Source organism: Salinibacterium sp. AL4.1 (genome assembly GCF_059767305.1).
This window is the reverse complement of the sequence record NZ_JBSOQK010000001.1, coordinates 169221-225944: the sequence shown is the minus strand read 5'-3', so window position 1 is coordinate 225944 and position 56724 is coordinate 169221. Positions and strand designations below refer to the sequence as shown.

The window sequence follows — 56724 nt, the reverse complement described above, 5'->3', positions numbered from 1 at the left end:
GCGACGACCCGATTCTGCAGTCACGAGATCGCTCGCGCTCAGCACACCACGTCGCGCCAGAACGGGCCTGATGTGGGCAACGGGGTGGCTGGCGGGCGAAATTCCGGTCGACCAGAGGTCAGCCATGAGGTCATCGACCGGGGTAGCCATCGAGAAGAGAGGCGGTTGCACCGCCACCATGCTGTGTGGCAAAAATTCTTCACGGTCTTGGGCTGCCGAGCCGGCATTCCACATCGCTTCGCGTCTCGTGAGTTCCAGACTCTCGAATGCTCCCGCTGCCGCCAATGCTTCCAATTGTTTCGTTGTGAGACCCACCCGACGCACCACATCGTTCATCGAGGTAAATTTGCCGGCCTCGCGCGCCGCCACAATTTTTTCTGCCACCGGCGTGCCGATGCCCTTGACCTCGTCAAAACCGAGCCGTACGGCAAAAGATCCATCACGACGGTGGTCGTCGGTGTCGAAGTGCGCAGAACGATCAAACAGACCCACCGGGGGCTGCTCCGCAGCGAGACACTGATCGCTGCCCGTTGCCCCCACTCGACCTTCGTGTGGTTCGAGGGACGCAAAAACCCCCGAGAGTTGGATGTCGGGACCATGCACGACCACACCATGGCGTCGAGCATCCGCCACCAACGACTGCGGCGAATAAAAGCCCATGGGTTGCGCCCGCAATAGCGCCGCCAAAAAAGCTGCCGGATAGTGCAGTCGCACCCAGGCGCTGGCATAAACCAGCAGCCCAAAGCTCAGAGCGTGACTTTCGGCAAAACCGAAACCGGCAAACGCTTGGATGCTTTCGTAGATGCGGTCGGCATCCGCCCCGGTAATGCCATTGCTAGCCATTCCGGCATAGAGCTTGGTGCGGAGCTTGTCGATTCGCTCGATACCGCGCTTGGAGCCCATCGCGCGACGCAGCAGGTCGGCGTCGTCGGCCGAACACCCACCCACCGCCACAGCGATCTGCATGAGTTGCTCTTGAAAGATGGGCACGCCGAGGGTGCGCTCGAGCGGCTCCACAAGGTTGGGGTGCAGATAGGTAATCGGTTCGGCGCCCATCTTGCGGCGAACATAGGGGTGCACGGCGCCACCCTGGATCGGGCCCGGGCGCACGAGAGCGATCTCGACGACGAGGTGATAGAACTCGCGCGGCTGAAGGCGCGGCAGCAGCCCCATTTGCGCACGGCTCTCGACTTGAAAGACACCAATGGCATCCGCTCGACAGAGTTGATCGTAGACGCCCTGCTCTTCGGCCGGGATCGTGGCGAGATCCCAGCGTTCGCCGAGAGCCTCATCGACCAAATCGAAGCTGTACTGCATGGCCGAGAGTATGCCGAGGCCGAGCAGATCGAACTTGACCAGCCCCATCCAGGCGCAATCATCTTTATCCCACTGCACCACCGTGCGCTTCTCTTTGCGCGCGTGCTCAATCGGTACCACTTCGCCGACCGGACGCTGGGTCAACACCATGCCGCCCGAATGGATGCCCAAGTGCCGGGGAAACTTCATGACCTGCTGGGCAAGCTCCAACACCGAATCGGGGATGTCGTGGTCGATCCCCGAGACATCAGAACCCCAGCGCTCCATTTGCTTCGACCACGCATCCTGCTGCCCCGGGCTATGGCCGAGTGCTTTCGCCATATCCCGCACGGCGAAACGAGGACGGTACTGAATCACATTGGCTACTTGAGCGGCGTTCTCGCGCCCGTAGCGTTCAAAAACATACTGAATGACTTCTTCGCGGCGTTCGGAATCGAAGTCGACGTCGATGTCTGGCTCCTCTTCGCGCATCGCCGAAATGAAACGCTCGAAGGGCAGTTTGTAGCGAATGGGATCAACCGCGGTGATCTTGAGGAGGTAACAGACCACAGAACTCGCGGCTGAGCCGCGCCCCTGACACAGGATTCCTCGCCCCCGAGCAAAGGCCACAATGTCGTGCACGATCAAGAAGTAGCCGGCAAAACTCTTCTCCTCGATCACATCGAGCTCACGCTGGATGCGGGCCCGATTCTCGTCGGACAGTTCAATGGAGCGGTCTTTCACTCCCGCCCATGTCAGTTCACGCAACCAACTCGCCGGAGTATGGCCCTCAGGAACATCTTGATCGGGCAGGGCAGGTTTTGCCTGCCGCAACTCGAAAGCGGCCTCTTCTGCAATCTGCACCGTCTCGGCTACCACTCCGGGATAGTGAGCGAATCGCGCAGCCATCTCAGCCCCTGACCGCAAGTGCGCGGTTCCTGCTGCGGGGAGCCAACCATCCATCTCGTCGAGACTGCGCCGGGCTCGCACCGCCGAAATCGCAGAGTGCAAGCGGTGTTGGCGGGGAGTGGCGTAGTGAGCGTTCGAGGTAGCGACGACCCGCAGCCCACGCTCTGCAGCTAAGCCATAGAGGGCGTCGTTGTACGCCGAATCGAGTGGATAGCCGTGGTCGAAGAGCTCGACCACTATCGAGTCGTGCCCGAAAAGCGTGCAGAGGGTGTCGAGCTCTGCTCCGGCCGCGAGCAGTGATTGCGCGGTGGGAGCGTTCGTGCCATCGGGGCCCGCCAGCGCTCGACGCACTGCTCCTTTGCGGCATCCGGTAAGAATGAACCAGTGGCCTGATGCCAACTCGGCCAACTCATTGAGGTCGTACCGCGGCCGCCCCTTTTCTCCACCGGCAAGCTGGGCACGAGTAATCGCCAAAGCGAGACGGTGATAGCCCTCTTCTTTGCGCGCCAACACAAGAAGGTGGTCGCCCTCGGGATCGGCGATGCCGTTCTGCGGACCGCTAAGCCCCAGCGACAGCTCGGCCCCGAACATCGTTCGCAGCCCCAGTTCGGCTGCCGCTTCTGCCATGCGCACGATGCCGTATAGCCCATCGTGATCGGTAAGAGCAAGCGCGCTCAGGCCCAAGCGGGCCGCCTCCTCGGCAAGTTTTTCGGGCATGCTCGCACCATCAAGAAAACTGAAACTGGAATGCGCGTGCAGTTCGGCATAGGGCACGGCGTCGCCGGCGTTCGCGGATGCCACGGTAGCGTCAGCCGGTGGTTCCACCGGCGCAATGTAGGGCGCTCGTTTGCTCGACACGAGAGACTGGGCGCGCCCATCACCCGCTTCACCGATCGGCGTGACCGTGCCGAAGCCCGACAGCGTGCGCTCCAGCTTCTTCCAGGAGATAGGCGGATTACTCCAGGCCATTAGTCATACCTCGCTTCAGCCCACCAGCCGCCGTTATCGAGCACGAGAAGCCAGGCACAGCCGGTGTCATCAACGGCCTGAAACCTCCACGAGGGACCTGACGACCCCGCCTCCCACCAGCGTTCGGAGAGAGGCCATGGCCCCGCCCACGCTGTGAGGCTGCGCGATCGCGAATCGCTCGTCGAGAACCGGGCGGGTGGCGCCAGAACCTGGCCCCGCTCATCCACAGCCACGGTAGTTCCATCGGCCGTAAAAACATGAACGGCGTGACGCCTGGAGAACACCGTTCCCGGCAGGGGATCGGGCAATGCTCCCGGCCACGGGCGTTGGGGAGATCGCTCGGCAACGCTGCGGTCGCCCCACGCCGTGAGTCGCTGGCGGGAACTGAGGGTGCGCCCGCCCTCAATCGACGGCACAAGAACACCTCCGTGGCCGAGCATGCTCTGCACTCGGGAAAGGCCATGGTGGATGCGGGGCTCTAGCCCGGACCCCCACAGTCCGATCTCGTGGTGACCAATCTCATCCACGGTTTCGGGAACAATGCGTACTCGACTTATGCCTGAACTGAGCCCTGCCTCGATGAGGTTAGAACCCTGCACCTGCCACCGCACTCGATCAACAACATCGCTGGCGCTGAAGGAACGGGGATGCAGCCACACCCGTTCGGCCACCTCGCCCGACTCGGAATCCAGTTCAACCCGGATCGCCGTCGCTACCAACTGGGCCCGCATCAGAGCATCGATAAAGTCGTCGGCACGGCTACGAACCGCAAATGCCACCTGATCGACGCGGTCGAGCGCTGGCTCAAAATCAATAACGACATCAAGGTCGAGCGGGGGAGTGCGGGCTACAAACGCCTGCGGGTCGCGGCCGCTGGCAAGAGCGTGCAAGCGCGCTCCCGGCTCACCGAAACGAACGCGGACATCGGTGCGATCGAGATGCGCAAATTCCCCGAGCGTAGAAATCCCCAGCTTCGACAACAGCGAAACGATGTGAGGCTCCTCCAACACCACCAGCGGGAGTGGAGCCAGAAACGCAGCAGAGTCACCGGCGGTGACCACCCGCACGTGGCTAGCCCGCGAACCCGGATCACGAGCAATAGTGCTGCGGGCAGCGTGGACCGCCGTAAAGAGCGCATCCGCTACCCCCACCCGAGCATCGGAGGCCGCGATCTCATTCACGCGAGCAATCACCGTCAACGCGGCAGCTTTTTCACCACCGTAGTACTGGGCTGCTCCGCGTACCTTCACGGCGCACATCCCCGGCCGCAACAACTGCACTCCGGGAATCAGCTCCTCTATCGCCGTCAACACCGGCTCGAAGGCACGGCTATCGAGAGCTGGATCGTAGGGCCGGTCAATGATGCTGGGAAAACGCGACTGGGCCTCCCGCAGCCGCAAACCCCTCGTGACGCCCTCGGCGCGAGCGGATGCCGCCGCCGCGAACACGAGACCCTTCTCGACAAGAACGAGGGGAGCATCCGCCGGCAGTTTCTCGTGCTGTCGGGCGGCAACGATTGGCCAATCTGGAGCCCACACCACGAGAACTCGCGGCAGCGACTCGGGAACCGTCGATGTCGCACTCACGCTGCCGCCACCAGCGTCGCGGCCGCCAACGCCGCCAACATCATCACGCCGACACCCGGTGTGGAACTGGCCGCAGCTGCGGGGGAGCAGAATCAGACGCGGCAGGAGAATCCGTAGCGCTGTGCGAGCGAACGGTCTGCGCAGCATCCGGCAACCAGACCCGGGCGCTGCGGGGGCGCCCCGCGTTCTTGCTCGTCACCGTGATCGTGACCTCGCGCGCGGCCAAGTGCCCGTGACCCTCACCAATGCCATGCCATCGGCTTTCGCCGAGAGACAGCATCGCTTCGCTCTGCGGCCAGGAGCCCACCATAAGCAGCGTCGACTTGCGTTGTCGCAGGCGCGAAGCGAGTCTGGCAACCGCAGAGTCTGACGCACGACGAGGCGGCCTCGCCACCACGACATCCACCACATCAGCGATCGCTGCCGTTACCGCCAACCACTGATCACCCGGATGCGGCACCAACACAAGCCGTTCGAGGTCGACCCCAAAACGCTGGGCTGCTTCAATGCCAAACTCGGGCACCCCGACGACAGCGCACCACGATCCTGCTGCGGAAGGCGCAGCCAAAAGCGTCATGAGGAGCATCGCCGAGCTATCGACCGAATAAACGCTGCCCTGCTGCAAGCCGCCACCGGGCAGCAATGAAGCAATAACGGGGTGAGTGGGAATGAGTTTCGAACTGAGCGTGCGGGACTGCATCTGACCGATACGTGCTTGCAGCTCAGCGACGCGTTCTGCCGCCGACAGACTGCCGCCCACTGCACTCGGAACGCCACCGCTACTGCGGTCGCCGCTGGCACTGCGCTCAGCCGAAAAGACTTTAGCGGTCGCTGAAGCGGCGGAGGCAGATACAGGGGACACCTGTTCATATTCGAACATATGTTCGATTGTGTCAATTGCGTACGACATCCACCGGCGTGTCTTTCGGATGTCGGCGGCATCGCCTACCGTTACCTCGTGAGTTATATCGAAGCAGTAGATCTCAAGAAGACGTACACGCCCAAAGGCGCTTCTCCCGTTCACGCCCTCGACGGCCTCAATCTCGAGGTTCCGCAGGGCACAGTGACGGCACTTCTCGGCCCTAACGGTGCGGGCAAAACCACCACCGTCAAGGTTCTCACCACCCTGACACGCCCCGATTCCGGCACAGCAACGATCAACGGCGTCGATGTGATCACATCGCCCGAACGCATTCGCCCCATGATCGGGGTTTCCGGGCAATATGCGGCCGTTGACGAAAACCTCACTGGCTTCGAAAACCTCGATATGGTTGGCCGGCTTTACCACCTCGGCGCCAAGCAGTCGCGTACGCGAGCCCGTGAACTTATCGACCTCTTCGACCTCACCGAAGCCCAAAACCGCCCCGTCAAAGGTTTCTCCGGCGGCATGCGTCGTCGCATCGACCTCGCGGGTGCTCTGGTGATGCGCCCACCGGTGCTCTTTCTCGACGAGCCGACCACCGGGCTAGACCCCCGCAGCCGCATTGGCATGTGGGAGATCATCACCACACTCGTGGGGGAGGGCACCACAGTGCTCCTCACCACCCAATATCTCGAAGAAGCCGACCAGCTCGCCGACAGCATCTCTGTCATCGACGACGGCAAAGTCATCGCTAAGGGCACTTCCGACGAACTCAAAGCGTCTATCGGCGGCCAGCGCGTCGAACTCAGCCTGGTGTCTCAGGATGACGCGACCGCTGCCCGCGAAATCCTCACTCGTTTCGGCAGCACCGAACCTGCCGTGAGTCTCGACGGTCGCGGGTTTACCGTCAACGCGGAAGATGCTCCTGCAGCACTGCAGCTCATCCTTACCGAGTTCGCTAGCCGCGGCATCCCGCTCTATGACGCCGGCATGCGTCGCCCCACTCTCGACGACGTGTTCTTGAAACTCACCGGTCATATGGCAAGCGCCGATGACGCGGCCGCAACGGGCACCGAAAACACGGATGCACCATCGTCACGGAAGGCCCAGAAATGACCGCCACGATTCCCAAGACAACGCCCAACTCCGTTGCCGCTTCACCGGTGATGAACTGGCTCAATGACGGCTGGATCACCACCCGCCGCAACCTCATCAAGATCAAGCGTGTTCCCGACATTCTGGTCTTTACGACACTGCAGCCCATCATGTTTGTGCTGCTTTTCACCTATGTCTATGCCGGCGTCATCGACATTCCTGGCAGCACGTACGCCGAATTCATCATGGCTGGAATCTTCGCCCAGACCGTCGTTTTCGGCTCCACCTATTCCGGGTCGGCCATGGCTCAAGACCTCAAAGACGGCATCATCGACCGTTTTCGCACACTGCCCATGAGCCCCTCCGCGGTTCTCGTGGGCCGAACCAACGGCGACCTTCTCATTAACTCAATCTCGATGATCGTCATGATGACGACCGGCTTGATTGTCGGATGGCGCATCAACTCCAGCCCGTTCGAGGCGCTTGCCGCAATCGCCCTCCTCCTGCTCTTTGCCTACGCGCTCTCCTGGGTAATGGCCTTTATCGGCATGAGCGTGCGCAGCCCCGAAGTCATCAACAACGTTTCGTTTCTCGTGCTCTTTCCGCTCACGTTCATCTCTAACGCCTTCGTTCCTGCCGAAACTCTGCCAACGCCATTGCGAGTTTTCGCCGAGTTCAACCCTGTTTCAGCTCTCGTGCAGGCGGCCCGAGAGCTCTTCGGCAACACTCCGGCCGGCTCGGCTCAGTCTGAGGTGTGGACCCAACAGCATCCGGTGCTCACCGTGCTCATCGGCATCGTTGTCATGCTCGCCATTTTCGTACCGCTCGCAGTGCGCAAGTTCGCCAACATCAGCAGCCGCTAGTCCAGTCGAGGGAGCAAGCCGCGTCTGCAGCCACGCTGCGATGCTGCCCCAAACCGGCGCCCCGCGGTGATGTGAGAGCGCGACCATTTCTATTTTTACTATAGGAACAACGGTTTTTCGGTGATAATCTTCGCGTAATTGGAGCTGCCCGTCCCGCCGGGAAACACGCCGAGACTCACCCACTCGACGCTCGTCGGCGCCACCCGAAACGGAGTTCGCGAGATGTTTGCCACCCTAGAACACGCTGTCATGAGAATTTTCATGTTCACGTGGGTGCGCATTTCGCCCAACTCGTGGCGCGGCTACCCGCGCCCGAAAGATAACCCGACGGTGTTTGCCGACGGCCCCAACCCCCACAAAGTTATTCTTGCTGGCTCCGGGATCGTCATCGGCTACGGCGTTGCGTCTCACGAACTTGCGTTGGGGGGCTCCTTCGCGCGCGCTTTGACGACTCAGACGCAGCGAGGCGCCGAAGTCACCACCATTACAGCCCCCGGCTTCTCCGTGACTCGAGCACAGAAGCAGCTAACTTTCCGACTGCTCGACGATGCCGACATCGTCGTGCTGTCGTTCGGCACCTTCGAAGTTCTCACACTGATGCCACCACGGCGCTGGGGCGCTCAGCTTGAAGCTCTGGTTGCGAGCGTGCTCGCACGATCAGCGCCCCACACTCAGGTCTTTCTTGTCGATTGCAACACTCCCAAAATGTCGACCTTCGCTGCGGCCTATCAGCGCCGTATCGGCCAGACCGCAGCCGGCTTCAACGAGCAACTTGCCGCCACAGCACGCACGCACGATCGCGTTCACCGTGTCGAATTTCGGCCGGTAGCGGAGGATGCCGAAAACCTCGAAGGACGATCGCGCTACCAAGAGTGGGCGGCCAGCCTCATTCCTGACGTTGTGGCACATCTTCCCCTAGATGGAACCGGGGGATAGCCGAAGCAGATCAACCCTTACGGCGCTTGTTTCGGTTGAATGCCGGCCGGTCCGGGCGTCGCGGTGCGGCTTTGCCCCCAGAAGACCGGGCATTGGCGCGCTGCGAGGTGGACTTCTTCGGTGCGGATGCTCGGGGAGCCCGCTTGGGTGATTCAGCTTCCTCTGCCTCCGAACCACCGGCGGTGCCACGCGAGCTTTTGGCGGTGCGGCCGCGCACGATCCCGATGAATTCCTCGACGAGCGGATCTACGGATCCTTCGCGCCACACCACCGCGACTTGCCACTCTGGGCCGTCACTAATGATTCGCGAAACGACGTCTTTGCGCAGAAGAGCGCGGGCGACGGCCTGGGGGAGCACGGTGATGCCGATATTCGCGGCCACCAAGTCGACCGCTGCCCGCCATTCCTCGGTAATGCGGTGAACGGAATCGAGTTCAGCAAGGGTTACTTCATCGCCCTGAGCTAGCTCGTGTTCCTTGGGAATTACGGCAACGGCACGTTCGGTGTAGAGCGGGATGGCTGCAAGAGGGCGATCGCTGTCGACGGCGCGATCAATGGGCAGGCGCACGAGGGCAACGTCAGCGGTGCCCGCCGTGAGCATCGCAAGTGCCTCGTCTTGTTCGCTCGGCACGAGCTCAATCGGGGACTCCGGAAGCCGTTCCCGCCAGACGCGCGACCATTTGCCGGGCGTCGCCCCCAGCACAAAGGCGACAGTGAATGATGTTGGCATGTGTTCAGGTTAGTCTTGGGGTGTGCCAGTCCAGACCATGAAGCCCGCAACCGTCGCCAAGAAGTTGGGGATTTACCTCCCCGCAGCCCCGGAAGAGTTCCGCGATTCCGAAATCAGCCGCGAAGCATTTGCAGAACTTCTCGCTACTCCACCCGAGTGGCTCACGAAGTTGCGCGCTGATGGCCCGCACCCTCGCTTGGTCGTGGCCCAGAAACTCGGCGTTTCGGCGTCGGGGCTCGCTCGCGCTGGCGCACCCGATGTCATGACGACCGCCGAGATCAAGGCGTTACTTGTCGAGATGCCAGAGTGGCTTGTCGTTGAGCGCGCGACTCACGCTGCGGTCAACGAAGAGAACGCCCGCGTTAAGTCAGAGCGCGCTGCGAAGGCCGCTCGCAAGTAATTTCAGTTTTCCTCATACTTGCTGGTATTGAAAAGTATTCAGCTCTATACTGAGCAGCCTAGAGTGCCCGTGTCTGGGTGGTCGGGTGGGGAATTGATTGCTTCGTAGCTATGCTGCGCTATTGGCGTGGCCAATAATTACTCTGTGGCTTGCGGTTCATCCGCAACGGTGGCGCGCCCTGATTGCGCCAAGCGATGACCCACGCGCCGAAGCCATCGGGCCTGATCCCGACAAGGTGCTGCTGGTGGGGCCCGGGAAGTCATCCGGGCTCGGGGTGCATACCCACGAACTCGGCCTCGGAGGCCATCTTGCGCGGGAGCTATCCGCGCTGACCCATCGTGGGTGCAGTGTCGACATCGTCTCGGATCCGACCATGTCTGCCGCCGATGTCGGCGTAGTAGTCAACTGGGCCAGTCTGGATCGCTTCGACGCGCTCGTGTTAACGCTGGGCGGTGGCGAGGTTTTGCGGTTCCGCTCGCTCTTTGGCTGGCGACACAATGTGACCGCGTTGCTCGACACCATCCGGGATTCTGGTGGCGGCGCACTCCACACTTTTCTCTTGGGTATTGCGCCCATCGATGAATTCGTTTCGCTGCCCGCGCCGCTGCTCGCGATCGTGAACCGCAATATCCGAAACCTCAACGAGATCAGCGAGCAGCTGTGTTCTTCGCGCTCCAGCGTCACTTATGTTCCGGCCACGGCAAGGGCGGGCACAACCGCGATCTCTCTCGACAGTCCGACTTACGCTCACTGGGCCAAAGAGCTCGCTCCGACGGTGGCGGCGCAGCTTTCCAGCGTCGCATTACCACCGGCCTCGACCGCTTCGACCACCCCTGCACTCGCTCGCTTCGACGGTTCCTCACTCACCAAGGCGTCGGTCTCGAATTCGTTGACCGCCATCATGAACTCTGCCCGAGTGCTCTTTGACACGACAGGAGCGGCAGTCACGTTCCACGATCAAGAAGCGCACTGGTTCACCTCGACATCCGGTGTAGGGAACATGCGGCGTGATGAAGCCGGCGCGTTCTGCAGCCGCGCGTTCATTACTCGCAGCCTCGTCGTGCTCGAAGACACCCTAAAAGACGAGCGGTTCGCTGAGCACCCGTGGGTAGTGCGTGGGCCGCGCATCCGTTTCTATGCTGGCTATCCCATCGCCGCACCGAACGGCGACATCGTGGGGGCAGTGTGCGTGTTCGACACTGGGCCACGGCGCTTCGATCTGAGCCACGAAACACTCCTTCGTGAACTCGCTCGGCGTGCAGAGTCGGCAATACGACGTCGATAATTGCCGTACCTTGGATACGGAGGTCATTTCTGAACTCCGAGAGAGGACCCTATGTCTGGCACTGAGTGCATCCACGGTTTTGAAAATGGCCTGTGCGATTCCTGCTTTCCTAAGGCAGCCCCCGTTAAGCCTGTAACCCGTGCCAGCAGTCCCTCTCGGCCGAAGCGAGTTCCCGGAACTCCTCGCGCCTCGAGCGCTAAGGTTCCTTCGCTCTCGGATCAGCGTGTTTATCACGTCACTCACATCAGCAATCTTGAGAGCATTCTCCGCGAAGGCCAGCTTGTAGCTGCAGCGTCGATTGAAGATTCGATTCTCGACATCAGTTCTCCGCTAACCCGCGAGCTTCGGAGTGCTGCAGCGTTGAGCACGGGCGAGCCCGTCGACCGCTATGTTCCGTTTAGCTTGGTTCCGGAATCCACTTCGTGGCGGGAACTTCGCGCTGGAGCAACCGAGCCTCGCTGGTCGGATGCCGCCCGCACTGCTACCCCCACAGATTTCGTTTTTCTCGTGAGCACCGTACGTGCGCTCGGCGACGACGCAGTGCTCGCAGACGGCGATGCCGCCGCTAGTCTCACTCGCTTTGCGACGGACGAGACTGCGATCACCCGCATGCTCGGCAACTTGCGCGCCGATGAGCTCGCCGATGACGCCGAAGTGCTTATCCATGGCTCGTTCGCCTTTGACGACGTTCAGCTGGTGGGCGTTGCCAGCGACAAGGCCCGTGAGCGAGTTAAGGCGTTGCTCGATGGCGCTTCGTTCAAGACCAAGGTCGCTGTCTACCCGCCATGGTTCATTCAGTAAGGTTCGCGATAGCGTTGGTGCATGACCAACGATTTTGCTCACCACCCGGTTGACCCCACGTCGGCTGCTTCCCTCGCGGCGAGCGGTTTTCAGTACGATCTCGTAGATACCGCCGATCGTGCTGCGTTCGGGGCATGGTTTCAGGCTGACTCCCGCGGTTTTCATGGCCCCGCGATGTCGAAAGAGCAGATCGACTCGGGCTTTGCCGGCATCACGTACCGCCGCACTGTCGGCGTCTGGGATGACCGTCTCGTTGCCCCCGAGGTTCCGGTCGCCACGGTGAGTTCCTGGACCGAGCAGGTCACTGTTCCGGGAAACCGCAGTATTGATGCGTGGGCCATTAGTTCGGTAACGGTGTCGCCCACTCACCGGCGTCGCGGTATCGCCCGAGCGTTGCTGGAAGGCGAACTGCGTTCCGCTGTGGATATGGGACTGCCGATGGCCACCCTCACGGTCTCTGAATCCACAATTTACGGCCGCTTCGGTTTCGGTCAAGCGGTGTTCGCTGCCGACCTCACAATCGACACCACACGGGCCACGATTCCCGTACGCGAACGTCGCGGTGTGCTCCAGCATGTTGCACCTTCGGTATTCGTCGCCGAAGCTCCCACGGTGTTCGAACGCATCCGACTTTCCACTCCCGGCCAGATCACTGTCTGGCCGTTGCGTTGGGAGCAGATTGCAGGAACTGCGCCCGGTGACGAGGAGTACACCAAAAACACTCGAGTGGTTCGCTTCGATGACGAAGACGGCACTCCGCGTGGGTTCGTCGTATACCGGGTCGCCGGTGGAGGCCTCGATTTCACCAACCACAAACTCACGGTTGACTACTTGCTCGCCGAAACTCCGGAAGCGTATGAGGCACTCTGGCGTTACGTCCTCGAGGTCGACCTCGTCCGTGAGGTTAAAGCAGACCTGCGTTCGGTCGACGAACCTCTCCTGTGGCTGCTTTCCGATATGCGTGCAGCACGGGTGTCGCCCGTTGATCACCTTTGGCTGCGCATCCTCGATGTTCCGGCTTCGCTCAACGCCCGATCGTATTCCAGCGCCGGCATGATCGCTTTCGAGGTCAGTGACGAACTCGGCTTCGCGAACGGTCGCTACGTGCTGGAGACCGATGATCAGGGGATGCCAACGGCCAGCCGCGTAGAGAATCTTCCCGAAGGCGTGCCAGCAGTGTCACTCTCGGTGAATGAACTCAGCTCGCTGTACCTCGGGGGAGTGTCCGCGTCATCCCTGATTGCTGCCGGTCGCATTGTTGAACTCAATACGGGCGCGGGGGCCGTTATCGAGCGTATTTTCCACTCGGCGACCACTCCCTGGTTGAGCGTCTGGTTCTAGGGCGTCGCCGCCGGTGCAGGCGCGGCGGCGACACGCACTACGGCAGGAAAGGCTCGACGAGGGGTGCGAGAATAGGCGCATGACTGCTGCCCTGAACCACGTCCATGATCTTGCTTCTTTTGTCGCCGCTTCGCCGTCGTCGTTTCATGCGGTAGCCGAAGCCGCTCGCCGCTTGCGCGAGGCTGGTTTCACCCAGCTTCATGAAGCCGATGACTGGAACGGCTCGCGCACCCGCAAGGCGGCTAAGTACTTCGTCATTCGTGATGGTGCAATCGCAGCTTGGGTTCAGCCGACTAAGGCTGTCGGCACGACGCCATTCCGCATCCTTGGGGCTCACACCGACTCGCCGAGTTTTAAGCTGAAGCCGAAGCCCACGACCGGCTCGGAAGGCGTATTGCAGGCTGGCGTCGAGATCTACGGTGGCCCGCTACTCAACTCGTGGCTTGACCGAGAGCTCGAATTTGCGGGACGAGTCACCTTCCGCGACGGCAGCACTGAAATCGTGCGTACCGGCCCGCTCTTGCGGTTCCCGCAGTTGGCCATTCACTTGGATCGCGGTGTGAACGACAAGCTCACGCTCAAGCGTCAAGCGCACATGAACCCGATGTTTGGTCTCGGCGAACGCGACGACGCTGACGTGCTCGGCCACCTCGCGTCCATCCTCTCGTCTAAAGCCACTAACCGCTCGGCGGATGACATCGACGGCTATGACATCGTTGTCGCCGATACCGCTGCTCCCGCCGTCTTCGGTCTCGATGACGCCCTCTTTGCCTCCGGACGCCTCGACAATCTGTCGTCAGTGCACGCAGGTCTCGTCGCACTTCTGGGGCTCGACACGAAGCTCGACCAGATTCCACTGTTCGTTGCCTTCGATCACGAAGAGATTGGCTCGGCCTCACGATCGGGTGCCGGTGGGCCGTTCCTGGCCGACCTCATCGCGCGCATTAGCGCCGGTCTTGGCGGTTCTGAAACTGATCGAATGCGCGCTGTCGCCGAGTCATGGTGCCTCTCGTCTGATGCCGGTCACGCTGCACACCCCAACTACCCGGAGCGCCACGATCCCGCTAACCGTCCGCGCCTGGGCGGGGGACCACTTCTCAAGATCAACGCCAACCAGCGCTACGCCACTGATGGCCCCGGCGCCGCAGAGTGGGCTCGCGCTTGCCGCCAAGCGGGCGTCGAGTACCAAGAATTCGTTTCTAACAACGACATGCCTTGTGGATCCACGATCGGCCCGATCACCGCTACGCGGCTTGGCATTCGCACCATTGATGTTGGTTTGCCGCTGCTCTCCATGCACTCAGCGCGTGAAATGTGTGGCGTCGCCGACCCAATCGCGCTCAGCAACGCAATCGCGGCGTTCTTCGCGCCGGAGTAGATCCCTACGCTGTCACGCAGTGTGATTGCGTCGGTGCTGTCGCGCGGATTCCCCCGCGACAGCACCGCACTCTAGAACAGGGGAGCGATCTCGTCCGCTGCGCCGGGCAGGCTTGCATCCGTGGCCGAGGCACCGGGGTAGCCAGGTCCGACGGGGCATACCGTTCCGCGTTGGAACGCTTCGGCTGCGCCTCGAGCCCGCACATCGGCGGCTTCGTTAAGCGGATGCCCCACGTGCCCGCGCACCCATTCGAAGCGGTAGCGACGACCCGTAATGGCTTCATCGATCTGCTTGATGAGATCAACGTTCATGACGGGCTTGCCGTCGCCTTTGCGCCAGCCCTTCTTCTTCCAGCCGGGCATCCACTTGGTCACAGAGTTGATCACGTATTGGCTGTCGCACAGGATAAGAAGGTCATCATCAACGTGCGCCGTTGCGCGAAACAGTTGCAGCACGGCCATGAGCTCGCCTTGGTTGTTGGTGGCATGATCCCAGCCACCGGCAGCCCACGTGTTGTCGTCGACGTACCACGCCCATCCAGCCGGGCCGGGGTTGCCGAGCGCGGAGCCATCAGCAGCAGCAGTAATCGTCATGACACCCTTTCGTGGAGCTCGCGATGTCGAAAAAATCGCGTCCCCTCGACTCTAGTAGCTGGTTATCGTCACAGATTCTGCGGCGTTCCACGCTCTGAGCGCAGTTCGGTTTTAGGGTAGACCTGTGCCCGAAAACCCGCCCCTTGCCCCCGCGCTTGAAATCACTGGACTGACGAAGCGCTTTGGCGAGAAGCTTGCGGTTGATTCCGTAAACCTCACCGTGCCTCGCGGCTCGTTCTTTGGCCTCGTCGGCCCTAATGGAGCTGGCAAAACGACCACGCTCTCTATGGCCACTGGTTTACTGCGGCCAGACGCCGGCTCGGTCTCCGTTCACGGGCTCGATGTCTGGAGCAATCTGGTTGACGCCAAACGACGGATCGGCGTATTGAGCGATGGCGTGCGACTCTTTGATCGCCTTACTGGACTCCAACTTGTCACTTACGCTGGCCTCTTGAGTGGGATGGAACGCACTGTCGTGGCCGAACGCGCTGCCGATCTCCTCGACCTCTTCGACCTCGACTCCGTCAGCGGAACGCTCGTCGTGGACTATTCAGCCGGCATGACTAAGAAGATTGCTTTGGCCTGTGCACTGATTCACGCGCCCCAATTGCTCGTACTCGACGAACCGTTCGAATCAGTCGATCCGGTTTCTGGCGCCAATATCCGTGACATTTTGCATGGCTTCGTGGAGTCCGGTGGCACGGTCATCGTGTCGAGCCACGCCATGGACCTCGTGCAACGGATGTGCGACCATGTCGCCGTCATCGCCGATGGGCGAGTGCTGGCATCCGGAACAACGGATGAAGTGCGCGGGTCGTCCACGCTCGAAGATCGATTCGTCGAGCTCGTCGGTGGCCGCCGTCACGGAAAGGGCCCGGAATGGTTGCGCATCTCATAAGGCTGCGCTTTCGGCTGCTCGCCAATTCCCTGTCCCGCAGCCCGTGGCAAGCGGTCGCTGTAGGGCTGGGCACCATGTATGGCCTCGCCATGCTGTTCCTCGCCGTCGTCGGCCTCCTCTTTCTGAGCGCTGCCTCCGAGGAATTGGGCCGCACCGTAACGGTCTTAGGTGGCGCGGTGCTCGTTCTGGGTTGGACCTTCTTGCCCCTCCTGAGTTCAGGTATCGACGAGACCGTCGAACCCGCGAAGTTAGCGACCTTCCCGATCCCCATCCCGACGCTACTGCTCGCCCTCGCCATCAGCGGCGTGCTTGGCGTACCCGGCATCATCACGACGTTGGCCGCTCTAGCGACGAGCCTCGTCTGGTGGCACACGCCGGCGATCGCCGTCGTTGCCGTGGTCTGCGCAGTTATCGGTGCCCTCACGTGCGTTGTGGGCTCTCGGATGCTCGCTGCGCTTACGGTGCGCATCTCGTCGGGGCGCCGCGCTCGAGAAGCAAAAACGGTTCTCGTACTCATCCCGTTGCTGCTGCTCGGCCCAGCGATCTTGGCGGTGTCGACCCTCTTTCGCGAATTCCGTTCCCTGCTGCCGATCATTTCGGATGTCGTTTCCTGGACTCCATTCGGCGCCATCTGGGCGGTCCCCGGCGATCTCGCTACGGGGCGCCCCGGACTCGCTGCACTCCACGCCCTCGTCGGTATCGCGACTCTGGTGGCATCCACCGCTGTCTGGCGCTGGGCTCTCGACCGCGCGCTCGAACGTCCCGCCGTCTCAACGGCCACCGGGGGAGCCCGACGCGGATTGGGCTGGTTTGCGGTGTTTTCGGGAACTCCGACAGGTGCCGTTGCGGCCCGGTCGCTGACGTACTGGGCACGCGACCCTCGCTATGCGCAGTCGCTCATCAGCGTTCCGCTCGTGCCAGCGATCGTCTTCTTCTACACCGGAGCCAGTGGCGATCTCAGCGGACTGCTCTTCGTTGGCCCGATCGTCGCGGTGTTACTCGGGATGTCCATCTACACCGATGTCTCCTACGACAACACAGCCTTCAGTTTGCACTTGCAAACGGCTGTGAGCGGGCGCGCCGACCGCTGGGGACGAGTGATCGCGGTGAGCGTGTTCGCAGTACCCACGACCATCATCCTGACGGTGGCAAGCGTGTGGATCAGCGATAGCGGAGACCGCCTGGTGGGAATGCTCGGCATCTCGCTCGGTCTGCTCGTCACCGGGCTCGCGCTGTCGTCGCTCGTGTCAGGGCGTTTCGCGTTCTCGGTTCCGGCTCCGGGCGAGAACCCCTTCAAGGCCCGGCCAGGCGGTGGATTCACCCTAATGCTGTCGATGTTCGCGTCGTGGACGGCTCTCGCCGTACTCGCGCTGCCCGAAATGGTGATCGCACTGGTGGGGTTCGCCACTTTCAACGAAGCCCTCGGATGGGTAGCGCTAGCCGTCGCGCTCGTATTGAGCAGTGTCTTTCTCGTCATTGGCGTGCGCGTCGGCGGAACGATGCTCGACAATCGCGGTCCCGAGCTTTTGGTGCAGTTACAACGTCAGAAGTAGCGGATGCCGCCCGCGCGGCCTGGCACAGCGCCTCGGTGTAAAAGCGGCGCCAAAGTGGGGCGGCGTTAGCGAGACAGCAGTTCAGCCCGCTCAGGGTTGCGATCAAACCACTCAGCAACGTACCAGCACATCGGCAACACACGCAGTGACGAATTCGCTTCGACGTCATCGACCGCGAACTTCACGAGCTCAGCGGCATAACCTTTTCCCCGATGAGCGGGCTGCGTATACGTGTGATTAAACGAGATGGAGCTTCCGTTGGTGCGGTAATCCGCCACAGCGACAAGCGCGCCGTCGACGTTCATGACGTAACGGGCAGCATCCTTCTCATGAATAAAGTCTGTAGCCATAACTCTCTAGCCTAGGCGGGAAGGGCAGCTTCAATTGCACCGACGATGGCCGGATCATCCGGAACGACAGTCGGGCGGAAACGCTTCACTTCGTTGCCGGGCGTCACCAAGAACTTTTCAAAGTTCCACGCGACCCGGCCCGCCTTACCTGCACCGTCGGCGGTCTTCTTCAACTCGGCGTACAGCGGGTGAGCTGACTTGCCATTGAGCTTGACCTTTTCAAACATCGGAAACGTGACACCCCACGTCATCGTGCAGTATTCCTTGATGGCATCTTCGCTGCCCAGTTCCTGCAAGAACTGGTTGCTGGGAAATCCGAGAACTGTGAAACCACGGTCTCCGTAGGTCTTCTGAAGCTGCTCTAGCTGCTCGTACTGCGGCGAAAGGCCACAACGCGATGCCACGTTGACGATGAGCACCACTTTGTCTTGATAATCGGCCAGCGTCGTTTCGCTGCCATCAATAGTGGTGAGGGGAATATTTCGGAGTTCGGTCACGCTTTAAAACTACGCCCACAGTCTGAGCGCCCGCCCACGACATCCCGAAAGTTGCCAGCGACGTTCGCTAAAGTGGGAGTTTCTGCACTCGCGCTTCGCGCGGTACACCGAGAGTGAGTTCATGCCCGATAGCCCCATGTCAGCGAGTGCGTACGACGTACTTGGTGTTCAGGCATCGGCGACCGAAGTCGAGCTCAAGAAGGCGTTCCGTCGAGCACTTCGAGAAACGCATCCCGACACCGGGGGAGATCCGACCAAGTTCGCTGCCGTTCAGGATGCGTGGGATCGCGTGGGCACCCCAGAGAAGCGTCGTCGCTACGATGCCGGTTCACGTACGGGCGCGCACAGCACCCCGGCAGGTTCTTCGCCCTTCTCTTCACGACCGTCGACGGCAGCGCGCGAAGACTCGCGCCCACGCGCCCGCACCCACGGGCATCCGGGAGGCTGGCGTCGCGAACGTTTTCTCGACAGCATGCGCGAGTGGGTCGGTCGAGGTGTCACGCTCGACGACCCCTACGACCCCGCCCTCGTTCGTAGCGCTCCGCGCGAAATTCGACGCACGCTCGCGGATGCTCTGGCCGAAGAAGCTACTGCCCGCACGGTGAGCAATCTGGGCATTGGCTACACGATCTGGCACGACGTGTCGACGGGACCACCGGAGCGCAAGCTCGACCACATCGTGCTGGGGCCGACTGGCCTTTTCGCGATGCTCTCCGAAGACTTTGGTGGCGAAGTAAAGGTTCGCCGTGGCGAACTCATCGGCCCCGCCGTCGCACCGGAGAAACCCATGCACGAGCTGGCCGCGCGGGCCAAGTCGATCAGCCGCCAGCTGAAGGTCAACTTCACCTGTTTCGTGATCGTGGTGCCCGACGACGCGCTAGCTCAACCCCAGATCTCACTCGGAACGGTCAAGGGGCAACCCGCCGTTGTCGTGCGGCAGAGCGTGCTCGCGCACTTACTTCGCACCGGCCCCGAGCTCGGCCGCGGGCGCGACATTGGCGGCAACGAACTCTTCGACGTGCGCACACGACTCGCTAGCGGCATCCGTTTCGTCGAATAGCGGTTTGCGGTTCACCCCCTCTTTATCGATCGTTCATCGCAATCTCTCCGTGTTCAACGTTCACGATTCTTCGTGGGAGTAGGGTGTGCACGTGAAGACCACTGCCCCGCTGGCACGACGGCTCAGCGTCTTCGACGCCACCGTGATCGGACTGGGTTCGATGATTGGTGCTGGCGTCTTCGCCGCCTTCGCGCCGGCCGCTCTCGCTGCGGGCTCGGGGTTACTCATCGGGCTGGCGATCGCGGCTCTCGTGGCGTGGCTCAATGCCTCGGCGAGTGCGCAGCTAGCGGCGGTCTATCCGGTGGCCGGTGGCACATATGTCTACGGGCGCGAACGTCTTGGCCCCTGGTGGGGATTCTTCGCGGGCTGGTCATTCGTGGTCGGCAAGACCGCAAGCTGTGCAGCCATGGCGCTGATCTGTGCCGCGTATATTGCGCCCGCAGGCTCTGAGAAGCTAGTCGCCGTGCTGGCCGTCGTTATCGTGACCATGGTCAATCTGCGCGGAATAAGCCGTACCGCGGCAGCGACCAAGGTCATCGTCGTGATCGTCGTCGCCGTTCTGATCGGTGTCATGGTGTTGGCCTTGATCGCCGGTGACACCTCGACGAGCCCGCCGGCCGTGCCGGCAGAATCAGGGGCGCCCCAGGCCTACGGAGTTCTGCAGTCGGCGGGCATCCTCTTCTTTGCTTTCGCGGGCTACGCTCGCATCGCCACGCTGGGGGAGGAAGTACGCAATCCTCAGCGCGCCATCCCTCGCGCCATTATGGGAGCCCTCGCCATTGCAGCGGTTCTCTACGCGGCGGCCGGGGCAACCCTCCTGACGGTGCTCGGCCCCGACGCGCTAGCGACCTCTCGGGCACCGATCAGCGATCTGCTGTCAGCTGCGGGATGGGGCGACTCATCGGCCCTCGTGGCAATAACGGCCGCTCTCGCCTCGCTGGGAGCACTACTCGCGCTCATGGCGGGCATTGGGCGCACCACGCTCGCCATGGCGCGCACACGCGATCTGCCACGGTGGCTGGATGCAGTGCATCCGACATTTTCGGTGCCCCACCGCGCAGAACTCGCTATCGCTGCGCTGGTGATCGTCATCGTTCTGATCGCCGACGTGCGTGGGGCGATCGCCTTCTCCTCATTCGGAGTGCTGTTGTACTACTTCGTCGCGAACGTGGCGGCGTACACGCAGCCGGCATCACAGCGTCGTGTCCCGCGTGCAGTAAACATCCTCGGCGCGATCGCGTGTTTGCTGCTGGTCGCTACGGTCCCTTTCGTCGGCATCGCCGTTGGTGTCGTTGTTCTGGCCGTCGGGATTCCTGTACGTTTGCTTTCTAATCGCCAGTCTCGGCCAGTTTTCACCCATGGAACATAGGCTAGTTTTCTCTTAAGAAAGAGGGTTATCGGTTCGTGATTCGCGCAATTAGCTACAACCTCCGCAAACACAAGGCGGCGTCGGAGCTCGAGGCTCTCTCGCACACCCCCGACCTCGACGTGCTGTGCCTCCAAGAGGCGATCTCTACCCAGCTGCCCGAAGAAATCGGCAACTTGCATCTCGCTGACTCCACAAAAAATAATCGCCTAGGGCTCGCGGTGTACTACCGTCGCGACCGCTATGAGCATCGCAAGAGCCAAGCATTCGAACTCAAAAAGTCGCTTCACGACCGGGTTTTCACGCCCACGACGGAACGCCTCGTCGGCTCCCAACTCGTGGATCGCGAGACCGGCCATGAGCTTGTCGTCGCGTCGTTCCACGCGGCACCGCTGACGGCACTTAATTCGCTGCGCCGCAACCAGATCAAAGCCGCTCACGGGATGCTCGCCGAACTTGGCGAGGGTGCGCCCATGCTGATGCTCGGCGACTACAACTATCCGCTGTTCAAAGATGGGCTTACGCAGCGCGTTAATAAGACCGGCTATGACCTGTCATTGAGCGACCGCACCACGTATACGAACTACAAATTTTTCCGCGGTCATTTCGATTTCGTCACCTCTCAAGGGTTCACGATCGAAGGCGTAGAAACGATGCCGCGCGGTTCCTCAGACCACCTACCGATCTTGGTAACCGCGTCTTACGGCTCCACGAATACGCATAAGTCCACGGTGTCACCCGCCGAGACATTCTCTCACTAACGATGAAGAGGGGCGCAGCTTTCGCTGCGCCCCTCTTCGTCGTTGTGGCTCTCTGTGGTGAGGCTAGCTAGCCTTCGCCGCCCAAGTTTCCCGCGAGACGCTCGTGCATGTACTGGCTGGCTTCGTTCATGCCGATCAGGATCACGCGCTTCTCGAGGCGCTCGTACTTTGTCGTAATCGCGTCGAGCGCGGCCACCGTCGAGGCATCCCAGATGTGCGAGTTCGACATGTCGATAATCACGCGGTCGGGGTCATCCGTGTACTCGAACTGGGTGGTGAGGTCGTTGCTCGAAGCGAAGAAAAGTTCTCCATTGACGCGGTAGTACGCGGTCGGCACTGCTTCGTCTTCGGGCAGCGTGCGCTCGACAGTGGCAAAGTGAGCCACTCGACGCGCGAAGGCGACCATGGCAACGACGACGCCGACAAGAACGCCGATTGCGAGGTTTTCGGTGGCGACGACGACGATCACTGTCGCGACCATGACGGTCGTCTCGCTCTTTGGCATGCGCTTGAGCGTGGACCAGCTCACACTGTGCCAGTTGAAGGTCGAGACAGCCACGATGATCATGACGGCGACGAGGGCCGCCATGGGGATGATCGCAACGACATCGCCGAGAACGACGACGAGGATGAGCAGGAAGACACCCGCGAGGAACGTCGAAATACGCGTGCGAGCACCCGAAGTCTTCACGTTGATCATCGTCTGGCCGATCATTGCGCAACCGCCCATTCCGCCGAACAGGCCGGAGAGTACGTTGGCAACACCTTGGCCCCAGGCCTCGCGGGTTTTGCGCGAGTGGGTGTCGGTGATGTCGTCCACGAGCTTGGCAGTCAACAACGACTCGAGAAGACCAACGAGTGCCATCGCGATAGCGAACGGGCCGATGATTTGCAGCGTCTCCCACGTCAATGGGACGTTAGGGATGAACAGCTCAGGCAGGCTGCGGGGGAGCTCGCCCTGATCGCCGACGGTCGGGACTGCGATCGCGAAGGTGACGGTAACAATCGTCAACAGCACGATAGCTACCAGAGGAGCGGGGATCACCTTGGTGAAGCGCGGCATCAGCACCATGATCACAAGACCGACAGCGACGAGCGGGTACACCATCCACGGCACGTGGAAGAGGTGCTCGAGCTGAGCCATGAAAATGAGGATGGCGAGCGAATTGACGAAGCCGAGCATTACGCTGCGCGGGATGAAGCGCATGAGCTTCGCGACGCCCAATACGCCAAGCAATACTTGAAGCAATCCGCCCAGGATGACGGTGGCGATCAGGTAGTCCATGCCGAACTCACGAGCGACCGGGGCCACGACAAGAGCGATGGCTCCCGTGGCGGCGGTGATCATGGCGGGACGTCCACCGAGGAACGCGATGGAGATGGCCATCACAAACGAGGAGAACAAGCCAACCCGAGGGTCAACTCCGGCGATGATCGAGAACGAGATTGCTTCGGGGATCAACGCGAGTGCCACCACAAGCCCGGCAAGCACTTCGCGAGTGAGGATACGGGGAGTGCGGAGGGCCGTCATGACGGAGGGCTCCGCTCGATAACGGTCGGCGCGATTCGCTTGCGTGATGGCCATGAGGTTCTCCTACTCAAGGAGCCGCGAGAATGCGCGACTGACGATGTGATGTGATGTGAGCCGAGCACCTGGTTATCCGGCACGGCTATACGCCAGCAACACTGCCGACTACGAGTCGGTTGTTCTCCGACTAGACAAGGGTGGTTGGCAGCACAGGAGCGCGAACCTTTTTCCACGATAGCCGATCCCACAGATTCATGGGTGACTCTCAGCCGGTGCAGCACATGCCCCGTGCACCTGCGGGGCGCTCTGGCTGATCGGCTAGAAGAGGCGGTTTCGAGCGAATACTCCGGCGAAGAGTGCGTGAGCCAGTGGCAACGCGGAGGCGATCATCAGAATGAGCCCCACGGTGGGGTCGGTAGGGCGCAACAAGATGCCGCCGATAAGGAGTGCGGTGAACAGGATGGAAGACAGCACCCGACGCACGAGCTGTTCGATTGCTCGAAGTCGCTTATCGGCACTGGGCGTCTCGACCGCCAACTGGCCTCGCTGCATGAGCGTTGCGACACTCTCGAGTTGTTGCGGTAACCGAAGAATGAGGCCGGCCGAGGAGAGCGCCTGTTTGGCGAACTCCCGTACAGTGCCGCCGCCTTCGTCTCGCGCTAGTCGTGCCGCGAAGGGCTCGATCGCGGTCCACACGTTGTAAGCGGGGTTGAGGTCGCTCGCAACACCCGACGTGACAGAGACCGCCCGGATGATCAGCAGAAAGTTTTCAGGGAGCTGGAACGGCATCGTGCGCACAACTTCACTGAATTCGTTGCCGAACGCTCGGAACTCCTGAGGGTCGACCTGCTGCAGTTCGGTGAAGCCCATGCCGCCGAAACGATCGAAGAGTTCACCCATGGCTCGTTCGAGCGGCGCTGTCTCCGCGCTGCGCAGCAGGATTCCCATGTCGCGCACGCTGGCGACCAGTCCCGGGGCGTCGCGCGCTGCGGCAGCAATGATGAGGCGCTGAAGACCGCGGCTGAGGTTTTCGGGAACCTCGCCCATCATCCCGAAGTCGATGAACGTGAGCGTCCACTCGGGCGTCGAGGAGTCGGCGCGCTGGGGATCGGCCGGTGTCACAAAGATGTTGCCCGGATGCGGGTCAGCGTGAAAGAAACGGTGCATGAAGAGCTGCTCGAACATCGCCCGCGACAGCTCATCTGCGACTTCTGCGGGATCAATTCCCGCTGCACGCAGTCGCTCATGATCGTTGATCTTGATCGCGGTGGCGTCAGCGAGGGTCAGGATGCGACGAGTCGAGCGCTCCCACACCACTTCGGGCGCCTGCACTCGAGCATCCTCGGCAAAGTTCTCGGCAAAGCGTTCAGCGTTGCTGCCCTCATTGAGGTAGTCAATTTCGCGCAGACTGATAATCGCGAACTCTTCCAACAGCGCGGGGAGGTCTACTCTGCTCGACACGAAGCGCACACGGCTCAGCCACGCTGCGACGCGGCGCAGCGCGGCGAGGTCGACGTCAATGATGTCGGCAATGCCTGGACGCTGCACCTTGACAACGACATCCGCAAAACCGACGTCACTGGCCTCGGCATCAGTCAAGCGGGCACGGTGAACTTGACCGAAGGATGCCGCAGCAACCGGCGTGGGATCAAACCGCGCGAATGCGCGCTCCAGCGGCAAACCCAACTCACGCTCGGCGCTCTCTCTAATCAGTGCGAAGTCGACGGCGGGCACTTCATCCTGCAACCCCTCAAGCTCTCGGGTGATTTCACCCGGCAGCACATCGAGGCGCGATGACATGAACTGACCGACCTTGATCATGAGACCGCCCAGGTCAACGGCTAGCCCGTGAAAGTTGCGCGCGATGCGAGCCGCGCGAGCAAGACGACGCCGAGCAGCGATCCGCTCCAGTCCGAAGCGCGGCAGCACAAGCTCGAACCACCACTCCAGAACCATGTACCGGGCAGCGAAGCGCAGAATCCGCCGGTAGCGGGCGCGCAGCTGTCGGGTGTCGGTCATTACATCTCCCTTGAGCCGACGGTGCGGCGGGTCCGATCAGTCCTGAGCGAGAATTGCGTACAGCTTACGTCGCGCATCATCAATGATCGTGATGGCGTCATCGATCTGCTCCGGGGTGCCGGTGCGCATAATGGGCACGACTGCTTCCGCGAGTTTGGCTGCGGACCGGGGGAGAGCTGTGGGCCGCGTCGTTCCCGGCGCGTCCGCGTCTTTCCACGGAGCGGGTCGAGCAGCCTGTGCCTCGTCATGACCCTTTTCAGTGAGCGTGTAGGTCTTCTTGCCTTCCGCCTCGTGAGCTTCGATCAGTCCCTCGTCGGCGAGCAACTGAAGTGTGGGGTAGACCGAGCCGGGGCTGGGCTTCCACGCACCGTTGCTGCGCTTGTCGATCTCACGAATGATCTGGTAGCCGTGCATCGACTCTTCGGCGAGCAGCGACAGGATGGCGACGCGAACGTCTCCACGGCCCATGCGCGGCGCTACGCGACGCTCGAATTCTGAGCGCACGTTATCGAGAGCGTCCCACAGGCCTTGGCCCGCCGTATCGAAAGCGTCTGAGAAGGAGCGGCGCGAGTTGTGGCCGCTGGTTCCGAATGAGTTATTCATGCTGATCCTCCTATCGGTGAATGCGGGGCACGCGTGGCCTCGCCGATAGTTAACGATACATCGTTAACTTTCACGATCGTAAGGATCCCAGCCAACTAGCAGCCAAGGCACGAGAGGCCGGATTGCGAAAGAAATCGCACGAACAGCTTAAACAAGTAAAGGCCGGCAACCAGATAAATCTGACTGTCGGCCTTTACTTTTCTTACTGATTCGGTGTCCGAATCATTCGCTGTGCGCGAAGGGGGACTTGAACCCCCACGCCCTTTCGGGCACTAGCACCTCAAGCTAGCGCGTCTACCAATTCCGCCATCCGCGCGCATCTGCGGCGCTCTAGGAGCACCGCCGAGATAAGAGAATAGCACCCTTTTTGAGTGCCAAAACACACATCGCTTTCATGACCCCCGCGAAGCCCTTTTTCGCCTGCCGTGGCGTGCAGATTTTTGCTGGCGAGACGGCTAGCGTGGCCTTATGACTTCTGAGCCAGAACTTGAGCGCACCGCGCGCATCGCGCAAGATCTCATCCGATTCGATACTTCCAACTACGGGGAGGGTCGATCGAACGGCGAGACGGTAGCCGCCGAATACTTGGGCGCACTGCTCGAAGACATGGGTCTCACTACCCAGTACTTCAATGCTGCTGAGGGGCGCACCACGGTGATCGCCAAGGTAGAGGGAAGCTACGAGACTGAGTCATCGGCCCCTCACGCCGCCGAGCGCCCCGGCTTGATTCTGCACGGCCACACCGATGTCGTGCCCGCAGATCCCAAGAACTGGTCCGTTGATCCTTTCGGGGGAGTCATTCAAGACGGCCTTCTGTGGGGCCGTGGCGCGGTGGACATGAAGAACATGGATGCCATGATCGTCACCGCTCTCGGCGACATTTTGGGCGCCGGCAAGCGCCCCGCTCGTGACCTCACGATCGCGTTCTTCGCTGACGAAGAAAATGGCGGCGAATTCGGGTCACACTTCATGGTTCAGAAGCACCCCGAAGTGTTTGCGGGTGCGACAGAAGCCATTAGTGAAGTTGGCGGCTATTCGGTCGACCTTCAAGGTCAGCGCGCGTATCTCCTTCAGACAGGAGAAAAGGCGCTCATGTGGATCAAGCTGACCGCCCGCGGCATGGCTGCCCACGGTTCGCGCGTGATCAGCGATAACGCGGTCACCAAGCTCGCCGAAGCAATCGCGATTATTGGCCGCCAGGAATGGCCTGTCCGCCTCACCGACACCACGACGCTCCTCATTTCTGAGCTGTCACGCATTCTCAACATTGATCCCGAAGAGGTCGGCCCCGACCAGCTGATTCTCGCTACGGGCACCGCTTCCGGCTTCTTGCAGGCCACGCTGCGCACCACCAGCAACCCCACGCTGCTGAATGCCGGCTACAAGCACAACGTGATTCCCGATGTCGCTGAGGCCCTCGTCGACATCCGCACCCTTCCTGGCGAGGAGGATGAGGTGCTCGCCCAAGTGCGCGCGCTGCTGCCGGATGAGATCGAGATCGAGATGATGCACCGCGACATTGGGCTCGAAACCAGTTTTGACGGCCCTCTGGTCGACGCGATGGTCAACAGCTTAGGAGTCTTCGACCCCGGAGCCCCCGTGCTGCCGTACTTGATGTCGGGTGGCACCGACAACAAAGCACTCAAGCTGCTCGACATCACGGGCTACGGTTTCGCGCCCCTCCAGCTGCCTCCGGAAATCGACTTCCCGGGCATGTTCCACGGCGTGGATGAGCGGGTACCGCTCGACGCACTAGTCTTTGGCAGGCAGGTCTTGGGAGACCTGCTTCTCAAGTACTAGTTCTTAGCTGATCGGGAGCGCTCCATGGGTTTTATCGAGGCCATTATTCTCGGGCTTGTTCAGGGCCTCACGGAGTTTCTTCCCATCTCGTCGAGCGCCCATTTGCGCATTATGGGTGAGTTTTTGCCCTCCGCGAGCGACCCCGGCGCGACATTCACGGCAATCACCCAGTTGGGCACCGAGCTCGCTGTCATCCTCTACTTCCGCAAGGACATTGCACGCATTCTGAGCCGCTGGTTTCAGCAATTTCGCAGTAGCGGAGGCGCTCACGGCGAAGTAATCGACAAGAACCATCCGGATGTTCGCCTCGGCTGGCTCGTGATTCTCGGAACCATCCCGATCGTGCTCGTGGGCTATTTCGCCCAGGAATACATCCGTTCAACGTTCCGCTCGCTCTGGCTCGTCGCGACCGTGCTCATAGTCTTTGGCATCATCTTGGGTATCGCTGATTACCTCGGTAAGCGCACTCGCGCACTCGAAGAAATGACGTACGGCCACGGCATCACGATTGGCCTCGCGCAAATGCTCGCGCTGGTTCCTGGCGTGTCGCGCTCGGGTTCAACGATGACGGCAGGTCTCGCGCTCGGCTACACGCGGCCTGCGGCAGCTCGGTTCGGATTCTTGCTTGCCATCCCCGCAGTCTTCGGCAGTGGACTGTATGAACTCGTGCACAGCTTCGGTGAACCAACTCAGGTTTTCACTTACGCCGAAACCGCCGTCGCCACAGTGATTGCATTCGTCGTCGGCTACGTCGTAATTGCAGCCCTCATGCGCTACATCGAGAAGCGGTCGTTCTTGCCGTTCGTGATTTATCGCGTTGTTCTAGGCGTCGCGCTCTTCGTGCTGTTGTCGCTCGGCGTCATCCAGCCCGTTTAGTCACGACGATCGCTGGCCTGAGATCGCGGGCTCACCAACGAACGATCGTGAGGGTGGCGTTAGTCCTTGCCCCGCCACGGTTCGTCGCCAGCGGCACCCTGGTCGGGTTTGTCGTCGCCACGACGGAGGTACTTTTCAAACTCTTGAGCGATCGCTTCACCACTGGCTTCCGGCGAATCGACGGTGTCGCGGGCTTTCTCTAACTGCTCGATGTACGACGACATGTCTTCGTCTTCGCCCGCAAGAGCATCGATGCCGGTTTCCCAATCCGCGGCGTCGGTGACGAGCTCGCCACGCGGAATCACGACATCCACGATTTCTTCGAGCTTGTCGATGAGCGCGAGCGTGGCCTTGGGTGACGGGGCGTTGTGCACGTAGTGCGGCACGGATGCCCAGATCGAGATCGTGGTGATGCCGCTGGCTTCTGCCGCCTGCCCCAATACCGACAGAATGCCAACGGGCCCTTCATACGTGCTGCGCTCAATACCGAGAGCCGCGCGAACCTCGGCGTTCTCGCTCGACGTGAACACCGAAATCGGCCGTGTGTGTGGCACGTCGGCGAGCATCGCCCCCAGAAAGACGATCGAGGTAATTCCGTTATCGACGACGGTCTCGAGGATGTCGCGCGCGAAAGCCTTCCACGAACGCGACGGCTCTGTGCCGAGCAGAAGGTAAATATTCGATTGATTGTTGGCGCTCAACTGCAATTCGGCATCCGCCGCAATGCTCTCGGGGCGACCGGCATTGGGTTGTGAGGGGCCGTACATCGTGACTGAAGGCCACGTAAGCACCCGATTGCCATCGTCGTCGTGGGAGAGCACGGGGCGATTGAACTGGTAATCGAAGTACTCTTCGGGGTCGACCTCAGAGATGGGATAAACGTCGAGCTGCTCCTTGAGCGATCGCACTGCGCCACTGGCCGCTTCTCCGGCGTCATTCCACCCCTCGAAGGCAACGACGAGGAGTCGTCCGTTCGCAAATGGGGTGTTAGTCACAGGTCTCCTTGGGGTGCATGCCACGAATGTCGCTTAGTCAAGGATAGAACTACGATGGTGCGTTGTGACTCACTCCACTCCAGCGGCCGTCCTGTGGGACATGGACGGCACGCTCATTGACTCAGAACCTTATTGGATTTCGGCCGAGATAAGGGTCGTTGAATCCTTCGGCGGCGAGTGGACCCATGAGGATGCCATGTCGTGTGTCGGCAATGGACTTTTAGAGTCTGCCCGTGTGATGCAAACCAAGGGCGTGACCCTCGACGCGCAGGTGATTGTTGATCAACTCACCGACAGCGTCATGGCTCAGCTCAAGGAATTCGGTATTCCGTGGCGCCCGGGTGCACGCGAACTACTCACGGAGCTGCGTGAATCGGGAATCCCGACCGCTCTCGTCACGATGTCGATCGGCCGCATGGCTCAGCATGTCGTAGAAAACCTTGGCTTCCACGGCTTCGATGCCGTGGTCACGGGTGATGACGTCGAGCACGCTAAGCCTCACCCGCAGCCTTACCATATGGGCGCAGCCGCGCTCGGCGTCGAGATCTCCGAGTGTGTGGCGATCGAAGATTCGCCCCCCGGCGCCTCGTCTGCCTACGCCTCGGGCGCCACCGTAATCGGCGTGCCCTTTATGGTTGACATTCCCGAAGAGAAAACCCACGTACTGTGGCCAACTCTCGAAGGCCGAACTCTTGACCATCTCTCCGAACTTCACGCAAAGGTGACCACGCGATGAGCGACGTATTCCGACGACAGAGCGGCCCCTTTCGCGAGGGAGACCGCGTTCAACTGACTGGCCCGAAGGGTCGCCTCAACACCGTGACGCTCGAAGCTGGGGGAGCGTTCCACACGCACCGCGGCGTGCTGAGCCACGATCTGATCATCGGGCAGCCGGATGCCAGTGTCGTCGTCAGCACGAACGACATCGAATATTTGGCGATGCGCCCGCTGCTCACCGACTTTGTCATGTCGATGCCGCGCGGCGCCGCGATCATCTACCCGAAGGACGCAGCGCAGATCATCGGGCAAGCCGACATCTTCCCCGGCGCTCATGTTGTCGAGGCCGGCGTTGGTTCGGGTGCATTGTCGCTGTGGCTACTGCGCGCCATCGGGCCAAGCGGCACGCTGAATTCCTTCGAACGTCGTGAAGAGTTCTCTGAGATTGCACAGTCCAACGTTCAGGCATTCTTGGGCGCGAAGCCGGACAACTGGTCGGTCACCGTTGGTGATCTTCAGGAGCAGCTGCCAGCATCCGTTGAACCGGGCTCGGTCGACCGCGTTGTGCTCGACATGCTCGCCCCCTGGGAGTGCATCGAGGAGTGTGCTGAAGCTCTCACTCCGGGCGGTGTACTGCTCTGCTACATCGCCACCGTGACCCAACTGTCGCGCGTCGCTGAAGCCATCCGTTCCACTGAGCTCTTCACCGAACCAGACTCCAGCGAGACCATGGTGCGTGGCTGGCACGTCGAAGGACTGGCGGTACGCCCCGATCACCGCATGGTTGCCCACACCGGCTTCTTGATGACGGCCCGCCGTCTCGCCCCCGGTTCCGTTCTTCCCGAGCTCAAGCGTCGCGCTTCGAAGTCGGACTTCAAGGACGAGGATGTCGAGGCCTGGACCCCCGGCGCGCTTGGCGACCGTAATTCCAGCGCCAAGCGCCTGCGAAAGACCGCCCGCGAAGCGAAAAAAGCGGCCGATGCCGCGACGACTGACCGGTAGAGTGTTGACGATGTCTGTGTCGATGAAAAGAGTGTTTGTGCGCAAGCTTGCAGTAGTGGCCGTGAGTGCCGGAGTTGTTGTTTCGTTGGCCGGCTGTGCCAATGGTCCGTTGAGTTTTGCGGATTGCACTCCGATCTACTCGTCTGGTGCCAACGCCGCGTTGGTCACCACTACGGGTGAGTTCAGCGCAGACCCCGAGGCCGAGTTTCCCACGCCTCTCGTGGCGTCTGACCTCGAGAACGCCATCGTGACGGTCGGCGACGGCGAAGAACTCAGTGCCGGCGATGTGGCCACCATTCAAATTACGATCTACGACGCGGCAACGGGTGACCAGCTCATCTCAACAGGCCACGACACCGCAGGTCTCCGCGTTCCCGTCACTGAGCGCGAACCGATCTTCGGTGAGATCGCTCAGTGCTCCAATGTGGGCTCACGAATCGTCACTGTGGGGGCCGCTGGCGACATCCTCGGTGCCGAGAACATTGCGCAGAACCAGCTCCCGCTAGCCGAAGACGACGCCATCGTTATGGTGAGCGACGTAGAATCACGCTTCCCGGGTAAGGCCGATGGTGTGAGTAAGCCTGCTCCGGCCGGTCTTCCCGCAATCGTCCTGGCTCCGAATGGCCAGCCCGGCTTCACTTTCCCCACCGGTGACGCTCCCTCCGAGCTTCAATACGCTGCCCTCAAGGTTGGCTCTGGCGAGAAGATCACCGAGGGCGACGCAGCAGTCATGCACGTCAGCGGAATCGAGTGGGGCGCAGATGCCACATTCACCAACAGCTGGGAGGACTCGGGTGTTCCCGGCACCTTCCTTGTCGAGAGCACCGCGACGTCGGAGAGCGGTCTGCCGCCCGGACTCGCTGAGGCCCTCATCGGCCAGACCGTTGGATCGCAGATTCTCGTTGTCTTGACTCCGGATGTGGGCTTCGCCCCGGGCACAGAACCCACTGGCGTCACGAGCGGGGCGACTTTGGTCTTCGTGTTCGACATCCTCGGAATTCAAGAGCAGTAACCGTTACCCACGACACGGCCGGGTGTCAGAGACAAAAGGATTTGACTCGTGCCAGCACCGAAAGTTCCTAACGAAGAACGGCTCTTCAGCCTCGTTTTGGCGTTGCTCTCTACCGAGAATGGACTCACCAAGAGCGAGATTCTGTCGACCGTTCAGGGCTATCGCCAGCGGTTCGTACACTCGGGCGACAACGCCAATCTTGAGCGACAGTTTGAACGCGATAAAGACGATATTCGTGAGCTCGGGGTGCCGCTCGAAACAATCGAGCCCCCCGAGCAAGCGGGTAACAACCAGAACCTTCGCTACCGCATCCCGCGCGTAGATTACGAGCTTCCCGACGACATCGCCTTCTCGGCAGAAGAGTCGACGCTTCTTGGACTCGCGGCCATGGTGTGGCGTGAAGGATCGCTCTCTGAGGGGTCCCGGCGAGCGATCGTGAAGCTGCGGTCGCTCGGCATTGAAACCGCAGAGCCCGTTCTGAGCTACGCGCCCCAAGTACGCGTTCGCGATGAGGCTTTTGAGCCACTGCGCGAAGCCATGGACCGCCGCGTACTCGTGAACTTCGAGTATCTGAAGCCGGGGGAGCAGACCTCGACGACGCGTCTCGTGGCACCGCTCGCGCTTGTGCAGCATCAAGGGCGATGGCACCTGTACGCGAAAGATCCTGCAACGGACACCTTCAAGACGTTCTTGCTTCGTCGCATGGTGAGCGGCATCCAGCGCACCAAAAAAACCTTCGATTACCCCACCGATGACGCAACGGCGCAAGCCCTCGCCGGGTTGGACGAGGTCTGGCAGTCGAACCTTGCACTCTTGCGTGTAGAGCCCGGAACGGACGCGGCCACCCGCCTCGGTAAACGGCGCGGCGCAGTGATGCACCCGGATTGCCGCCTCGAAGTGAACTTCACCGATCTGAACATCTTTGCGGATGAGCTTGCCAGCTTCGGTCCCGAGGTCGTTGCGATCTCCCCACCCGCCCTGCGCTCTGCAGTGATTGAGCGACTCACGAGAACGGTGGCAGACCATGGCTAACAAGATTCCGCCCCTGCGCGCACAAGACAAATTGGTCTTCCTGCTCGCTCTCGTGCCGTATTTGATGGATCGCGACCGGGTCAGCGTTGCGGAAGCCGCCAAGCACTTCGGTGTTCCTGAGCAGCAGATTCGCGAGGCCGTTCGCCTTATCGCGGTGTCGGGTATTCCCGGCGAAACTGCCACGTATCAAGCGGGCGACCTCTTTGATATCGCCTGGGATGACTTCGAAGACAACGATCAGATTGTATTGACCCAACTGGTGGCCATCGATGATTCGCCGCGGTTCTCCGCCCGCGAAGCATCGGCCTTGATCGCCGGCTTGCAGTATCTTTCGAGCCTGCCCGAGCACGCGGATCGCGAAGCCATCGCTACGCTCACCTCCAAGCTGTCTCGGGGCGCCTCTGCGGCTCCGACAGCGGTAGCGGTGGAATCGAGCGCGCTCGACGAAACGCTGGCCCTCATCCGTGAATCCGTTGCCGCGGGAACCCAGATCGAGTTTGATTACCGCAATTCGCGCGGCGAGTCTGAGCGTCGTCGTATTGACCCGCTCCGCGTCGAATCAGTGGATGCCGACTGGTACGTGCGCGGCTGGTGTCACTCGCGCGAAGACGTGCGAACGTTCCGTCTTGACCGCATCTCGCAGCCAGCAATGACTACTGAGGCGATTACGCACACCGCCGGTGATGTGAATCTTCCCGAGACACTCTTTGACACTTCTGACAAAGACATCGAAGTGAGCATTGAAGTAGTAGCTAGCGCTATAGGGCTATTGGGGGACTACGTCGCTGACGATGCGCCCCGCGTGCCCTCGGGTGACCGCGTACGCACTACCGTTCGCGTTCCGCACTTCCATGGACTCAAGCGACTTATCTCTGGCCTGCCGGGCGTCGTGACGGTTGTCTCACCTCCGGAAGCACGCGACGCGGTGGCACGGTGGGCACAGGCTGGCGCCGAGCAGTACGCCGACGAGCTGTAGGTGACATCGTGATCGCGTGGTGGGGGTGGCTGTTGATCTGGGTGGGCCTTGTGCTCGCTCTACTCATCATGCTCGCGTTCATGGCTTGGGTGTTGTTCCGCAAGGCGATGGCGTTGATGAGCGACCTGTCGGATGTCGTCGACAAGACCGCGATTCTCGACGTGGAATCAGAGAAGCTTTCGAAGCCTCAGATCGCGATTCTCACTGAAATGGCAGAGATTCGTGACCGGCACGAGGCCCAGCGACGCCGGCGTCTCGAGCTAAAGGAAGCGCGGCGAGAACAGCGCCTCGAGCGCGGCAAAACGATTACGAAACGCGATGCGTCGATCATGCACTGGCCAGAGGGCTGGTCGTAGGTGGGCTGGGTTTTTGCCGCTGGCTTCATCCTGATCGCCTTGCTCTGGTTCGCGACCTGGCTGCGACGCCGCACCATTCGTACACTCCTTCTTACAACGGGCGCTCAAACCATCGGTTCGAGCAGTCTTCAGAGCCGCGGTCGACGGTTACCTCGCATCGCGGTGCGCTACACCGACAACGCGGGAACCGAGCGCGTGATAGTCAAAGCGATCGTGAGCGCGGGGGATACCCAATTGCTGCAAAAACCCGCTGTCGTGCTGTACCACCCGAAACATCGCGGTCGTTCCGACTACGTATTGATGGGCTTCGGGGCGCAGCCACGGCGGTGGTTCCACGGCGAATTCAGCCGCGAGAAGAAGCCGTCCCGCTAACTCGCCGATGTGCGCCCAATCTCGACCAACCTAGGTATGATTGGCCTACGCAGCCTTCGATTTTTAAGGAAGTTCTCCATGCTCGGCAATCTCAGCGGTTGGCACCTTGTCATTCTCTTGGTCGTCATTCTTCTGCTTTTTGGTGCACCGAAGCTTCCCGGGCTTGCTCGTAGTCTCGGCCAGTCGATGCGCATCTTCCGCAGCGAGGTCAAGACGATGAAAGACGAGAACAGTTCTGACGCTCCGACCGACTCGCCGTCGGACTCGAACAGCGACACCCCTCCTAAGCCTTAATCCCTATGGCAGTTCGCGCCGAGAGGTGGCGTTCCAAGAGTGAAGAACGGATGTCACTCGGTGCGCATCTCGTAGAGCTCAAAAGACGGCTGTTCATCTCAGCAATCGCCATTGTGGTCACCGCTATTGCTGGCTTTGTTTTTGCCGACTTTTTCATTGATGCGCTTCGCGCACCAGTCACGACGATTGCGGAATCATCTGGCCGCGGGGCGGCGTTGAACTACGACGCCGTGACGCAGGCATTCGACATCCGCATGCAGATCGCGTTTACCGTTGCGATTGTGGCAGCGAGCCCCGTGTGGCTCTACCAGGTGTGGGCTTTTCTCGTTCCCGGCCTGGTGCGCAAAGAGAAGCAGTACGCCATCGGATTTTTGGCTACGGCCATTCCGTTGTTTCTTGCCGGTTGCGCCGCCGGTTGGTACGTCATGCCGAACATCATCACGCTGATGTTGGGCTTCGCTGGCGAGCAAGACCTCTCCAACTTGAACGCAAAGTACTACTACGACTTCATCGTCAAACTGTTGCTGTCAGTGGGCATCGCTTTCGTGTTGCCCGTATTCGTCGTGCTCTTGAATCTCGTCGGTGTGCTCTCGGCGTCAGCCATTCTCAAAGGGTGGCGCATCGCCATCCTGACCATCTGCGTCTTCACTGCGATCGCTACGCCCGCTGCTGACGTTATCTCGATGTTCCTGCTCGCGATCCCCATGATCATGCTGTACTTCATTGCAGCCTTCATTGCGTGGATCCACGATCGCCGGGCAGCTAAGCGCGCCGCGCTGATTGACCCTGACGTGAGCAGCGAACTCTAGACTCCGAACGCTTAGGCTGTAGTCAATGAGTGAACTGTCTCCCGCCGAACGGTACGCCGCGGCGAAGAAGCGTCGGGGGTACCCGGTACTCGAAGCCTTCCGCGCTAGTCAGCGCTTTGACCTCGATGCTTTTCAAATCTCGGCCTGCGAAGTAGTCGAGGCCGACAAGAGTGTGCTCGTAGCTGCACCCACCGGTGCAGGAAAGACGATCATTGCCGAGTTCGCCATTTACCGCGCGATGCAGCTGGATGGTCCCAAGGTCTTCTACACCGCGCCGATGAAGGCGCTGAGTAACCAGAAGTTTCAAGAGCTCGTCGGCGAATATGGCCCAGAGGCCGTCGGCCTGCTCACGGGTGACACCAATGTGAATGCGGGCGCCCGCATCGTCGTGATGACTACTGAGGTTCTTCGCAACATGCTCTATGCGAAGTCTGACCTACTCACGAACCTCAGCACCGTGGTGATGGATGAGGTTCACTTCTTGGGTGACCGCTTCCGTGGTGCTGTCTGGGAAGAAGTGATCATCCACCTTCCCGACGATGTGCGCATGGTCTCGCTCAGCGCAACGGTATCGAACGCCGAAGAGTTCGGCGACTGGCTTCAAGCTGTGCGAGGCGACACGGAAGTGATCGTGTCTGAAGAGCGCCCCGTGCCTCTCGAACAACACGTCTTGGTCGGCACGAAACTGATTGATCTCTTCGACTCGTCTGGACTCGCCGCGACCAACCGCGTAAACCCTGAGCTCGCCCAAATGGCCCGCTTTGGTGGCCGCAGCCAGTCGGTGGGCAACCGCCGTAAGAGCAGCCGCCAGAAATCCTATGGTGGTCGCCCTCAGCGCACACGCATGGACCGCGCGGATGTCGTGGCGATGCTCTCGTCCAAGAACCTTGTTCCTGCCATCTTCTTCATTTTCAGTCGCATGGGCTGCGACCAGGCCGTGAATCAGGTGTTGCGGGCTGGTGTTCGCTTAACGACCTCCGAGGAACGCGATGAGATCCGCGAAATCGTGGAGGCCCGCTGTCGCACCTTGCTCGACGAAGACCTCGCCGTTCTCGGGTACTGGGATTGGCTCAGCGGTCTCGAACGTGGCGTGGCCGCTCACCACGCCGGCCTGCTGCCCGCGTTCAAAGAGGTAGTAGAAGAGCTCTTCCAAAAGAAACTTGTGAAGGCAGTCTTCGCTACGGAGACGCTGGCCCTCGGCATCAATATGCCGGCCCGCACCGTGGTGCTGGAAAAACTCGAAAAGTTCAACGGTGAAGCTCGCGTGCCGATCACGCCGGGCGAGTACACCCAACTCACCGGGCGCGCCGGGCGACGGGGCATCGACATCGAAGGCCACTCGGTCATCCAATGGGTCGATGGTCTCGACCCGCAGGCCGTAGCCTCTCTGGCCTCGCGCCGCACTTACCCGCTCAACTCAAGCTTTAAGCCGACCTACAACATGGCGGTGAACCTCATCGAGCTCTTCGGTCGCGAACATACTCGCGAAATTTTGGAATCGAGCTTCGCGCAATTCCAAGCCGACCGCGCCGTCGTCGACCTCGCGCGCAAGGTTCGTTCGCAGAAGAACTCGCTCGAGGGCTATGCCAAGTCGATGGAATGCCACGTGGGCGACTTCGCCGAGTACTCCCGCATCCGCCGCGAACTCAACGACCTTGAGAAGAAGGCTCAGCCCCGTGGCGATGCGGGTCACCGCGGCGAACGTGAACGTCGACAGCGCAAACTCGGCGACCTGCGCAATCAAATGCGCAAGCATGATTGCCACGCGTGCCCGGAACGCGAATCTCACGCTCGTTGGGCCGAACGCTGGTGGCGCCTCAAGCGCGAAACTGATCAGCTGAGCCGCCAGATTCAGAACCGCACAGGTGCTGTCGCGAAGATTTTCGACCGCGTCACCGACGTTCTCACTCAGCTGGAATATATTGAGCCGGGCAAGAACGGCGAGATGACCCTCAACGAACACGGTCGTGTCTTGCGCCGCATCTACGGCGAACGCGATCTTCTCGTCGCTGAATCGCTGCGCCAGGGCTTTTGGAACACACTGGATGCTGCTTCGCTCGCGGCGATGGCTACCACCCTGGTGTACGAGCCGCGTCGCGATGAGGGCGACCTCGGCGACCGTTACCTGCCGCGAGGTGCCTTCCGCGAGGCTTTCGATAAGACCTCCACGCTGTGGGCGCAACTCGATGACCTCGAGCGCGACAACCGGCTTCCCGGTAGCCAGCCGCTCGCCACCGGACTCGCCCTGTCGATGTATCGGTGGGCCAATGGCGCCACCCTCGATTCCGTTCTCGACCTCGCCGATATGGCCGCGGGTGACTTCGTGCGAGTCACCAAGCAAGTAATCGATCTACTCGACCAGTTGTCGGTTGTCGCTGACGGCGATGTCGGGCGCACCGCTCGCAAGGCCCTCGATAACATCCGGCGTGGAATCGTCGCCTACAGTTCTGTCGCTTAGGCTCGACTCGTGATGCCCGATAAACCCGTTGCTGTGCTGCCCTTGTGGGCTGCGATCATCACAGCACTGGCCTCCGGTCCGATCATGGATGCCGGGTTCCCCGACATCAGCGTCTGGCCGATGACTTTCGTGGGCATCGCCCTCATGCTGATCGCGCTTCGCGGTCGACGCTCATGGTCGGCATTTCTTGTCGGCTTTCTCGGCGGCTTTGCGTTCTACCTCACGCACATCTCCTGGGCATCGCTTTTCTTAGGCCCCGTTCCCATGCTCGCGCTGTCGTTCTTGGAGTCACTCTTCGTGGCCCTCGGGGCGCTGGCAATCACGCTGGCGTATCGCTGGCTGCCTCGGGCGTTCGGGGCAGGCTGGGGCGCGACGCTCGGGCTTGCCATCGTCGTAGCGGGCCTCTGGACAGCCCGCGAAGCGTGGATGAGCGTATGGCCCTACGGCGGCTTCTCCTGGGGCCGCGTCGCGCTCTCCCAAGCAGAGAGCCCCCTCGCACCACTTTTTCCGTGGATCGGCGTCTCCGGCGTGAGCTTCACGATTGTTCTCGTCGTTGCACTGGCTCTCGCCGCCGCCGAATACTCTTGGCGTCACTACAGCGAGCTACCGCTGGATGCCCGCGCTCAACACGTGTCGCGCGCGCTACGCACAGCGTTTGTGCCGGTCGCGGTCTTCGCGCTCATGCTCAACGTTCCGACGTGGCAGGCGACGCTCAACGGCACCCTGCGCGTCGGCGCCGTTCAGGGCAATGGAAAGGCTGCCTACTTTGACGAGCGTGAGCGTGGCGATCTCCTTACAGCCCAGCTCACCGCGACTGAGCCCCTCTATGGCCAAGACCTTGATCTCGTCGTGTGGCCCGAGGGCGGCACTGACGTGTCGCCGCTGAGCAATAGTTATGCGGCATCCGCGTTCGACTACGTGGTCGAGCAGGCTGGCGCGCCCCTCATCTCCGGTGACATCACCGAGCGGGATGGCGAAGTCTTCAACAGCCAGCTGTTGTGGATGCCGGGGGAGGGCGTCGTCGACATTTATGACAAGCGTCATCCGATTCCCTTTGGCGAATACGTGCCGAATCGCGACTTCTGGGCGCAGTTCGCCCCCGATCTCATCGGACTCATCGCCCGGGATTACTCCATCGGTACGACTGACATGGTCTTCGACGTCAATGGAGTCACGGTCGGCGTAAATATTTGCTTCGACATTGTCGATGACCAGATTTTGACCGAATCGGTCGAGCAGGGCGCGCAAGTGATTATCGCGTCGTCCAATAACGCCGACTTCGGCATGACCGACGAGAGCGCCCAGCAGCTGGCCATGGCTCGTATCCGCGCGCTCGAACTCGGCCGCAGTGTCGTCAATATTTCTACCGTGGGGCTCAGCGCGATCATCGCTCCTGATGGAACAACGATCGCCGAGGTTCCTTGGTACACCGCCGCCACGATGGTCGAGGATGTGCCGCTATCGACGAGCATCACTCCTGCAGTCGTGTGGGGTCGAGAGATTGAATGGCTCGTGTCTGGTCTCGGACTTGGAGCCCTCATCATCGCAGGATTGGCCGGTCGGAGAAAGAATGCCTAACGTCGTCGTGGTGGTTCCCACCTACAACGAGATCGAGAACATCGCCTCGATCGTCGGCCGTCTGCGCCAAGCGGTGCCGCGTGCTCATGTGCTTGTCGTAGATGACTCCAGCCCTGATGGCACGGGGGAGCGCGCTGAGGAACTTGCCGCTGCTGATCCCGGAGTATCGGTGCTCCACCGGCCCGCCAAGGAAGGGCTGGGAAAGGCCTACCTCGCGGGCTTCGCGCTCGCTCTGGAACGCGGCTACAGCTACATTGTCGAAATCGACGCGGATGGCTCTCACGACCCCGCCGAACTCCCCGCGATGATCGCACTCGCTAGAGCCGGCAACGATCTCGTCATCGGATCACGCTGGGTGCCAGGTGGATCAGTCAAGAACTGGCCATGGTACCGCCACAGCGTCTCGCAGGCCGGAAACACCTATGCCCGGCGAGTTCTGCACTCAGACATTCGCGATCTCACCGCAGGCTTTCGGGTGTTTCGCGCGAGTGCTCTGCGAGAGCTCGGCCTCGAAGGCGTCTCGTCGCAGGGTTATTGCTTTCAAGTGGAACTGGCCTGGAACTTAGAACGTGCGGGCTACCGAGTGGCGGAGCATCCGATCACCTTCGTTGAGCGCTCAACGGGCCGGTCAAAAATGCATGCAGGAATTGTTGCAGAAGCACTGCTCAGGGTCACCGGATGGGGAATATCGGCGACCCTGAGTTCAGTACGTCGTTAGGCGCCGATCTTCTGCTGACCGCGACGGGCGCGCAAGAAGTCGAGACGCTCTTGAAGAAGCTCTTCTAGTTCTGGGCGAGTGCGACGTTCGAGAAGCATGTCCCAGTGGCTACGGGGAACCTTCACGTCGACCTCATCGAGTTCTACCAGCTCGCCGTTGTCATCGAGGAGTGTTCCTTCTTGACCCGTCTTGGCGTCAAGCCACTGCTGGGGAACTTCGGCGTCAGACGAGAACATCACTTCAAAAGTGTTTCCGTCGGTCGCCTTGTATACGCTCTTTTTCCGCGGGGAAAACTCGACACCCTCTTCGCTCTGTAGGCTCTGGGTACCAAGTCTCATGCCGCGCAAGCTGCGATCTGCCATCGTGTGGCCTCCTTCAATTCGCGGTTTCTACAAGTAATAAACCCTCTTGCTGAACGTATGCTTCCAAGCGCGCAGTCTTCACAGCGAGTTGTCAGCATTTGCCAACATTTCCCGCTGCCGTGAAGTGGAGTGTGCGCGATCTTGTTAGGCGCGCGATTTCACAACTTCGAGGGCGAGGTCTGCTCGGTCGGTGACGATTCCATCGACGCCGAGGTCAAGCAGGTGACGCATTCGCTGCGGTTCATTGATTGTCCAGACATGCATCTCTAGTCCGAGATCGTGCACGCGGGAAATCATCCGCTGAGTGGTCACCCGCAACCCTAGCGCTTTCTCTGGCACTTGGATGGCAACGAGCCCAGAAAGAGCACGCCGCATGGCGGGGGAAATACCCGCTTTCGCGCTGATCAGTGCCATCAAGAAGCGTCGAGCGGATGCTGAGCTCGCGATTCCGGGCAACTGCTCGACTATTGCGGCACGGCGGGGTTCGTCGAATGAGGTCACGAGAACGCGATCGACTGCCTTCGTTTCTCGAATAGCACGCGCGCTGGGAAGAACGGCGCCCTTAATCTTGACGTCCACGTTGAAGCGGGTTTCAGGGAACGCGTCGAGCGCTTCGGCCAAAGAGCAGAAGCCTTGACCTTCGCCCAAGTCGATACGTCGCAGCTCTGCCATGGTGAGTTGCTCCACGTTGATGGCGCGACCAGCAACGCGACTGAGGCTGGGGTCGTGCGCAACGACGGCTACTCCGTCGAAGCTGACATGAACGTCCGTTTCGATGAACTGAGCCCCCTCGGCGACAGCCTTCGCGAAGGCAAGCATCGTGTTTTCGGGTGCATCAAGCGCAAGCCCCCGATGCGCGAACACACGGGGGCCTGCGGGGGAGAGAAATGACGAGTTGGCGCTAGCGCGCGACTGGTCCCTTACCACTAAAGAATCCTTCACCAATGCCCTTGAGCGCTTCCGTCAGTTCTGACGGGATGATCCACATCTTGTTGGAGTCACCTTCTGCAATCTTAGGCAGCGTCTGGAGGTATTCGTACGCCAAAAGCTTCGGGTCGGGATCACCCTCGTGAATCGCCGCGAAAACCGTCTTGATTGCGGCGGCCTCACCATCGGCGCGAAGAACTGCCGCCTTCGCTTCACCCTCAGCTTCGAGAATGGCAGCCTGGCGCGAACCTTCCGCTTCGAGAATCGCGGCTTGCTTGGTTCCTTCGGCGGTCAGGATCTGCGCACGGCGATCGCGCTCAGCACGCATTTGCTTTTCCATCGAGTCTTGAATGGAAAGGGGCGGGTCAATGGCCTTGAGCTCGACGCGTCCGACACGAATGCCCCACTTGCCCGTCGCTTCGTCAAGAACGACCCGCAACTGAGAGTTGATATTGTCGCGACTCGTCAGCGCCTGTTCGAGGTTGAGCCCACCCACTACGTTGCGCAACGTAGTAGTAGTGAGTTGCTCGACGGCTCCGAGATAGTTGCCGATCTCATAGGTGGCCGCACGGGCATCCGTGACTTGAAAGAACACCACGGTATCGATGGAGACAACGAGGTTGTCTTCGGTGATGACCGGCTGCGGCGGGAACGAGACGACCTGTTCGCGCAGATCGATGAGAGGCAGCATCCGGTCAATAAAAGGTACGAGGATGTTAAGGCCGGGGAGGAGGGTTTTGCGGTATTTTCCGAGGCGCTCAACCACGCCGGCACGTGCTTGCGGAACAATGCGAATCGCACGGAACAGCGTCACGAGCACGAAAATGGCGAGGATGACGAGCAGAATCACCACGAATACCTGGCCTACGAAGCCAGCGGGATCAGTCACTTTTCTTCCTTTCTCGGCGATTACGTAGTCGCTCGAGGCTTGGTGGTGCCGGGGGTTCGTTTGTCAAGAACAACGACGGCGATGGCGCCTTCGATGGCCATCACGGAAATTCTTTTGCCCACGGGGATTGTGGAGGGGGCTGAACCGTCACCGATGCGTGCGGTCCAGGTTTCGCCGTTGTCGAGCTTGACCTCGCCGATGCCCTTGGTGAACGAGCCGGTGACGTGGCCACCGAGTTCATACAGCGCCTCGACATTGCTTTTGGCCGGATCGGCACCTTTTTCGAGGTTCATTAGCAACACCGGGCGGATCGTGAAGATGAGAAGGCCGGCAATGGCCGCCGCCAGCGCAATCTGCACGTACCAGGGCCAACCGAGAAGGTTGGAGCCGAGGCCGCCGATGAGCGAGCCAGCCGCAATCATGAGGAAAGTGAACTCCAGAGTGAGTACTTCCACAACGATGAAGAGCACGACGAGGGCCAGCCACAGAATCCACAAATATTGGGTGAGGTCTACGAGCATTAGCTGGCGCCCTTCATCGTTGCGCTGTTCGACAAATCTTCACTCACGACGCTAGCACTTAGATCACTGCAGAGCGCCGCTTCGACCGCTAAAGTCGTAGCGTGAATAGCGATAATTCGAATCCTCTGGCCGCTCACTCGCTCGATGGCGCTCGCGCGCTCATCACCGGATCTTCGCGGGGAATTGGCGCGGACACCGCCGCTTACTTCGCGCAGGCGGGTGCTCGTGTTGCCGTGAACTACCGCAACAAGGAGGCTCGCGCCCTCAAGTTGGTGGCTCAGCTCAACGAGACCGATGGTTCCGCTATCGCTATTGGTGCAGACCTCACTGACCCCGAGACTGTCTCTGCACTCTTCGAGACCGTCAAGGAAGAGTTCGGTGGCCTCGAGATTTTGGTGCTCAACGCATCCGGCGGCATGGAAGGCGGCATGGCTGAGGACTACGCCATGCAACTGAACCGCGACGCGCAGGTCAACTTCTTGAAAACCATGATGCCGCTGCTGCACGAAGGTTCGCGCGTCGTATTCGTGACGAGCCACCAGGCACACTTCATTCGCACGGTTGAAACTATGCCCGAGTATGTTCCTGTCGCGCTCAGTAAGCGTGCTGGCGAAGATGCACTGCGCGAACTGATTCCCGAACTCGAAGCTAAGGGCGTCAGCTTTGTTGTTGTCTCGGGCGACATGATCGAGGGCACCATCACGGCGACGCTGTTGCAGCGCGCCAACCCCGGTGCGATCGAAGCCCGCAAGGAAGCGGCCGGCCGCCTGTACAACGTGAGCGAATTCGCCGCCGAGGTCGCCTCTGCCGCGGTCGAGCCCGTGCCGGAAAACAACACCCGCTACGTCGGCGACGTTTCAGACTTTCTCAACAAGTAACGGTCTCCGGATGCCGGTGAACCGAGCCACCAGCCGGGTGCTGCTTTTTGACCGTGATAACCGTTTCTTGCTCTTCCTCACGAGGGCGCCAGACACGAGCGGCATCTCACGCTGGCTGACGCCCGGAGGCGGTGTGGATGCGGGGGAGTCTCATCACGAGGCTGCCGTGCGCGAGCTTCACGAGGAAACTGGGCTCGAGCTGACCGCACTGGGCGAGCCCGTGTGGGCGCACGACTTCATTGTCGAGTGGGATGACGCCGACCACGACACGGGTAACGCCGTGTTTTATGAGGCTGAAGTAGATGCCTTCGAGCCGTCGAAGGAATTCTGGACTGACGACGAGCGCATCGAAGTGCTCGAACACCGCTGGTGGACACTCGACGAGCTGGCCGCGACATCCGATCGTTTCGAACCAACCGAGCTTGTCGAACTGGTTCGGTCCCGCTTGGAGAAGAGAACCCAATGACGCGCCCGCTGCCGGAATACACTGTCGCCGACCTCGAGTACTTGAACGTGCTGGATTGCGCTCGACTGACCAACGACGACGCTGTGGCGTTGGGTCTATTCGCCGTTCAGGTCATCAAGGAATGGGACCTCAATCTTGCAGTCGAGATCGCACTCGGTTCAGACGTCGTGTTCAAGGCAAAGCTCAAGGACACAAACGCCGAGAACGACCCCTGGCTTGCGGGTAAGGCTGCCGCTGCCGTGCAGTTCGAAGAGCCGTCGTTGCTGATCAAACTCCGCCATCTTGCGGCTGGCGCGCCGTTTGAGGATCGCACCGATGTGGATCACGCGCTGGTCAAAGCTCACGGTGGGTCCATACCCTTGCGAGTGGGCAACAGGGTAGTTGGCACGCTCACGATGTCGGGGGAGCCGGACGCCCTTGATCATGAGGCAGCAGCGGAAGCGCTCGCTCGCTTCCTCGATAGTCGGCGACATTCTTTCTAGGCGACAGAAATTGATATATCCTCTAGTCGTGGGTGTATTCTCGCGATAGCAGCAAGTGCGCAGGGCTTCACCGCCAACGTGGGCGAGCACTACACCGAGACAGGGGAGTGGCGTGAGTTCACCGCTGATTCGCCTTGTCATCGCCGCGGCCACGATCAGCCTCGTCGCTCTTGCTGGGTGCACTTCGGCGAACGTCAACATCGCCGAAAGTGGCTCGAGAGGGTTGGATGTCGAGGTCGGCACCGGTGGCAGCGACGGCGACACCTACGTTATGTCAGAAAGCCAGGCTGTGGTCGAGTTCGACGTTCAGGATGAGAAAGTGCTGGTTCAGAACTCACACCTGAGCGAATCACTCGACACGTCCCCGTTCACGTCGAAAACCGGCCGAGTGGCATTTTATTCAGACTGCATAGGACCGGGGCGACTCACAATTTCACTCGGCGCCGGCACTGAAACGTCGCGTGAGTGCCGCACGAGCACGAAGGATGCCGTTCACAGAGACGACCTGGTGATCGATGCGTCGGGGCGCTATTCAGTTTCCATTTCAATGACGAACGAGCAGCCGTGGGCTGTGACGGTCACGGAGTTGCCGCCTGAGGTGTCCGAGTAACCAGACAATTCCAGCCCCTCTCGGCGCAGTGGTTGGTATCCGATAATGCACATTATGTCAGCTTATAAATGAAATGGCCCCTCACCACAGATCATCCCGCAGTAAGCACTGGAGGCTACAAACTATGGACTTCGTTATCGCCGTCGTTCTTGTCGGCATCTTTCTCCACGTACTCCACGGCGTCATCCGCAATGCCGTTCGTGATGGCATCCTGATGGCTGACGAGGAACTCGAGTCCACCAAGACGCCCCACTCTGAATAATTCTCAGAGCTGTTACACAAAAGGAGCAGGCGGTCGATTCGACCGCCCACTCCCCTGCATCGTTATTAGAGCTTGAGGCTCAACGACTTAGTACTTGTACGACTGACCGCCGTCGATGGGCAGGACGGTTGCGTTGACATAGCTCGCGTCATCGCTCAGCAGGAAGGCCACAACGGCAGCAATCTCGGGCGCCTCGCCGAAACGCTTCGTGGGGTTGCCCTGGATGAATTGATCAGCGGCGCCACGCGGGTTCTCAGCATCCAACTGCTTCATGGAGTTTTCAACCATGGGCGTCCAAATGGCACCAGGTGCGATGGCGTTGATGCGGATGCCGTGCTCCGCGTATTCAATACCAGAGTTGCGAGTGAGGCCCACCACGCCGTGCTTGGCCGCTGCGTAGCCGGACTGATTTCCGATTCCACGGATTCCGCCAACACTGGCGGTGTTCACGACCATGCCAGCCCCCTGCTCGCGCATGATTTTGAGGACCTTCTCCAGCCCGAGGAACACACCGCGCAGGTTGATGGCGACGACTTTGTCGAATTCATCTGCGGAGAAGTTCTCGGTGAGGTTCTGCTTGCCTTCGATGCCGGCGTTATTGAAGAAGCCATCGATGCGCTCAAAGCGAGCAATTGTCTCCGCTACGTAACGGTCGACATCCTCTTCCTTGGAAACGTCAGCGACGACAGTCAATACCTCGGCGCCGGGTGCAGCCTCAGCGACTGCCTTCGCTGAGTCAGCCAAGCCAGCCTCGGAGACGTCGACAAGCGACAGTTTCGCGCCCTCCGAAGCGAGACGAACGGCAGCGGCACGGCCGAGGCCGGATCCCCCACCAGTGATGAGAACTACGCGGTCTGAGAAGCGATTCATGAGTAACCTTTCGAGTGGTTGCGTCGCTCGCGGTTGAATTGAGCGACGATGGTTCATCGAACTTCTTGCCCGACTTGCCGATAGGCCTCGAAGACCCAGTCGTGGTAAATCGAGCTTTATACAAGTTTGACTATACATTTCGAGTCTGGATGACACCTCAGTGTTCACTGGCCAATTGGATGCCGCCCTTGAGACCGGATCACCCCTCTTCGGCTACGCCCTGAACAGCTTCGGCATCTCCATCGAACGCGACTCAAACGGCAACCTCCCCACCAACCCTGACCTCGACGAATGCCACGGCCGCACCAGCACTGAGCATCGTCCGCGCACGCTGCCGAAGCTTGTCAGGAATTCCAGGCTCTACGGATCGCCGTAACGACATCCTCCTCTCGAACTTCGAGTCCTTTGGCGTCGAAGACAAGCTCGCGGATCCGCGTCACAATCGCACCAGGTAGCACGGAGGCGCCTTCCGCGACTCGGGTGCCCGCGCCCGTGCGCGAGTAGACGAGCCCGTCAGCTTCAAGCATCTTGTACGCCTTGGCAGCAGTACCGTTCGCGACCCCAAGATCGCTCGCGACCTGTCGCACCGTGGGGAGCCGCTCGCCGCTACCGACCTGCCCCGACACGATCATCCCGCGGAATTGCTCGTAGATCTCGTTGGCGTCAGTCACGAGCGCACCAACTCCGGGGAGGACACGCGCGATCGCTTGCCACGCATAACCGCCACGAGAATCAGCAGCGCGAGCGCCTGCAGCACCGCGCCGGTCACGGCGATCGCCGGAGCAAAGGATGCGTAGCCCCAAGGCACGAAGTAGTCAACGGAATCTAGAGTGGTAATCACGCTGGAGAACATCGCCGTTTGACCGATAAGGAGAAGAGCGCCGCCGAGCGGAAGCAACACTGCGGCGATGAAAAGTCGAAGAAGTACAGAAGACGTGAGCGTGCGCTCGCGAGTTTCCGCATCGACGGATGCCGGGCTCGCGAACGGGCGAACCGAGATGGTGCGCAACACCCACCACAGCTGCGCCGAAAGTACTACAGCGAGCATGACGACCGGCACTGAATAAGCCCACCCGTAGAAAGTGCTGGCTCCGTACTCATCCCAGGCAGCATCGGTGACGCCGACGGGTCGCGGCCCGCTGACCAGCGTGTGCAGCCCAAATCTGTCGGTGATCGAGTGCACTCCCGCAAATAGCGAGACGCTCACGAGTGCACCGAGAACGCTGGCTGCGGTTGCGAGCTCTTTACGATTGGCGAAACTAACCCACCCACGCGGCTTCAATGACAACACCGGCACCTCGATCGCGCCAGACTCTCGCGCAACCCGCACCATCACTATGGTCAGCACCATGACCGCGACAACCAACGGCAGCGGATAGCGCCACCACGCATACGCCCACGGATCGGGACTGAAATCGACATCCAAACTGGGCAACAGGTAACGCTGCGCCAAGTCGAGCACCGGAAAGAACTGCACCGCGAGATGGACGATCACTACCGCCACTGACCCTGTGAATGCGACTGAACGCATGAACGCACTGCGTCCCGGCAGGACAGTTTCGGCGGTTCGCCTTCGCGTCACGAAAAGGAAGATGACGATTGCGATTGTCGCCAGAACGAGTGGAGACTGCAGGACAAGCACGTGGTATGACATTGACGACTCCTTCAACTTGTGTCACTAGTATGATACAAGCCTGAAGTGATTGATTGTCAAGACTTTGCCGAAAGATCCCCCTGAATACTTGCGAAAAACTCAAGTACGCTACACTTTCCAGATGGAAAGTGATTCCGTGGACTCCCCCACCGGCCCAGATCCCGCCCCACAAACCACGCGGGCTGAAGCCTCTCGCCAGCTCCAGCAGCATCAGGAAGTGCGCGATTCGGTGAAGCAGCGGGGGCCGTCCCACGGCTTTGCGTGGTTCAGCCTCTGGAGCGCTCTCCTGGGAGCCAGCTATGTTGGCGTGTTTCTTCTCGCATTTTCCGGGAGCATTGGCACAGCCGGCGACAGCAACCCCGACAAGTTCTCGCAAACATCGCTACTCATCGTGCCGATATTGGCCTTTACCACGCTGACCACGGGCACTCGTGAACGGTTCGGCATCCGAAGAGCGCTGCCTCGAGCAGTGTGGATCCCTTTGGTCCTCGCGTTTATCGCAATGACCGTTCTGTCAGCGCTGTCCGTGTTTGACGTACCCTACTCGCGTTCGCTCATCCCGCTGGTCGCTCTCGCCGTTTTCATTCCTCTAGCTGTACCCGCCATAGCTCAACTGATCCGAGTGCCACGCTCCCCCATTCCGGCTGACCGCGGCTACGCACCGCTCAGTAAACCCGTGCGGTGGAACACGGCGATCATGGGTGCAGTAGCTGGCTTGCTCATCTCATTCGGCACTGTTCCGATCGTCTCAGCACTGGTGATGGTCGCCGCGCTCGCGGGCATCATGCTCGCCTACGTGCTGGAGGAATCCTCGTGGACTCTGCCCCGGGTTGGTTTCGAGTGGGGCTGGATGCAGTGGACTGCGTTCGGCATCACCACAAGCACGCTCTTCGCTTTCGCCGTACTGGCTCCGCTGGCAAAGTCGCCATCATTCGCGGCATCGGTAGCCGCCGGCATCGCTGTATTCCTCATCATGCTACTGGCTTCGGCGCTGCCAGCGCCCAGAGACACCCGTTCATGAAACAGCATCCGCGCCACCAGCTCGATGATGCGTTTCTCACGCCAATACGGCTGTCGTTAATGGCTGCTCTCGGACCCAGAAATGAGATCGATTTTGCGACGCTCAAACAACTCCTCGAGGTCGAGGACTCTGCTCTCAGCAAGGCGATCAGCTACTTTGCGGATGCCGGCTACGCGAAAGTGATTAAAGGGACGGTCGGCAATCGTCCGCGCACCTGGGTGACTTCGACGGTATCCGGATATCGCGCGTACCATCGGCACCTGCTGGCGCTTCGGACAATCACAGAGCAGGGCTAGCTGCGGCGCTAACCCGAAGCCAGGAGCGCGCTTGGCGTCATCGCGAACAGTGAGTTCGGTCTACGGAGCTCGACGCATGCACTCCTTGCAGGAGTTTCAGATGATCGTGCAAATAGTCTGGGGTTGCACATCTGTTCCCGCCACGCGCATCCGACGACAGGACCACCTGCATGCCACCTCGCAACTCACCCGCGCCACATTCCGAACCTGAGGGGCAGAACCTCTCAGTAAAACAGCAGCGCACTGCGCGCCGGGCGGAAAAAGTAGCCGCAATGAAGAAGAAGCAGGCTGCGGAGAAGCGCCATCGTGTGATTGGTATCGTCATTAGCAGCGTCGCGGCAGTCGGCGTATTGGCATTAGTGATCGTCATGGTAGTCACCAACGGAACTCCTCGAACGAATCCTGAGGCTATCGAAATCGACGGGGTTCAGAACTACCCGAACCTGGTCGCCGGTCATGTCACCGGCACGGTCGCTTACGAACAGAGCCCTCCAGTCGGTGGAGAGCATGCATCCGTGTGGCTGAACTGCGGTGTCTACACCGAGCCGGTGCCCAACGAGAACGCTGTGCACGCTCTAGAGCACGGGGCAGTGTGGGTGACCTACGACCCCGCGCAAGTCGCCGGAGAAGATCTTGAGTCTTTGCAAGACGCTGTTCCGTCGACTTACTCGGTACTGTCACCCTTTGACGACCTAGAGGCACCCGTCGTCATCTCTGCCTGGGGAAACCAAGTTGAGCTCGACGGGGTGGATGATCCGCGGATGCAGGATTTCATTGACAAGTTCTGGCAAGGCGGCGAAGCACCAGAGATCGGCGCGTCGTGCGCCGGAGGAATCGATGGCAGCGGACGCATCGCGTGACCGACGCAGCTGACGCCTCGCGACCGCGACCGTTGCTCCGCATCGGCGCCATGACCGTCGCAGCGCTGCTGCTCTTCGGCTTTGGCGTGCTCGCTGGGCAAAAACTCCTGCCCGGCGAATCCTCGGATCCGGTGACGACAAGCGCTGAAGCAGGGTTCGCACGCGATATGCAGACTCACCATTTGCAGGCGGTGGAGATGTCAATGATCATTCTGGAGAAGAGTGATGATGAGGCCATACGAACCTTGGCCTACGACATCGCGACGGCGCAGGGCCAACAAGCGGGACAAATGTTCGCGTGGCTCATCATGTGGAACTTGCCGCAAGCTTCTAGCGAGCCCGCGATGACGTGGATGATGGATGACGGAGAACACGAATCACACGGCACCTCGGATTCTGACCCCACAACTGCGATGACTATGCCCGGCTTGGCGACGTTCGACCAGATGGAGGCGCTTCGAGCGAGCACGACCGATGCTGACGCCATGTTCCTTGAGCTCATGATCGCCCACCACGCGGGAGGTGTCGACATGGCCGAAGGCGTTCTCGAGCGATCCACGAACGATGTCGTGACGTCCCTCGCCGATGGGATGGTTGCCGTGCAAATGAGCGAGATCAACTACATGAACGAGTTGCTCGCAGGTCTTGCCGCTTAGAGCTCAGACTCCACGACGACGAAATAGCACCCACGCGATGGCCAAGCTGCCTGCCGCCCACAGAAGCAGCACCGCCATCTGCGCGCCGGGTGGAGGCTGCAGAATGTTGCCAAACTGAAACCACGGGTGGAAGAAATTCGGGCCCAGCGTCTCCGCCGCTTCGCGCCCCGACGGGAATACTCGACCAACGTTAGTGAGCCAGACAAGCGGGGTGTCGACAGTTGCAGGCTCCATCTGGCTCGTCAGGGTCGGCACGACGACGAAGAGCGCCGCCAAGGCAAAAAGCGCGGCGGACGGTGAACGAACGATCACGCCCACACCGCATCCGAGTGCCGCGACTAGCCCGAACGCAAGCGTTCCTTTGGCGATCGAAATCCACACGGCGCTCGCGGTGAACATCGCGGAGAATCCTTGGTCCTGCTGAATGGGCGTTGCCACTAGTGCGGCCAGCAGTAATCCGATTGCCCCCGCAGCCATCGCCGAGGCAACAACAACCCCTGTTTTCGCCGCGAGCACCCATCCGCGCAACGGTACCGCCGTGAGCGCCGGACGGATGTTACCCGTAGCAAAATCTGAGGTAGCGATTGTGGCCCCTAGGGCTGCGATCAGGAACTGACTCAGCGATAGCCCACCCGTTATTGCGGTGACCTGCTCGCTAAAGGTTTGCGAAGCTAAATCCCACGCAGCAATTGGAGCCACCAGAATCTCGGCAGCATCTCTCGCGCCAGCCCAGCGCCACGCCACGAAAACCATAGAGCCCGCGCTCAATGCCAAAAGCCACCGCGACGACGGCAGGGTATGCGCCTTCAGGGCCTCGGACCGAACTACTCCCATGAAATGCAATCCGCGGCCAGAGCCCTCCACTTCTATCGCCGGCCGCGAGGCTCGCGACTGACGACCGTTGCGCGAGACCTCCAGATGTACTGACCGCCGCACGAAAATTGCAACCGCGGCTGCCAGGAAGAGCGCTGATCCCGCGGCGAGCACAGCGAATCCCACCGACGGCTCCAGCGCCGACGCGGGAGTCCCTTCCAATACGAATGGCTCTGCCGGCGCTCGCGTAGTGAGCGCTTGGAGCGCGCTGGCCGGGAGTAACTCGACGAACCGAGGCACCCATTTTCCCCCAAGATAGAAGAGCGTGCTCGGCATCAACAAGATAATCCCGACAAAGACGATTGAGGCAGAAACCGCTGATCGCGCGAGCGCGCCAAACGCAAGGCCCAGCACCGCGAAGCATGCAGCGCCCGCGACGACGCTGAGCAACAACTCAGCCGAACGGTCGAGGCTGGGCACGGTATAGCCGCGCGATGTCAGCGTGATGGATGCAATCCAGCCGGCGACAGCTATCCCCGCCGCTACGGAGAACACAGAGAGCCCCATAGCCGGAATGGTCTTCGCCAAGACGAGCGTTACGCGCGAGGGCACGGCAGCCAACGACGCCGCCAAAGAATCGTCGGTGTACTCCGACGTCATGGCGATGAGACCCAGTGTCGCGGACAACACCGCCAGTGGTAGCGCACTCACCGATATCGATTCGAAGAGCACTGAGGTGCCGTCGGTGTCCAGATCGGTGCCCATAACCAACGGCACGAAGAACACGCGAACTGTCGCAAGGGCCACCGGGAGAAGGAACATCAGCAGCAGGATGAGGCGCGGCGCGCGAAGAGACCACAACTTGAGTAGTTCTGAGCGGACCACGCCCCAAATGTGAGTGTGCTTCTTGGCCTCGTCGCGGCCTGCGACGGCGGGACTCACTTCTCCGATCCCTGCCGATATTCGACACTCGAATCGGTGAGCTGGCGATACGTTTCTTCGAGAGATTCCACCTGAGTGCGAAGCTCGGTAAGCGGGATGTTCAACCGAGCCGCCAGCAGCCCGACGTCTTCAGCAGTCGAGCCTTCGACTGTCAGCACGTCACGCTCTTCTGTTACCTTTGCGCCGAATGCGACGAGCGGCTCGATCAGGTCGCGCACGCGGGGGCTGCGCACCATCACGCGTTCAGTGCCCTGAAGGCGGGCGATATTTGATAGCGGAGAATCCGCGAGCACTTTCCCGCGCCCGACAATCACGACATGATCAGCAGTGAGCGCAACCTCGCCAATCAGATGGGATGACAGCAGCACTGTGCGCCCCTCCGCCGCGAAGTCCCGCACTAACTGCCGAAACCACATCACGCCGTCGGGGTCCAAGCCATTGATGGGCTCGTCAAACACAAAGACTTCGGGATCGCCCAGCATGGAGGCTGCGATGCCCAGCCGCTGGCGCATCCCCAACGAATAGCCTCCCACTCGACGAGAGGCCACGCCGCTGAGCCCCACCTCTTCGAGCACAAACTCAACACGATCGTTAGAGATTCCATGGGTGAGGGCTAGCGCCTTGAGGTGGTCGAATCCAGAACGTCCGGGATGCGCATTGCGAGCATCCAACAGAGCGCCAACACGAAATAGCGGGTTCTTTATTCGCCTGTAGGGCTCGCCTCCGACGAGGGCCTCCCCCGAATCCGCCGTCTCGAGGCCGAGCAAGATGCGCATGGTCGTGGTTTTGCCTGAACCGTTTGGCCCCAGGAAGCCAGTTACCCGTCCAGGCAGAGCCGTAAAGCTGAGGTCATCGAGCGCGAGGTTCGCTCCGAAACGCTTCGAAAGGCGATGCAACTCAATCAACCGCAGCCCCTATCGTGACGGATCATCATCTTAGATTCCCACAGCGAGAACCGGAACGCTAGAGTGTCCGCGCAATCCCACGAACTCTCGCAATAATGGTCACTAGCATCAGCGATTTCGCAGAGCGGCGACATCCACACCACCCGGGAGGCACCCACCATGGCCAGCACAAGCAACCCCGACTCCCCCAGCGCCCATCTGGCGGATAGCCACGACCTCATCCGGGTGCGGGGCGCTCGCGAGAACAATCTCACCGACGTGAGCATTGACATCCCGAAGCGTCGGCTCACGGTCTTCACTGGCGTCTCGGGCTCAGGCAAGAGCTCCTTAGTCTTTGGCACCATTGCGGCCGAGTCACAGCGGATGATCAACGAGACCTACAGCGCGTTCCTTCAGGGATTTATGCCTTCGCTCGCACGCCCCGACGTCGATGTACTTGAGGGCCTCACGACGGCGATCATCGTCGACCAAGAACGTATGGGTTCCAACGCCCGCTCCACTGTCGGCACCGCCACCGACGCCAATGCCATGCTGCGCATCGTATTTAGCCGGCTGGGCGATCCGCATGTGGGATCGCCGCAGGCGTTCTCATTCAACGTGGCGTCCATTTCGGGTGCCGGCGCAGTCACCTTCGAGAAGGGCGGCGTCACGACGAAAGAGCGTCGCGAGTTCAGTATTACCGGCGGCATGTGCCCCACGTGCGAAGGCCGCGGCACCGTCAACGACATCGATCTCACGCAGCTCTACGACGACAGCAAGTCACTCGCTGAGGGCGCCCTGACTATCCCCAACTACACCGCCGACGGCTGGATGGTGCGCATCTTCACCGAGTCAGGCTTCCTCGACCCCAATAAGCCCATCAAAAAGTACACCAAGACAGAGCTGCATGACTTTCTCTACAAAGAGCCGGTCAAGGTGAAAATGCAGTCGATCAACATGACTTACGAAGGGTTGATCCCCAAAATTCAGAAGTCGATGCTGTCGAAAGACCGCGAGGCGATGCAGCCCCACATCCGCGCCTTTGTCGATCGGGCCGTCACGTTCACTGCCTGCACCGATTGCGGCGGCACCCGGCTCAATGAGGGTGCCCGAGCATCCAAGATCGCGGGAATCAACATCGCGGATGCCTGCGCCATGCAGATCAGCGACCTCGCGGAGTGGGTGCGTGGGCTGAAAGAACCGTCGGTCGCCCCGCTGCTCGAAGCGCTGCAGCAGACGCTCGACTCGTTCGTGGAGATCGGCCTCGGTTACCTCTCGCTCGATCGCCCGGCCGGCACGCTCTCGGGTGGTGAAGCGCAGCGCACCAAAATGATCCGCCACCTCAGCTCGTCACTCACCGACATCACCTACGTCTTCGATGAGCCGACTATTGGCCTCCACCCGCACGATATTCAGCGGATGAACGAGCTCCTGTTCCGGCTGCGCGACAAGGGAAACACCGTTCTCGTGGTTGAGCACAAGCCCGAAACGATCTCGATTGCCGACCACATTGTCGATCTTGGCCCAGGGGCCGGCACCGAGGGCGGACAGATTTGCTTCGAGGGCAGTTTCGACGAGCTGCGCCAGAGCGACACCGTCACCGGCCACCACATTGACGACCGAGTCTCGGTCAAAGATGAGGTGCGCTCCCCCACTGGTGTCATGGAAATTCGCGGCGCCGATACCCACAACCTCAAGAACGTCGACGTTGACATCCCGCTGGGCACTCTCGTGGTGGTAACGGGGGTCGCTGGTTCCGGCAAGAGCTCCCTCATTCACGGCTCGGTCGTACCGCGTCAGGGCGTCGTGTCGGTAGATCAAGCCGCCATCAAGGGATCACGCCGCAGCAATCCCGCCACCTACACAGGATTGCTCGAGCCCATCCGTAAAGCATTTGCCAAGGCCAACGGCGTCAAGCCCGCCCTTTTTAGCGCGAACTCCGAAGGTGCCTGCCCGAACTGCAACGGTGCTGGGGTGATCTATACCGACCTTGGCGTCATGGCCACCGTCTCAACGCCCTGCGAGGTCTGCGAGGGCAAGCGCTTCATGGCCTCCGTGCTCGAGTACAAGCTCGGCGGGCACGACATCAGCGAGGTGCTCGGGATGTCCGTCGCCGAGGCCGAAGCGTTCTTCAGCGAAGGCGACGCACGCACTCCCGCCGCGCACGCCATCCTGACCCGGCTCGTCGATGTAGGGCTCGGCTACCTGCGGCTCGGCCAGCCGCTCCCCACTCTCTCGGGTGGAGAACGGCAACGCCTCAAGCTCGCCACCCAGATGGCCGACAAGGGCGATATTTACGTTCTGGATGAGCCAACCACGGGTCTGCACTTGGCCGATGTTGAGCGGCTCCTCGGCCTTCTCGACCGCCTCGTCGATTCGGGAAAGTCCGTGATTGTCGTCGAGCACCATCACGCAGTCATGGCCCATGCAGACTGGATCATCGATCTCGGCCCCGGTGCCGGAAACGACGGTGGTTCGATCGTCTTCGAGGGCACACCAGCCGATCTCGTCGCCGCGAAGTCAACGCTCACGGGCGAGCATCTTTCGCAGTACGTTGCGTCGGCGCGTTAGACCACCGCACCCCTGTTCGAGCGCCCCACACAACCACCCCGTAGGGTTGCACCAACCACTAGCGCGCTGGAGCACTCATGACTTTC

The 56724-nt window shown here is 60.8% G+C and carries 59 protein-coding genes and 1 tRNA gene (2 of these 60 running past the window's edge); 39 read left to right on the top strand and 21 right to left on the bottom strand.

The window, feature by feature from the left end; all coding sequences use genetic code 11:
• The 3 genes in view from ACWTV3_RS01160 to imuA' are tightly spaced (at most 43 nt apart) and all read right to left on the bottom strand, a layout consistent with a single transcriptional unit that may run on beyond the window.
• Positions 1-3174, bottom strand: the 5' portion of a protein-coding gene (locus ACWTV3_RS01160; RefSeq protein ID WP_498476474.1) for an error-prone DNA polymerase. It extends 270 nt beyond the left edge of the window; the window shows 3174 of its 3444 coding nt (coding positions 1-3174); the start codon lies at positions 3172-3174; the stop codon falls past the left edge of the window.
• Positions 3174-4760 (bottom strand): DNA polymerase Y family protein, encoded by a 1587-nt coding sequence (locus tag ACWTV3_RS01155; RefSeq protein WP_498476473.1) that lies wholly within the window; start codon positions 4758-4760, stop codon positions 3174-3176. The genes ACWTV3_RS01160 and ACWTV3_RS01155 overlap by 1 nt, the downstream gene beginning before the upstream one ends.
• 43 nt (positions 4761-4803) lie before the next feature.
• Positions 4804-5640 (bottom strand): DnaE2-dependent mutagenesis accessory factor ImuA', encoded by an 837-nt coding sequence (gene imuA' / locus ACWTV3_RS01150; RefSeq protein ID WP_498476472.1) that lies wholly within the window; start codon positions 5638-5640, stop codon positions 4804-4806.
• 78 nt (positions 5641-5718) lie between these two features.
• Between imuA' and ACWTV3_RS01145 the strand changes: the two genes are divergently transcribed.
• The 3 genes from ACWTV3_RS01145 to ACWTV3_RS01135 all read left to right on the top strand — a co-directional run bounded on the left by ACWTV3_RS01145 (position 5719) and on the right by ACWTV3_RS01135 (position 8516).
• Positions 5719-6738, top strand: a complete 1020-nt coding sequence (locus ACWTV3_RS01145) for an ATP-binding cassette domain-containing protein (RefSeq protein WP_498476471.1) — start codon at positions 5719-5721, stop codon at positions 6736-6738.
• Positions 6735-7580 carry an ABC transporter permease gene (locus ACWTV3_RS01140; RefSeq protein ID WP_498476470.1) on the top strand — a complete coding sequence of 282 codons (846 nt, stop codon included), beginning with the start codon at positions 6735-6737 and terminating at the stop codon, positions 7578-7580. Before ACWTV3_RS01145 ends, ACWTV3_RS01140 begins: the two co-directional genes overlap by 4 nt.
• A 249-nt stretch (positions 7581-7829) precedes the next feature.
• Positions 7830-8516, top strand: coding sequence for a GDSL-type esterase/lipase family protein (locus ACWTV3_RS01135; RefSeq protein ID WP_498476469.1), 687 nt, complete (start codon positions 7830-7832; stop codon positions 8514-8516).
• Between the two features lie 10 nt (positions 8517-8526).
• On the opposite strand, the gene ACWTV3_RS01130 is transcribed toward ACWTV3_RS01135, so the two are convergent.
• Positions 8527-9246, bottom strand: coding sequence for a LysR family transcriptional regulator substrate-binding protein (locus tag ACWTV3_RS01130; RefSeq protein ID WP_498476468.1), 720 nt, complete (start codon positions 9244-9246; stop codon positions 8527-8529).
• Positions 9247-9283: 37 nt separating this feature from the next.
• Between ACWTV3_RS01130 and ACWTV3_RS01125 the strand changes: the two genes are divergently transcribed.
• From ACWTV3_RS01125 to ACWTV3_RS01105, 5 genes are all read left to right on the top strand, one after another.
• A complete protein-coding gene (locus tag ACWTV3_RS01125) occupies positions 9284-9646 on the top strand; it encodes a DUF5997 family protein (protein ID WP_498477924.1) in 363 nt (120 codons plus the stop codon).
• Positions 9647-9767: 121 nt separating this feature from the next.
• Positions 9768-10931 (top strand): GAF domain-containing protein, encoded by a 1164-nt coding sequence (locus tag ACWTV3_RS01120; protein ID WP_498476467.1) that lies wholly within the window; start codon positions 9768-9770, stop codon positions 10929-10931.
• Between the two features lie 51 nt (positions 10932-10982).
• Positions 10983-11732 (top strand): DarT ssDNA thymidine ADP-ribosyltransferase family protein, encoded by a 750-nt coding sequence (locus ACWTV3_RS01115; RefSeq protein ID WP_498476466.1) that lies wholly within the window; start codon positions 10983-10985, stop codon positions 11730-11732.
• Between the two features lie 21 nt (positions 11733-11753).
• Positions 11754-13073 carry a GNAT family N-acetyltransferase gene (locus tag ACWTV3_RS01110; protein WP_498476465.1) on the top strand — a complete coding sequence of 440 codons (1320 nt, stop codon included), beginning with the start codon at positions 11754-11756 and terminating at the stop codon, positions 13071-13073.
• A gap of 79 nt (positions 13074-13152) precedes the next feature.
• Positions 13153-14451: a M18 family aminopeptidase gene (locus ACWTV3_RS01105; protein WP_498476464.1), complete on the top strand. Its 1299-nt coding sequence runs from the start codon at positions 13153-13155 to the stop codon at positions 14449-14451.
• Between the two features lie 71 nt (positions 14452-14522).
• Here the strand turns inward: ACWTV3_RS01105 and ACWTV3_RS01100 are convergent, their stop codons facing one another.
• Complete coding sequence (locus ACWTV3_RS01100) at positions 14523-15044, bottom strand: RNase H family protein (RefSeq protein ID WP_100389021.1); 522 nt, start codon at positions 15042-15044, stop codon at positions 14523-14525.
• A 124-nt stretch (positions 15045-15168) separates the two neighbouring features.
• Between ACWTV3_RS01100 and ACWTV3_RS01095 the strand changes: the two genes are divergently transcribed.
• Together ACWTV3_RS01095 and ACWTV3_RS01090 are read left to right on the top strand one after the other, a co-directional pair.
• A complete protein-coding gene (locus ACWTV3_RS01095; RefSeq protein WP_100389022.1) occupies positions 15169-15942 on the top strand; it encodes an ABC transporter ATP-binding protein in 774 nt (257 codons plus the stop codon).
• Entirely contained in the window at positions 15924-17495 is a 1572-nt protein-coding gene (locus ACWTV3_RS01090) for a transporter (protein WP_498476463.1), read from the top strand. Before ACWTV3_RS01095 ends, ACWTV3_RS01090 begins: the two co-directional genes overlap by 19 nt.
• 65 nt (positions 17496-17560) lie before the next feature.
• Here the strand turns inward: ACWTV3_RS01090 and ACWTV3_RS01085 are convergent, their stop codons facing one another.
• Complete coding sequence (locus ACWTV3_RS01085) at positions 17561-17845, bottom strand: GNAT family N-acetyltransferase (protein ID WP_341619968.1); 285 nt, start codon at positions 17843-17845, stop codon at positions 17561-17563.
• 11 nt (positions 17846-17856) lie between these two features.
• Positions 17857-18342: a glutathione peroxidase gene (locus ACWTV3_RS01080; RefSeq protein ID WP_100389024.1), complete on the bottom strand. Its 486-nt coding sequence runs from the start codon at positions 18340-18342 to the stop codon at positions 17857-17859.
• A 121-nt stretch (positions 18343-18463) separates the two neighbouring features.
• Between ACWTV3_RS01080 and ACWTV3_RS01075 the strand changes: the two genes are divergently transcribed.
• From ACWTV3_RS01075 to ACWTV3_RS01065, 3 genes are all read left to right on the top strand, one after another.
• Complete coding sequence (locus ACWTV3_RS01075; RefSeq protein ID WP_498476462.1) at positions 18464-19402, top strand: J domain-containing protein; 939 nt, start codon at positions 18464-18466, stop codon at positions 19400-19402.
• Between the two features lie 91 nt (positions 19403-19493).
• Positions 19494-20771 (top strand): APC family permease, encoded by a 1278-nt coding sequence (locus ACWTV3_RS01070; RefSeq protein ID WP_498476461.1) that lies wholly within the window; start codon positions 19494-19496, stop codon positions 20769-20771.
• Positions 20772-20809: 38 nt separating this feature from the next.
• Positions 20810-21529: an endonuclease/exonuclease/phosphatase family protein gene (locus ACWTV3_RS01065; protein WP_498477923.1), complete on the top strand. Its 720-nt coding sequence runs from the start codon at positions 20810-20812 to the stop codon at positions 21527-21529.
• Positions 21530-21596: 67 nt separating this feature from the next.
• Here the strand turns inward: ACWTV3_RS01065 and ACWTV3_RS01060 are convergent, their stop codons facing one another.
• From ACWTV3_RS01060 to ACWTV3_RS01045, 4 genes are all read right to left on the bottom strand, one after another.
• Complete coding sequence (locus ACWTV3_RS01060) at positions 21597-23114, bottom strand: SulP family inorganic anion transporter (RefSeq protein ID WP_498476460.1); 1518 nt, start codon at positions 23112-23114, stop codon at positions 21597-21599.
• 261 nt (positions 23115-23375) lie between these two features.
• The gene (locus ACWTV3_RS01055) at positions 23376-25076 is read right to left on the bottom strand and encodes an ABC1 kinase family protein (protein WP_498476459.1); all 1701 of its coding nucleotides are present in this window, start codon (positions 25074-25076) and stop codon (positions 23376-23378) included.
• 36 nt (positions 25077-25112) lie between these two features.
• Entirely contained in the window at positions 25113-25679 is a 567-nt protein-coding gene (locus tag ACWTV3_RS01050) for a PadR family transcriptional regulator (protein WP_498476458.1), read from the bottom strand.
• A gap of 232 nt (positions 25680-25911) precedes the next feature.
• Positions 25912-25995, bottom strand: a tRNA-Leu gene (locus ACWTV3_RS01045).
• A gap of 152 nt (positions 25996-26147) precedes the next feature.
• Here ACWTV3_RS01045 and ACWTV3_RS01040 point away from each other — a divergent pair.
• Together ACWTV3_RS01040 and ACWTV3_RS01035 are read left to right on the top strand one after the other, a co-directional pair.
• Entirely contained in the window at positions 26148-27479 is a 1332-nt protein-coding gene (locus tag ACWTV3_RS01040; protein WP_498476457.1) for a M20/M25/M40 family metallo-hydrolase, read from the top strand.
• A 24-nt stretch (positions 27480-27503) separates the two neighbouring features.
• Positions 27504-28355, top strand: a complete 852-nt coding sequence (locus ACWTV3_RS01035; protein WP_498476456.1) for an undecaprenyl-diphosphate phosphatase — start codon at positions 27504-27506, stop codon at positions 28353-28355.
• A 59-nt stretch (positions 28356-28414) separates the two neighbouring features.
• On the opposite strand, the gene ACWTV3_RS01030 is transcribed toward ACWTV3_RS01035, so the two are convergent.
• On the bottom strand, positions 28415-29350 hold the full coding sequence (locus tag ACWTV3_RS01030; protein WP_498476455.1) for a proteasome assembly chaperone family protein: 936 nt from the start codon (positions 29348-29350) through the stop codon (positions 28415-28417).
• Between the two features lie 64 nt (positions 29351-29414).
• Here ACWTV3_RS01030 and ACWTV3_RS01025 point away from each other — a divergent pair, with 64 nt between their 5' ends.
• The 12 genes from ACWTV3_RS01025 (at position 29415) to ACWTV3_RS00970 (ending at position 40674) form a co-directional block, all read left to right on the top strand.
• Positions 29415-30086 (top strand): HAD family hydrolase, encoded by a 672-nt coding sequence (locus ACWTV3_RS01025; RefSeq protein ID WP_498476454.1) that lies wholly within the window; start codon positions 29415-29417, stop codon positions 30084-30086.
• Positions 30083-31069 (top strand): tRNA (adenine-N1)-methyltransferase, encoded by a 987-nt coding sequence (locus ACWTV3_RS01020; RefSeq protein ID WP_498476453.1) that lies wholly within the window; start codon positions 30083-30085, stop codon positions 31067-31069. Before ACWTV3_RS01025 ends, ACWTV3_RS01020 begins: the two co-directional genes overlap by 4 nt.
• Before the next feature lie 10 nt (positions 31070-31079).
• Positions 31080-32081 (top strand): FKBP-type peptidyl-prolyl cis-trans isomerase, encoded by a 1002-nt coding sequence (locus ACWTV3_RS01015; RefSeq protein ID WP_498476452.1) that lies wholly within the window; start codon positions 31080-31082, stop codon positions 32079-32081.
• A 48-nt stretch (positions 32082-32129) separates the two neighbouring features.
• Positions 32130-33113 (top strand): helix-turn-helix transcriptional regulator, encoded by a 984-nt coding sequence (locus tag ACWTV3_RS01010; RefSeq protein WP_498476451.1) that lies wholly within the window; start codon positions 32130-32132, stop codon positions 33111-33113.
• Complete coding sequence (locus ACWTV3_RS01005) at positions 33106-34089, top strand: helix-turn-helix transcriptional regulator (protein WP_498476450.1); 984 nt, start codon at positions 33106-33108, stop codon at positions 34087-34089. Before ACWTV3_RS01010 ends, ACWTV3_RS01005 begins: the two co-directional genes overlap by 8 nt.
• Positions 34090-34097: 8 nt before the next feature.
• Positions 34098-34445 (top strand): hypothetical protein, encoded by a 348-nt coding sequence (locus ACWTV3_RS01000; protein ID WP_498476449.1) that lies wholly within the window; start codon positions 34098-34100, stop codon positions 34443-34445.
• Positions 34446-34817, top strand: a complete 372-nt coding sequence (locus tag ACWTV3_RS00995) for a hypothetical protein (RefSeq protein WP_498476448.1) — start codon at positions 34446-34448, stop codon at positions 34815-34817. It abuts the gene before it with no gap.
• 78 nt (positions 34818-34895) lie between these two features.
• On the top strand, positions 34896-35111 hold the full coding sequence (gene tatA / locus ACWTV3_RS00990) for a Sec-independent protein translocase subunit TatA (RefSeq protein WP_498476447.1): 216 nt from the start codon (positions 34896-34898) through the stop codon (positions 35109-35111).
• Positions 35112-35161: 50 nt separating this feature from the next.
• Positions 35162-35920 (top strand): twin-arginine translocase subunit TatC, encoded by a 759-nt coding sequence (gene tatC, locus ACWTV3_RS00985; RefSeq protein ID WP_498476446.1) that lies wholly within the window; start codon positions 35162-35164, stop codon positions 35918-35920.
• Between the two features lie 25 nt (positions 35921-35945).
• Entirely contained in the window at positions 35946-38378 is a 2433-nt protein-coding gene (locus ACWTV3_RS00980; protein WP_498476445.1) for a DEAD/DEAH box helicase, read from the top strand.
• 12 nt (positions 38379-38390) lie between these two features.
• Positions 38391-39956 carry an apolipoprotein N-acyltransferase gene (lnt, locus tag ACWTV3_RS00975; RefSeq protein WP_498477922.1) on the top strand — a complete coding sequence of 522 codons (1566 nt, stop codon included), beginning with the start codon at positions 38391-38393 and terminating at the stop codon, positions 39954-39956.
• Entirely contained in the window at positions 39949-40674 is a 726-nt protein-coding gene (locus tag ACWTV3_RS00970) for a polyprenol monophosphomannose synthase (RefSeq protein ID WP_498476444.1), read from the top strand. The genes lnt and ACWTV3_RS00970 overlap by 8 nt, the downstream gene beginning before the upstream one ends.
• On the opposite strand, the gene ACWTV3_RS00965 is transcribed toward ACWTV3_RS00970, so the two are convergent.
• The 4 genes from ACWTV3_RS00965 to ACWTV3_RS00950 form a co-directional block, all read right to left on the bottom strand.
• The gene (locus tag ACWTV3_RS00965; protein WP_100389042.1) at positions 40671-41036 is read right to left on the bottom strand and encodes an RNA polymerase-binding protein RbpA; all 366 of its coding nucleotides are present in this window, start codon (positions 41034-41036) and stop codon (positions 40671-40673) included. The two genes, ACWTV3_RS00970 and ACWTV3_RS00965, sit on opposite strands and share 4 nt — an antisense overlap.
• Before the next feature lie 144 nt (positions 41037-41180).
• Positions 41181-41963, bottom strand: a complete 783-nt coding sequence (locus tag ACWTV3_RS00960) for a glycerophosphodiester phosphodiesterase family protein (RefSeq protein ID WP_498476443.1) — start codon at positions 41961-41963, stop codon at positions 41181-41183.
• Complete coding sequence (locus tag ACWTV3_RS00955; protein ID WP_498476442.1) at positions 41938-42852, bottom strand: SPFH domain-containing protein; 915 nt, start codon at positions 42850-42852, stop codon at positions 41938-41940. The genes ACWTV3_RS00960 and ACWTV3_RS00955 overlap by 26 nt, the downstream gene beginning before the upstream one ends.
• A 20-nt stretch (positions 42853-42872) precedes the next feature.
• Positions 42873-43373: an NfeD family protein gene (locus tag ACWTV3_RS00950; RefSeq protein WP_498476441.1), complete on the bottom strand. Its 501-nt coding sequence runs from the start codon at positions 43371-43373 to the stop codon at positions 42873-42875.
• Between the two features lie 101 nt (positions 43374-43474).
• Here ACWTV3_RS00950 and ACWTV3_RS00945 point away from each other — a divergent pair, with 101 nt between their 5' ends.
• From ACWTV3_RS00945 to ACWTV3_RS00925, 5 genes are all read left to right on the top strand, one after another.
• Positions 43475-44251 (top strand): SDR family oxidoreductase, encoded by a 777-nt coding sequence (locus ACWTV3_RS00945; RefSeq protein ID WP_498476440.1) that lies wholly within the window; start codon positions 43475-43477, stop codon positions 44249-44251.
• Between the two features lie 10 nt (positions 44252-44261).
• Positions 44262-44717 (top strand): NUDIX hydrolase, encoded by a 456-nt coding sequence (locus ACWTV3_RS00940; RefSeq protein WP_498476439.1) that lies wholly within the window; start codon positions 44262-44264, stop codon positions 44715-44717.
• On the top strand, positions 44714-45199 hold the full coding sequence (locus tag ACWTV3_RS00935) for a heme-binding protein (RefSeq protein ID WP_498476438.1): 486 nt from the start codon (positions 44714-44716) through the stop codon (positions 45197-45199). The genes ACWTV3_RS00940 and ACWTV3_RS00935 overlap by 4 nt, the downstream gene beginning before the upstream one ends.
• 112 nt (positions 45200-45311) lie before the next feature.
• The gene (locus tag ACWTV3_RS00930) at positions 45312-45809 is read left to right on the top strand and encodes a hypothetical protein (protein WP_498476437.1); all 498 of its coding nucleotides are present in this window, start codon (positions 45312-45314) and stop codon (positions 45807-45809) included.
• Positions 45810-45933: 124 nt separating this feature from the next.
• The gene (locus tag ACWTV3_RS00925) at positions 45934-46071 is read left to right on the top strand and encodes a hypothetical protein (RefSeq protein ID WP_498476436.1); all 138 of its coding nucleotides are present in this window, start codon (positions 45934-45936) and stop codon (positions 46069-46071) included.
• Positions 46072-46158: 87 nt separating this feature from the next.
• Here ACWTV3_RS00925 and ACWTV3_RS00920 read toward each other — a convergent pair whose 3' ends face one another.
• Positions 46159-46941 carry an SDR family oxidoreductase gene (locus ACWTV3_RS00920; RefSeq protein WP_498476435.1) on the bottom strand — a complete coding sequence of 261 codons (783 nt, stop codon included), beginning with the start codon at positions 46939-46941 and terminating at the stop codon, positions 46159-46161.
• A gap of 160 nt (positions 46942-47101) precedes the next feature.
• On the opposite strand from ACWTV3_RS00920, the gene ACWTV3_RS00915 reads away from it, so the two are divergent.
• Positions 47102-47317 carry a hypothetical protein gene (locus tag ACWTV3_RS00915; RefSeq protein WP_498476434.1) on the top strand — a complete coding sequence of 72 codons (216 nt, stop codon included), beginning with the start codon at positions 47102-47104 and terminating at the stop codon, positions 47315-47317.
• Here the strand turns inward: ACWTV3_RS00915 and ACWTV3_RS00910 are convergent.
• On the bottom strand, positions 47286-47612 hold the full coding sequence (locus ACWTV3_RS00910) for a GntR family transcriptional regulator (protein ID WP_498476433.1): 327 nt from the start codon (positions 47610-47612) through the stop codon (positions 47286-47288). The genes ACWTV3_RS00915 and ACWTV3_RS00910 overlap by 32 nt on opposite strands.
• Positions 47609-48595 carry a hypothetical protein gene (locus ACWTV3_RS00905; RefSeq protein WP_498476432.1) on the bottom strand — a complete coding sequence of 329 codons (987 nt, stop codon included), beginning with the start codon at positions 48593-48595 and terminating at the stop codon, positions 47609-47611. Before ACWTV3_RS00905 ends, ACWTV3_RS00910 begins: the two co-directional genes overlap by 4 nt.
• A gap of 121 nt (positions 48596-48716) precedes the next feature.
• Here ACWTV3_RS00905 and ACWTV3_RS00900 point away from each other — a divergent pair, with 121 nt between their 5' ends.
• The 4 genes from ACWTV3_RS00900 to ACWTV3_RS00885 all read left to right on the top strand — a co-directional run bounded on the left by ACWTV3_RS00900 (position 48717) and on the right by ACWTV3_RS00885 (position 51428).
• Positions 48717-49616 (top strand): hypothetical protein, encoded by a 900-nt coding sequence (locus ACWTV3_RS00900; RefSeq protein WP_498476431.1) that lies wholly within the window; start codon positions 48717-48719, stop codon positions 49614-49616.
• Positions 49613-49912 (top strand): transcriptional regulator, encoded by a 300-nt coding sequence (locus ACWTV3_RS00895; protein WP_498476430.1) that lies wholly within the window; start codon positions 49613-49615, stop codon positions 49910-49912. The genes ACWTV3_RS00900 and ACWTV3_RS00895 overlap by 4 nt, the downstream gene beginning before the upstream one ends.
• A 272-nt stretch (positions 49913-50184) precedes the next feature.
• The gene (locus ACWTV3_RS00890) at positions 50185-50772 is read left to right on the top strand and encodes a thioredoxin-like domain-containing protein (protein WP_498476429.1); all 588 of its coding nucleotides are present in this window, start codon (positions 50185-50187) and stop codon (positions 50770-50772) included.
• A complete protein-coding gene (locus tag ACWTV3_RS00885) occupies positions 50769-51428 on the top strand; it encodes a DUF305 domain-containing protein (RefSeq protein ID WP_498476428.1) in 660 nt (219 codons plus the stop codon). The genes ACWTV3_RS00890 and ACWTV3_RS00885 overlap by 4 nt, the downstream gene beginning before the upstream one ends.
• 3 nt (positions 51429-51431) lie before the next feature.
• Here the strand turns inward: ACWTV3_RS00885 and ACWTV3_RS00880 are convergent, their stop codons facing one another.
• On the bottom strand, positions 51432-53183 hold the full coding sequence (locus tag ACWTV3_RS00880) for a hypothetical protein (protein ID WP_498476427.1): 1752 nt from the start codon (positions 53181-53183) through the stop codon (positions 51432-51434).
• A complete protein-coding gene (locus tag ACWTV3_RS00875) occupies positions 53180-54088 on the bottom strand; it encodes an ATP-binding cassette domain-containing protein (protein ID WP_498476426.1) in 909 nt (302 codons plus the stop codon). The genes ACWTV3_RS00880 and ACWTV3_RS00875 overlap by 4 nt, the downstream gene beginning before the upstream one ends.
• A gap of 159 nt (positions 54089-54247) precedes the next feature.
• Between ACWTV3_RS00875 and ACWTV3_RS00870 the strand changes: the two genes are divergently transcribed.
• Both ACWTV3_RS00870 and ACWTV3_RS00865 read left to right on the top strand, forming a co-directional pair.
• Positions 54248-56638: an ATP-binding cassette domain-containing protein gene (locus ACWTV3_RS00870; RefSeq protein ID WP_498476425.1), complete on the top strand. Its 2391-nt coding sequence runs from the start codon at positions 54248-54250 to the stop codon at positions 56636-56638.
• Positions 56639-56715: 77 nt separating this feature from the next.
• Positions 56716-56724, top strand: the start of a protein-coding gene (locus tag ACWTV3_RS00865) for a DUF805 domain-containing protein (protein ID WP_498476424.1). The gene runs 384 nt beyond the window's last position; the window shows 9 of its 393 coding nt (coding positions 1-9); the start codon lies at positions 56716-56718; the stop codon falls past the right edge of the window.

Coding starts and splice junctions, on each gene's coding strand:
- imuA' (WP_498476472.1), bottom strand. CDS start 5,640: ATGTTCGAATATGAACAGGTGTCCCCTGTATCTGCCTCCGCCGCTTCA.
- ACWTV3_RS01140 (WP_498476470.1), top strand. CDS start 6,735: ATGACCGCCACGATTCCCAAGACAACGCCCAACTCCGTTGCCGCTTCA.
- ACWTV3_RS01135 (WP_498476469.1), top strand. CDS start 7,830: ATGAGAATTTTCATGTTCACGTGGGTGCGCATTTCGCCCAACTCGTGG.
- ACWTV3_RS01130 (WP_498476468.1), bottom strand. CDS start 9,246: ATGCCAACATCATTCACTGTCGCCTTTGTGCTGGGGGCGACGCCCGGC.
- ACWTV3_RS01125 (WP_498477924.1), top strand. CDS start 9,284: ATGAAGCCCGCAACCGTCGCCAAGAAGTTGGGGATTTACCTCCCCGCA.
- ACWTV3_RS01115 (WP_498476466.1), top strand. CDS start 10,983: ATGTCTGGCACTGAGTGCATCCACGGTTTTGAAAATGGCCTGTGCGAT.
- ACWTV3_RS01110 (WP_498476465.1), top strand. CDS start 11,754: ATGACCAACGATTTTGCTCACCACCCGGTTGACCCCACGTCGGCTGCT.
- ACWTV3_RS01105 (WP_498476464.1), top strand. CDS start 13,153: ATGACTGCTGCCCTGAACCACGTCCATGATCTTGCTTCTTTTGTCGCC.
- ACWTV3_RS01100 (WP_100389021.1), bottom strand. CDS start 15,044: ATGACGATTACTGCTGCTGCTGATGGCTCCGCGCTCGGCAACCCCGGC.
- ACWTV3_RS01090 (WP_498476463.1), top strand. CDS start 15,924: ATGGTTGCGCATCTCATAAGGCTGCGCTTTCGGCTGCTCGCCAATTCC.
- ACWTV3_RS01085 (WP_341619968.1), bottom strand. CDS start 17,845: ATGGCTACAGACTTTATTCATGAGAAGGATGCTGCCCGTTACGTCATG.
- ACWTV3_RS01075 (WP_498476462.1), top strand. CDS start 18,464: ATGCCCGATAGCCCCATGTCAGCGAGTGCGTACGACGTACTTGGTGTT.
- ACWTV3_RS01060 (WP_498476460.1), bottom strand. CDS start 23,114: ATGGCCATCACGCAAGCGAATCGCGCCGACCGTTATCGAGCGGAGCCC.
- ACWTV3_RS01055 (WP_498476459.1), bottom strand. CDS start 25,076: ATGACCGACACCCGACAGCTGCGCGCCCGCTACCGGCGGATTCTGCGC.
- ACWTV3_RS01050 (WP_498476458.1), bottom strand. CDS start 25,679: ATGAATAACTCATTCGGAACCAGCGGCCACAACTCGCGCCGCTCCTTC.
- ACWTV3_RS01040 (WP_498476457.1), top strand. CDS start 26,148: ATGACTTCTGAGCCAGAACTTGAGCGCACCGCGCGCATCGCGCAAGAT.
- ACWTV3_RS01035 (WP_498476456.1), top strand. CDS start 27,504: ATGGGTTTTATCGAGGCCATTATTCTCGGGCTTGTTCAGGGCCTCACG.
- ACWTV3_RS01020 (WP_498476453.1), top strand. CDS start 30,083: ATGAGCGACGTATTCCGACGACAGAGCGGCCCCTTTCGCGAGGGAGAC.
- ACWTV3_RS01015 (WP_498476452.1), top strand. CDS start 31,080: ATGTCTGTGTCGATGAAAAGAGTGTTTGTGCGCAAGCTTGCAGTAGTG.
- ACWTV3_RS01005 (WP_498476450.1), top strand. CDS start 33,106: ATGGCTAACAAGATTCCGCCCCTGCGCGCACAAGACAAATTGGTCTTC.
- tatA (WP_498476447.1), top strand. CDS start 34,896: ATGCTCGGCAATCTCAGCGGTTGGCACCTTGTCATTCTCTTGGTCGTC.
- tatC (WP_498476446.1), top strand. CDS start 35,162: ATGTCACTCGGTGCGCATCTCGTAGAGCTCAAAAGACGGCTGTTCATC.
- ACWTV3_RS00980 (WP_498476445.1), top strand. CDS start 35,946: ATGAGTGAACTGTCTCCCGCCGAACGGTACGCCGCGGCGAAGAAGCGT.
- lnt (WP_498477922.1), top strand. CDS start 38,391: ATGCCCGATAAACCCGTTGCTGTGCTGCCCTTGTGGGCTGCGATCATC.
- ACWTV3_RS00970 (WP_498476444.1), top strand. CDS start 39,949: ATGCCTAACGTCGTCGTGGTGGTTCCCACCTACAACGAGATCGAGAAC.
- ACWTV3_RS00965 (WP_100389042.1), bottom strand. CDS start 41,036: ATGGCAGATCGCAGCTTGCGCGGCATGAGACTTGGTACCCAGAGCCTA.
- ACWTV3_RS00950 (WP_498476441.1), bottom strand. CDS start 43,373: ATGCTCGTAGACCTCACCCAATATTTGTGGATTCTGTGGCTGGCCCTC.
- ACWTV3_RS00940 (WP_498476439.1), top strand. CDS start 44,262: ATGCCGGTGAACCGAGCCACCAGCCGGGTGCTGCTTTTTGACCGTGAT.
- ACWTV3_RS00935 (WP_498476438.1), top strand. CDS start 44,714: ATGACGCGCCCGCTGCCGGAATACACTGTCGCCGACCTCGAGTACTTG.
- ACWTV3_RS00925 (WP_498476436.1), top strand. CDS start 45,934: ATGGACTTCGTTATCGCCGTCGTTCTTGTCGGCATCTTTCTCCACGTA.
- ACWTV3_RS00920 (WP_498476435.1), bottom strand. CDS start 46,941: ATGAATCGCTTCTCAGACCGCGTAGTTCTCATCACTGGTGGGGGATCC.
- ACWTV3_RS00905 (WP_498476432.1), bottom strand. CDS start 48,595: ATGTCATACCACGTGCTTGTCCTGCAGTCTCCACTCGTTCTGGCGACA.
- ACWTV3_RS00900 (WP_498476431.1), top strand. CDS start 48,717: ATGGAAAGTGATTCCGTGGACTCCCCCACCGGCCCAGATCCCGCCCCA.
- ACWTV3_RS00895 (WP_498476430.1), top strand. CDS start 49,613: ATGAAACAGCATCCGCGCCACCAGCTCGATGATGCGTTTCTCACGCCA.
- ACWTV3_RS00890 (WP_498476429.1), top strand. CDS start 50,185: ATGAAGAAGAAGCAGGCTGCGGAGAAGCGCCATCGTGTGATTGGTATC.
- ACWTV3_RS00870 (WP_498476425.1), top strand. CDS start 54,248: ATGGCCAGCACAAGCAACCCCGACTCCCCCAGCGCCCATCTGGCGGAT.